Source organism: Herbaspirillum lusitanum (assembly GCF_046025995.1).
Taxonomy (GTDB): domain Bacteria; phylum Pseudomonadota; class Gammaproteobacteria; order Burkholderiales; family Burkholderiaceae_D; genus Herbaspirillum; species Herbaspirillum lusitanum_A.
The window spans coordinates 515743-573413 of sequence record NZ_JAQQFM010000005.1 but is presented as its reverse complement, the minus strand read 5'-3'; the positions used below and the strand labels follow the sequence as shown (position 1 = coordinate 573413).

The following is a 57671-nucleotide window of genomic DNA, read 5'->3' as shown; positions in this document are numbered from 1 at the left end:
CAGATTCGGCCGCCCCGTTTTCCACCAGCCTGCCGCGCTGCATCACCACCACGCGATCGGCAATTTCCGCCACCACACCGAAGTCGTGCGTGATGAACAATACCGCCGTGCCCTTGCGGCGCTGCAGGTCGTGAATCAGATGCAGAATCTGCGCCTGCGTGGTGACGTCCAGCGCCGTGGTCGGCTCGTCGGCGATCAGCAAGGCCGGCTCCAGCGCCAGCGCCATGGCGATCATGATGCGCTGACGCTGGCCGCCTGACAGCTCGTGCGGATAAGCGCGCAGCGTGCGTGCCGGGTCGGGGATATTGACAGCCAGCAGCAACTCCAGCACCTTGGCGTCTATCTCGGCGCGTCTGAGCGTGGTGTGTACCCGGAACACTTCCTCCAGCTGACTGCCGATGGTATGCAAGGGATTGAGCGCACTCATCGGTTCCTGAAAGATCATGCCGATGCGACGCCCGCGCAGGCTGCGCAGGGTTTCGCCGGGCAGCGTCAACAGATTCTCGGGCCCCTGCTGCGCGCTGTCGTTCCACAGCACTTGCCCGCCCGCGACGCGCACGCCATCCGGCAGCAGACCCAGCAACGCACCTGCGGTGAGCGACTTGCCGGAACCGCTCTCGCCCACCACGCACAGAATCTCGCCTGCATGCAGGTCGAAAGAGACATCATCCAGCGCCAGCTTGCGGTCTGCACCCGGTGGCAAGGAGATGGAGAGATGGCGAATCGATAGCAAGGGATCGCCGGCCTGAGCCTGACTGTCCCTGAATTGGTGAACTTGAGTCATGAGCGATGCAACCTCGGGTTGAGGGCGTCGTTGAGCCCCTGGCCGACCAGCGAGATCGCCAGTACCGTCACCAGAATCACGGCGCCGGGAATCGCCGACACATACCATTGAACACGGATCACGCTGCGTCCGGCGCCGATCAGATTGCCCCATGAAGGCACGTTGGGATCGGACAGATTGAGAAACGCCAGGGCGCTCTCCAGCAGAATCGCCACCGCCATGATCACGCTGGCATAGACAATCACCGGCGGCAAGGCATTGGGCAGGATTTCACGGAAGATCAGTTTGAGATCCCCGACGCCCAGACTGCGCGCCGCCAGCACGAACTCGCGATGACGCAGAGACAGAAATTCGGAGCGCGTCAGCCGCGCTACCGGCGGCCACGACACCACGCCTATCGACAGCACCACGGTGGTGATGTCGGAGCCGAACACCGCCACCAGCACCAGCAGCAACAGGAAGTTGGGCAGAATCTGGAAGGCCTCGGTCACACGCATCAGCACGTCATCGATCCAGCCGCCATAAAAACCGGCCACCGCGCCCAGCACCAGCCCGATGAAGGCGGCAATGCTGGTGGCCACCAGCCCGATGGCCAGCGAGACGCGGGCGCCGTGCAGGATCTGTGCGGCGATGTCGCGCCCGACCTGGTCGGTGCCCAGCAGGAAACGGCTACCCTCGCCCGGCCATTGCAAAGGACGTCCGGCCAGACTCAGCGGATTGCGGGGGTAAGCCCAATCGGCGCCGAGCGCCGCGGCGATCACCGTCAGCAGCAGGATCAGCCCGACCACCGCTGCCGGATTGCGCAAATAGCGTTTGATCAGATTCATGAAAGTGAAAATAGAGAAAGCTAAGAAAAACCAGAAGGCGGCGGCCGACGCATCGCCCGCACAAAGTCAACGCGTCGCGGCTATCCGCGGATCGAGTCTGGCGTAGAGCAAGTCGACCAGGAAATTGATGGCGATCACCAGCAAGGCTGAAACGAACACGATGCCGAGCAAGGTATTCAGATCGCGCTGCACCACAGCCTCATAGGCCAGCCGGCCCAGACCCGGCAGCGAAAACACGGTTTCCACCACCACTGAGCCGCCGAGCATGGTGCCGGCCTGCAAACCGATCAGCGTCACCATCGGCAGCAAGGCATTGCGCAGCATGTGACGCACCACCACCCTGGTTTCGCCGGCGCCTTTGGCGCGCGCCGTGCGGATGAAGTCCTGGGTCGATACTTCCAGCATCGAGGCCCGCATGATGCGCAGGTAAATTGCCAGGAATATCATCGACAAGGTGATGGTCGGCAAGCTCAGATGCCATGCAATGTCCAGCACGCGCGCCAATCCGTGCAGCGACACGTCTATCGATTCGAAGCCGCCGGAAGGCAACCAGTCGAGCCAGACCGCAAACACGAAAATCCCCATCAGTCCGAACCAGAACGAAGGCATGGCGTAGAACACCAGACCCAGCGAAGAGATCAGGGTATCCGGCCAGCGGTTGACGCGGCGGGCGGCGATCACGCCCAGCAGCATGCCGACCGAGAAGGCGATGGCCAGCGCGGAGCCCATCAGCAGCAAGGTCGCCGGCAGGCGCTCGGCAATCACCAGCGCCACCGGCTTGCCGTAGATCGCCGAATAACCCAGATCCAGATGCACCAGCCGCCACAGATAATCCCCCAGCCTGACCGACACCGAATCGTTGAGCTGATAGTAGTCGCGCAGATTGGCGATCATGGTGGCGTCGGCGCCGCCCATCTGCGCCACCAGCGCATCCACCGTATCGCCGGGCGCCAGTTGCAGCAGCAGGAACAGTCCGACCAGAATGATCAACAGAGCCGGCACGGCGGCCAGCAGCCGCCTGCCGGCCAGTGCGAGAAAACGCATGTCAGCTGCTCCGGTCAGGCTTTGAGCCAGGTGTCGTGCCAGCTGCTGGATGGCCAGCGTGCATTGTTGTGGCCGTTTTGCACGTTGCGGCTGACCACCGAATAGAACTCGCGCTCGGTGGCCATCCAGATCGGCAGCTCGTCATTGACCGCCTTGACCCATTCGCCATACAACGCACGGCGCTTGCCGGCATCGATCTCGGTGGCGGCGTCGTCGATGAGCTTGTCCACCTTGTCCGATTTCCAGCCGTATTGATTGGTCCATGGTGCGCCGGCCGGACTGCCCGAGCGATACCACACCGTGGTGGAGACCGCCGGATCGCCGCGATACTGGTGCCAGCCGGTGGCGATGTCGAAAGTATTGTCCTTGTAGACCGCGTTGAGCGCGCCGGCGATGTCGTATTGCACGATTTCGACCTTGATGCCCACCGCTTCCAGCGACTGCTGAATGAAGGTCGCCAGCAGCGGTACATCTTCGCCGTTCTGGATCGGCACCAGTTTCAGCGAGAAGCGCTGACCGCCCTTGCCGCGCTTGTAACCGGCTTCGTCCAGCAGCGATTCGGCGCGTTTGACATCAAAGGGGTAAGGCGGCTTGCTGCCCTTGGGAAAGAAGGACGAGGTCGACGGAATCGGCCCCGAGGCCGCCTTGCCCAGGCCATACAGGAAATTCTCGACGAAGAAATTGATGTCGATCGCATGCACGATGGCGCGCCGCACGCGCACGTCGGCCAGCTCCTTGCGGCGGAAGTTGAACTCCAGCGTGTTGTTGAATACATTGGCTTCCAGCCCCTTGCTGCGGACTTCGAATTTCGGATTCTTGCGCAGGCGGTCCAGATCGGCCAGCGCCAGTTGCGAATACGCGCTCAGTTGCAGCTGACCGGTTTCCAGCGCGGCGGTGGCGGCCGACTTGTCGGTGATGATGCGCCACACCACGCGATCCAGATACGGCAGCCCCTTGCGCCAGTAATCCGGATTACGCTCGGCGATGATGTATTGGCCGCGCTGATATTCCACAAACTTGAACGGGCCGGTCCCGATGGGCGCGGTATTGGCCGGATTCTCCAGCACATTGCGGCCTTCGAACACATGCCGCGGCACCACGTAGCCGAGATCGGCCAGCGCGCGCAACAGCAGATCCAGCGGCATCGGCCGCTCGTAACGGAACACCACGGTGTGCTTGTCGGGGGTATCCACCGCGGTCAGATTCAACTGCAGCGCGGTGGCGAAATTCAGTTGCTTCTTCCACAGTTCCAGCGCGTTGTATTGCACGTCGGCCGAAGTGAACGGCTTGCCGTCATGCCATTTCACGCCTTCGCGCAACTTGAAGGTGATGGTCTTGCCGTCCTTGGACGAGGTCCACGAGGTCGCCAGTTGCGGCACCGGCTTGCCTTCGGCGTCGAGATCGACCAGCGACTCGATGATCTTGCTGGTGACGATATAGACGCCCGTCGAGGCGCGCAGCGAAGGATTCAGAATCCGTTGCTCCGAGCCCAGATGGACGTTGAGCACGCCGCCGCGACGCGGTTCGGTTTGCGAGAAAGAGATGGAAGGCCAGGCCGAGGCGACCAGTAATGTCCCCGAGGACAAAATAAAATTCCGGCGATTGACGCTCATTGTTTTCCTGTTGGATTTCTTGTTCAGACAAAACCGGAGCTTAAGGTCGCGCAAGGCAAGTGAGGAAGGATTAATTACGTGTTTGCTTATGCGCTTTCTGTTTGCAGAAGCTGATGAAGATGCAATTCGCGTATAAACAGCAACTCATGAATCGACCGGCGTCAGATTGGAATAACCCGACACGAAGCGCTTGCGCGTGCCATCCTGGTAATACAAGGAGCGCTCCACCGCGCCGATATTCGCGCCATACACGTGGATGCTGACCGAGGTGCGGTCTTCATGAGCGTTGCGCACCAGATGAATGTCATGCAGTCCCTGCGCATGCGGAGACACCGCCTCCACCACGCCGCGTTCCAGCAAGTGCGGCGCACCGATGGCCTGCAAGGCGCCGCCGGTGAGCGCATACGATTGCGAATACTCGGCGCCGCGCAGCACACCGATCAGGCCCCAGACCGTATGGTCGTGCACCGGCGTTTTCTGGCCTGGGCCCCATACAAAACTGACCACCGAGAAGCGCTGCGCCGGATCCAGATGCAACAGGTACTGGCGATAGTGCTGAGCATCAGGCTGCGCAAACTCTTGCGGCAACCAATCGTCGAAACGCACCAGCTTGCGCAGCAGCTCGCCGCCCTGCTGGAGAACGTCTGCTTCTGAGGGCGCAGCGTCGAGCAAGCGCGAAAATTGCGTGACGAATTCTTCCAGGCGCCCCGACGGCACATTCCGAACCTGTTCGCTGCTGGATTGCAATGTGGTCGACAGACTCATGCGCCTCTCTCATTTGTGAATAAATAATTAAAAAAATAACTACGCGATCTCGGCTTCAACCCCGGCCGCCTTGGCCGCATCGGTTTTGACATGCTTGATCTCGGCGCGGATGGTCTGCGGATTTTTCAGCAGATTGAGAATCGGGCAGGTCTTTTCGACTGCTTCAAACAGGGCTTTCACCTCTTCGTCCGCTGCCGGCGAACTGAGAAAGACCGTGTAGCCGATGTCGTGCGGCCAGATCGGAATGTCTTCATGGCCCGGACGTCCGCCGCGCGGATCGATCTTGCCGCTGACTTCCACTTCCAGCGAATCGATGGGTACCTGGCGATGCGCGGCCTGAATCAGAAAGATATGCGTCACGCACGAGCCCAGCACGCCCAGTTGCAGCTCCGGCGAACTCGGCCCCAGGTTGTAACCGGCGAAGTCCGGCGGGCTGTCGGTGATGATCTGATGATCGCGAATCCGGATGCGGCGCACGCCGCTGCGCCCCTCCGCCGCCACTTTGGCGTGCAAGGAATTGGGACCGGCGCTGCCGGCATCGATCAGCGCCTCGCGCGCCAATACTGCGCTGCGCTTTTCATGGAGATAGTGATTCAGGGATGTCATGAGGCTCTCTTTTTTCAGTGGATGAGTGCTTCAGTTTCGGACGATGAAGGCGGCCCCGCAAGGAAGCAATCCGAATATGGATATGCGCGTGATCCGCATCGCGCCTTGCCTCGCGACCGACGAAAGGCGGCAAGGCCGGAGGGCGCTGCGCATGCGCCTGCACCATGAGTCGATTGCATAAGTTTGCTCATTCTTATTCTTTGCCGCTGCCGCTTTCCTGCTTCATATTTCGCTGCTTGGAACAGTTCCCCTCAGACATCCGCAACTTCAAAAATCAAGTGGAGCCACTGGCAATGAAAAAAAATATCTTCGCTCAAGACCAGCTCGAATCGTCCGCCCTCGCCACCAGCGGCAGCATCGTTGCGCCATCGCCAGGCTGGTCGCGCCGCGACATGTTGCGCGTCGGCGGCGCCACCGCACTGGCCGGCATCGGCGGATCGCTGGCAGCCGGATCAGCGTGGTCGGCCGGCGCGCCGCACAAGCTGACGTTCGCCTGGAGTGCGGTGGCTTTCTGCCTGTCGCCGGTGGTGGTGGCGCAGGAACGCGGCATCTTCGAAAAGAATGGCCTGCGGGTCGAACTGCTGAACTGGGGCGGCTCCACTGATCAGTTGCTGGAAGCGCTGGCGACCGGCAAGGCCGATGTCGGCGTCGGGCTGATTCACCGCTGGCTCAAGCCGCTGGAGTCGGGATTCGACGTCAAGGTGATCGGCGCCGCACACGGCGGATGCCTGCGCATGGTCGGCGCCAAACAGGCCGGCGTCACCGACTGGAAACAACTCAAGGGCAAGACCATCGGCGTCTCCGATCTGAACAGTCCGGCCAAGAATTTCTTTGCCATCCACCTGGCCAAGCGCGGCGTCAACGTCGACAAGGATATCGAGTGGCGCGTCTACCCGGCCGATCTGCTGGACGTCGCCGTCAAGAAAGGCGAGATCCAGGCGATTGCCGACGGCGATCCGAATGTCTACCTTATCGAAAAACGCAATCAGGGCGTATTTACCGAGATCGGCAACAGCGGCATCGGCGAATACAAGGACAAGATCTGCTGCATCGTCGGCGCACGCGGCGACTTTGTCCGCAACAACAAACCGGCTGCCGCGGCGGTGGTGCGCTCCATCATTCAGGCATCCGAATACGTGGCGGAAAACCCCAACGAAGCGGCCAAGCTGTATGCCAAGTATTCGCCCAAAGTGCCGGTCGAGGATCTGCGCACCTTGCTGACCGATCTGACGTATCACAACCACCCGACCGGCAGTTCGCTGCGATCCGAAGTCGAATACTTCGCCAAAGACTTCCACACCGCCGGCGTGCTCAAGAAGTCCACCGACCCGGTGCGCTTCGCCAATCACGTGACGGTCGATGTGCTGGCCTGATGGTGCAGCCACTCAAGACCGCCACTGAACGGCGTACGCGACCATTTCACGCAAGGAGTCTGACATGACGAGCAGCAGCAATCGGATTGCCGGCGAAGCGCTCTCGCTGGAGGCGCTGGAAGCAGCACCGCAGGCGCGTCCTCACATCCCAGCCGGCCCGGCGATCTGGCGCACCGGCCTGGTGGCGGCAGTCGCCTGGCTGGGGCTGTCCTTGCTCACGCTGTCATGGCCCAACAAGCCGGTGGGTTTCAGCGACTGGGCGTTCACCGACGAGTTCGGCTATGCGCTGGCGGCAAGCGGTGTGGTGCTGGCTCTGCTGTCGGGCACCGGCTACTTCGCGCGCGCCGTCAATGTGCTGCGCCCGGCCGGCCTGTGGCTGGTGGCGCTGCCGCTGCTGCTGGCGGTCTGGGAAATATTGACCGCCAAACTGGGCGCACTGCCGCCGCCCTTTTTCGCTCCGCCGCAAAGTCTGATTGAGGTCTATGCGGAAGACTGGCCGCGGCTGGGACTGAGCACGGCCCATTCGCTGCGTCTGCTGCTGCATGGCTTCGCCACCGGCAGCATCATCGGCTTTCTGGTCGGCGTGCTGGTGGGATGGTCGCGCATTGCCGGTTACTGGATCCATCCGATATTGCGTTTCCTCGGGCCAGTGCCTGCCTCGGCGCTGCTGCCGCTGGCTTTCTTCTTCGCACCGTCCAGCTACGCGGCGGCGGTATTCCTGATCGCGCTGGCGACCGGCTTCCCGGTTGCCGTGCTGACCTGGTCCGGCGTGGCCTCGGTCAATAAAAGCTATTACGACGTGGCGCGCACCCTGGGCGCATCGGAGTCGTTTCTGATCCTCCGGGTCGCCATACCGGCGGCCTTGCCACAGGTTTTCGTCGGGCTCTTCATGGGGCTGGGCGCCTCGTTCTCGGTACTGGTCACGGCCGAGATGATGGGCGTGAAAGCCGGGCTCGGCTGGTATCTGCAATGGTCGCAGGGCTGGGCCGCCTACAGCAACATGTATGCCGCGCTGATCGTCATGGCGGTGTTGTGCTCGGGTCTGATCACCCTGCTCTTCAAGATACGCGACCACGCTTTGTCGTGGCAAAAAGGAACAGTGAAATGGTGACCACGAGCGAAACAGCCGTGCTGGAAGCTGCGCCTTCTGAAACTGCCGACACTGCTGTAAGCAGCGGCGCCCAAATCGATATCCGCAACGTCAGTCACTGGTTCGATATTCCGGCCGGGCCCTTGCAGGTGCTGGAGGATGTCTCGCTGTCGGTGGCGCCCGGCGAATTCGTCGCCCTGCTCGGCCCCAGCGGCTGCGGCAAGTCGACCTTGCTGCGACTGGTGGCGGGGCTGGAGCCGGCCACCAGCGGCAGCATCCTGCAAAACGGCCGGCCTATCGTGCGCCCCGATCCCTCGCGCATCGTGGTGTTTCAGGATCCGACCCTGTACCCCTGGCGCAAGGTGTGGGACAACGTGGCGCTCGGCCTGCAGGCGCGCGGTCTGCTGAAACAGCAGCATCAGCGCGTCGATCACGCCCTGAAGATCGTCGGACTGGAGGACTTTGCGCAAGCCTTCCCGCATCAGTTGTCGGGCGGCATGGCGCAACGTGTGGCACTGGCGCGGGCGCTGGTCAACGATCCGCAATTGCTGGTGCTGGACGAGCCGCTGGGCAAACTCGACTCGCTCACCCGATTGTCGATGCAGAGCGAGCTGGTGGCGCTGTGGCAGCGTCAGAAATTCTCGGCTCTGCTGGTCACGCATGATGTTGAGGAGGCGCTGTTTCTGTCGCAACGCGTGATCGTGCTGAGCAACCGCCCGGCAAAGATAGCGGCCGAGATCAAGGTCGGTCTGCCTTATCCGCGCCGGCGCGGAGATCCGCATCTGGCCGAGCTGCGGCATGAGGCGCTGCGCCACCTCGGACTGGATCAGAGCTGGTGATGTGTTGCTGAGTCAGACGCTTGCCGGTTCAATTCTCGGTTCAATTTCCGCGTCCATTCCTGCTTTGGCCATCGACATCGACTGGAACGGCGTCACCAATCTCTTGCTGCAGACCGTGCAAACGCTGCAGCAGGCGCTGCTGCATCTGATGCATGGGCTGGGCATCACGCATGACATCGACGGCCAGCCGGCCTGGCCTTTCGCCGCAAGGCTGAGCGGCGAAGTGCTGGTCATCGACCGCAGCGTCACGCGCGCTCTGGCCGGCGCGCTTGCTTACAGCCTGCTGGCATTGCTGTCACTGGCGGCGGCGCTGATATGGAGACGTTTTCGCATTCCCTTGCTGCTGCTCGCCATCGCGATCGGCGCACTCACGCCCTGGCCCGACATCGGCTTGCTGAGCCAGCCGGCCAGCGCCAGCAGTTTTCATGTCTCGCCGACCGCGTTCTCGGCGCAGGCCATCAACCGCGGTGAACGCGTCTATTCGCAATTCTGCCTGAGCTGCCATGGCGCGGACGGCAAGGGCAACACCCGCATCGGGCTGGCACTGGCCATCGCGCCCCCCAATCTCTCCAGCGGTCTGCTGTGGCGACGGCCGGACGGCGATGTGCTGTGGAGCATCCGGCATGGCAAGGGCGAAATGCCGGCGTTTGCGGAGCAGATCAGCGTGGCCGACAGCTGGGCGCTGATCGACTATATGAAGGCCAATGCCGCCGGCGTCAACATCAGGGAGACCGGACTATGGCAACGCCCGGTCGCGATCCCGGACATGGAACTCAATTGCGCGCCGTCAAATGCGGCGCGCATCGCAGACTGGCATGGGCAACGCGTGCGTCTGATTGTTGCGCCTGCCGATGGCGCGGCGCTGCCGCTGGAAGATCCGCGTTTCCAGAGTCTGCTGCTGAATGCCGGTGCACGGCCGGCCGCTGCAGCCGCGACCGACACCGGGCGCATAGGCGCCATCCAATGCAACAACGCCGCCGCGGAAAGTCTGCATGCGCTGTCCATCATCACGGCGATAGCCGATCAGCGGCTGGCCGGCGCGCAACTGATTGCCGACCGCGACGGCTGGGTGCGGGCGCTGAAGCGTCCCGCAAATACTGCAAATACCGCTGATGCCGCCGATGCCTGGTCGGACGAAGACATGCTGTGCCGGCCACCGTCGGCGAGCGATTCAAAGCCGGCTGCCGGGAAGGACTCTGCAGCGCAAGGTCTGGAGAAACTGATCGCCACCATGGATGCAGAACCGATTCGCTTCATCAAGGGTGGCTTTTACCATTGAGCAACTGAGCCGGAGCGCGCCATTGTGTCGCCGGCCGCGCCGTCATGACATTCAGAAAGCGCATAACCAAAGGTGGAAAAAATCGTTTTTTCCGTGCGCATTCATCCTTAGAGTAGCCGTTCCCCCATGCAGCTTGCCGCACTGCTGCTCACAACAAGAATGGACTCCATGGAACGCAGACACTTCCTCCGCCTCGGTGCGGCCTCAGTCGGGCTTGGCGCCCTTTCCGCTCTTCCCTTGTCGCTGCAAGCGGCGCAAGGCCCGAGGACCATCCGCCTGGATTACGCCTATTATTCGCCGCCGAGTCTGGTGCTGCGCAAGTTCGGCTGGCTGGAAGAGGATCTGAAATCGGAAGGCACCGAAGTGAAATGGGTCCTGAGCCAGGGCAGCAATCGCGCGCTGGAATATCTCAACAGCGATAGCGTGGACTTCGGCAGCACCGCCGGACTGGCCGCCTTGCTGGCGCGCGCCAACGGCAATCCCGTCAAGGCCGTGTACGTCTACTCGCGCCCCGAATGGACTGCGCTGGCGGTGGCCAAGGACTCGCCAATCAAATCGGTGCGTGAACTGAAAGGCAAGAAAGTCGCCGCCACCAAGGGCACCGATCCTTACCTGTTCCTGCTGCGCGCGCTGCATGCCAACGGTCTGAGCAAGAGCGACGTCGAGATCGTCCATCTGCAGCATCCCGACGGTCGCACCGCGCTGGAACAACATCGCGTGGATGCCTGGGCCGGACTCGATCCGCATCTGGCGGCCAGCGAACTCGAAGCCGGCTCGCGCCTGATCTATCGCAATGTCGATTTCAATACCTACGGTTTCCTCAATGTCAGCGACAGTTTTGCGGTGCGCTATCCTGAGCATGTCAAGCGCGTGATCACGGCCTATGAGCGGGCTCGCAAGTGGATCATCGCCAACCGCGAAGAAACCGTAGCGCTGCTGTCGGCCGAATCGAAACTGTCGCCGCAGGTGGCCCGGCTGCAATTGACGCGTAACGATTTTTCGCATCCTCAGATCGGCAAGGAGCATATCGATGCGCTGCGCGCAGCAGCGCCTATCCTGACCGAGGAAGATCTGGTCAAGAGCGGCACCGATCTGCCCAAGACCATCGCGGCGCTGATCGATCCTGCGTATGCGCAGGCGGTGATCAAGGCTTAGCTTATGCAGGAATCCCCTTCCGCCAGCCTGCCATCGGCCGCCGCGCCGGTCCATCAGGCGGACCGAAAAAAAGCATGGCAGCGCGGGCGCAGCACTTATCGTCCCGGCAGATTCACCGGCTGGATCGTGCCGCTGCTGTTCGTGGCTTTCATGGAAACCGGCGCCCGCCTCGGCTATATTCCGGCGCGCCTGTTTCCGCCGCCCAGCGAATTGCTGCAGACCATTTCACAGCTGGCGCTGCGCGGCGAGCTGCTGATGCATGTCGCCGCCAGCGTCACGCGGGTGCTGACCGGCTTCATCGCCGGCAGCCTGCTGGCGGTGGCTACCGGTCTGCTGGTCGGGCTCAGCCGGCGCGCCGAGGCCTTGCTGGAGCCTACATTTCAGGCGCTGCGGGCGATTCCCAGTCTGGCCTGGATTCCGCTCTTGCTGCTGTGGCTGGGCATAGACGAAACGCCCAAGATCGTGCTGATCGCCATCGGCGCTTTCTTCCCGGTGTATCTCAATCTGGTGGCCGGCATACGCGACATCGACTACAGCTTCATCGAGGTCGGCATCATTTCCGGACTGGACACGCGCGGGCTGATCCGTCACATCCTGCTGCCGGCCTCGCTACCGTATCTGTTCGCCGGATTGCGCAACGGCGTCAGCCTGGCCTGGATGTTTCTGGTGGCGGCCGAGCTGATCGCTGCCACCAAGGGCGTCGGCTATCTGCTGTCGGACGGCCGCGAGACCGGCCGCCCGGATCTGGTGCTGGCCGCCATCATCGTCCTGGCCATACTGGGCAAGCTGAGCGACGGCATCCTCCGTCGCTGCGAACAAGCCAGCCTGCGCTGGCGCGACGCCCGCTTGCAAAAACAGGCATGACGCCCCTCCTCTTTATCTGATTGACGACCATGAAAAAAATAGCAGCGACCGGCGCCACGCGCCGCACATTCCTCAAGAGCAGCGCGGGCTTGCTGGCGGCTGTATCCACCTTGGTCGCCGGTATACGGCCGGCGCTCGCAGCGCAGGAAGGCAAGAATCTGCGCATCGGCTATCAGAAGTCATCGACCTTGCTGACCGTGATCAAGGCCAATGGCACGCTGGAAAAACTGCTGGCGCCCACCGGCGCCAGGATCAGCTGGCATGAATTTTCCAGCGGCCTGCCGCTGCTGGAAGCGCTCAACGTCGGCGGCGTCGATCTCAGCGCGGATGTGGCCGATACCGTGCCGGTATTCGCCCAGGCCGCCGGCGCCAGGCTGACCTATCTGGCGCAGGAGTCGCCCTCGCCGGCGGCGCAGGCGATCATCGTGCACACCGATTCGCCGATCCGCAGCGTGACTGATCTGAAGGGCCGCAAAGTTGCGGTCACCAAGGCGGCCGGCGTGCATTATCTGTTGATCGCGACATTGGAGAAAGCCGGCCTGAAGTTCTCCGACATCGATGTGGCCTACCTCTCGCCGGCCGACGGCCGCGCCGCCTTCGAGCGCAAGAGCGTCGATGCCTGGGTCACCTGGGATCCGTTTCTGGCCGGCGTGCAACGCCAGTCCGAGGTGAGGATCCTGTCCGACGGCAAGGGCGTCGCCGATTATCAGCGCTACTACCTGAGCTCGACCAGCTTTGCCGATGCCAATCCGGCGCTGCTCAAAATCGTGTTCGACGAACTGCAAAAGACCGGCGTATGGGTCAAGCGCAATCCCAAAGAAGCTGCGGCCTTCCTCGCACCCTTGTGGGGACTGGACGCCGGCACGATTGAATTCGCCAACAGCCGCCGCAGCTACGAAGTACGCGCAGTGAAGCGCGAGGCGCTGGGCGAACAGCAAAGGATTGCCGACAGTTTCTTCGCCGCCGGCCTGTTGCCGAAGAAGGTCAACACGGCCGACGTCGCGATCTGGAAGCCGGCATGAAGCCGCGGCGATTTCAATAATGGACTGGCTGGACAAGATCACCTTCCTCCTGATGATCGCCGTGGTGATCGTGGCGCTGCTGCGGCCGCTGTCGGCGCGGCAGGATGACAGGGAGCCGGGCGCCGGCGGCAAAGACGCTGCCACGCCATCCGCTTCGGAGCGCGATAATTGAGTGCTTTTTTGCCATGTCTCTCATGACCGGGTCACCCACGGCCCGGCCATTCAGCAGGCATTTTCCCGGCTTCGCAATCAATCGATATCTGATTTTCTTCTTTCAAACTACTGTTTTATTCGTTTGCTTTCAACTGACCTCCCCTTAAAGTCATTCCACCACCCGCTGACGTCTATACCCATCCAAATGACCGGAAATGTCGTCAATCGCGGACATGTCGACCAGAGAAGGACAGTTATGTCATCTGTATTGCAAGCGCAAGTGCCGGACCAGAATACGCAGCCCTCCGTGGAATTGCCGGAGGAGCTGCAAAATATAAAGACCGCAGCCGCCGCCAGCGGCTTGCCTTATGCCGGCGGCATTGCGCCGCCTGATGCCTGGAAACTGTTTTCCTCGGGCCGCGTGCTGCTGGTCGATGTACGCACCAATGAAGAACGCAAGTTCGTCGGCCACGTGCCGAACAGCCTGCATGTGGCGTGGGCCACCGGCACCGCCATGACCCGCAATCCGCGCTTCGTGCGCGAGCTGGAAAGCAAGATCGGCGGCAAGCAGGTGCCGGCGCTGCTGCTGTGCCGCAGCGGCAAGCGTTCGGCAGCCGCCGCCGAGGCCGCCGCCAAGGCCGGCCTCACCTGTATTTTCAATGTGCTGGAAGGCTTCGAGGGCGAGATCGATGCGCAACAGCAACGCGGCAAGGATGACGGCTGGCGCTTTCACGGCCTGCCCTGGGTACAGGACTAAAGTCCTGCCATGACGGTCGCGGCCTGACGCTTTGCAGGTCATGCCGCTATCGCTTGCCCCTGATTCCGGCGCCGACCATCAAAAACATCATGAAGGAATTGCGTGGCTACATTTGATATCAACGGCATCGTGCTGGCGCTGCAGGAGGCGCGACTCGGCTGGCGCCAGAGCCAGCGCCGCGCCAGCGAACCCGGCGGCCGGGAGTTTCCCTCGCGCGATGCGCTGTCCGGCATCGTCGAAAGCATCAAGGGTGTGCTGTTCCCGATGCGGCTGGGGCCACCCGATCTGCGTCAGGAGAGCGAGGATTTTCACGTGGCGCATGCACTGGATGCAGCGCTGCACGCCCTGCTCAAGCAAGTGCACCTGGAGCTGAAGTACAACGCCACGCTGAATGGCCTGACCGACAGCGACATCGAGGGCGATGCCCTGCGCGCCACACGGGCGCTGGCGGCCTCGCTGCCTGATATCCGGACGCTGCTGGACTCGGACGTACTGGCCGCATTCCAGGGCGACCCAGCGGCACGCAGTGTGGATGAAGTGCTGCTGTGCTATCCCGGCGTGCTGGCGATGATTCACTATCGGCTGGCGCATCGTCTGTATCAGCTCGGTCTGCCGCTACTGGCGCGCATCATCTCCGAGCTGGCGCATGGCGCCACCGGCATCGATATTCACCCCGGCGCGCAGATCGGCGCCAGCTTCTTCATCGACCACGGCACCGGCGTCGTCATCGGCGAAACCGCCGTCATCGGCAACCGGGTGCGCGTGTACCAGGCGGTCACGCTGGGCGCCAAGCGCTTCGCCACCGACAGCGACGGCAAGCTGCAGAAAGGTCTGGCGCGTCATCCGGTGGTCGAGGACGACGTCGTCATCTATGCCGGCGCCACCATTCTCGGCCGCATCACGCTGGGCAAAGGCGCCGTCATCGGCGGCAATGTCTGGCTGACCCACGATGTCGAAGCCGGCGGCCGCATCGCGCAGGCGCAGTCGCGTGAAGGTGCGCAGGCCAACGGCATCGCAGCATCGTGAAACCAGCAGCAGGAGCCTAGGCAATGAGCATGCAGATCGACCCGCCCGAAGCACGCAAGCGCGGCGCCGCCAGAACCGACAGCGGCGACCTCATCGCCAGCGCGCTGGTGCAGAGTTTCGGCATCGGCGTGCGGCAACTGCGCGAGGCGCAAGGCTGGTCGCAGGAGCGGCTGGCCGAGAACTCCAACCTGAATCGTTCCTACATCGGCGAGATCGAACGCGGCTGCGCGATCGCCTCGCTGGTGACGGTCGAAAAACTGGCGGCGGCGCTGCAACTGACGCCGTCGGCCCTGGTCACGCGCGGCGAAACCATCAGCCAGATGAACCTGGTGCGCGGCATCCAATTGATGGCTATAGCATGTTGAGACTATCCGACCCAGGCATGACACTGCTGAGCTTGTCAGTTGATCAGCTTTTCCCCTTTCCACTCAACCAATAAATGGAGTTCAGATGTCGGCAACTGTTGGCGGTACTACCGCACTCGGCGATAACGCAGCAAGGCAATTAGCAAACGCAACCAAGACCGCCCCGCAGCTTGAGACCATCTCGCCGCGCTGGCTCACGCATCTCTTGCAATGGGTGCCGGTGGAGGCAGGCATCTATCGCCTCAACAAGGTCAAGAACCCTGAATCGATCAAGGTCACCTGCACCGCGCGCGAAGAAGAAAACCAGCTGCCGCGCACCTTCGTCGATTACGAAGAGCAACCGCGCGAATACTTCCTGAATGCGGTCTCGACCATTCTGGACGTGCACACCCGCGTCTCCGATCTGTACAGCAGCCCCCATGATCAGATCAAGGAACAGCTGCGTCTGACCATCGAAACCATCAAGGAAAATCAGGAAAGCGAACTGATCAACAATCCGGACTACGGCCTGCTGGCGCAGGTGAGCGACGAGCAGCGCATCTTCCCGCTGACCGGTGCGCCGACGCCTGACGATCTGGATGAATTGCTGACCAAGGTCTGGAAAGAACCGGCCTTCTTCCTCACGCATCCGCTGGCGATTGCCGCCTTCGGCCGCGAAGCCACACGTCGCGGCACACCGCCGCCGACCATCAGCCTGTTCGGTTCGCAGTTCATCACCTGGCGCGGCATCCCGCTGATCCCTTCGGACAAGGTGCCGGTTGCCGACGGCAAGAGCAAGATCCTGCTGCTGCGCGTGGGCGACAAGCGCCAGGGCATCGTCGGCCTGTTCCAGCCGGGCCTGCCGGGTGAACAGAGTCCGGGCCTGTCGGTGCGCTTCATGGGCATCAACAATCACGCGATCTCTTCCTACCTGATCTCGCTGTATTGCTCGCTGGCGGTGCTCACCACCGACGCGCTGGCGGTGCTCGACGACGTCGAGATCGGCAAGTACCACGACTATCCTGATACCTACAAATAAGCCGCCACGTGAGCATCCTCTCCTCCCCCACTCCAGCGGCGGGCAGCGTGCCTGAGGCCAGCGGCGCACCCTTCGATCCGGCGCTGCTGGCAAGGCTGGCGACCGAACTGTTCGCCGCGCCGCCCTTCGCTCTGCAGGGCGTGCACGGCGTACAGGCGCCTGCCAATATCGCGCCGCCAGGTTCGCCGCTGGCCAGTCCGGCGGGTTTCGGTCCGGCCGTGCCCGGCACGCCGATCCCTCAGGGCCAGATACCCGGCACCAATCTGATCCCGGCTTCGCCGACGCAAGTGCTGTCGCTCGGCAATCGCGCTCCGGCGCTGCTGCCGCAAGCGCAGGCACCGAATGGTGTGCCGGACAAGCTGCTGAGCGCAGGCCCGGCCTACGATCCACGCACCGGCGGCGTCTTGCAGGGCGTGCCTGAAGCCGCCGGCGCGCAACCGGCACCGTCCGGATCGGCGCCGTATTATTTTCTTCACGAAAACTACGGTCAGCCGGCGTCCGGAACAGCGCCTAGTGCTCCGTCTGCGCCATCTGCGGCGCTGCCCGGCGCCCCCTCAATCCCTGCCAGTCCGGGATTGACGACGCCACCGCAAACCGGCATCCCCGGCGGCGCATCCCCTTCCGCTCCGGCGGCGCATGCGCTGCCGGCATCGAGCTCGCCGCAGTATTATTTTGTCGATGCGGTGCGCCTGCCCAGCGGCTACGTCACGCCGCCCAAGGAAGACCCGCACGCTGCCGTTCCGCTGGCCGGCAGCGATCGTCATCCGCCTTTCGATGTGCATGCGGTGAGGCGCGATTTCCCTATCCTGAAAGAGCGCGTCAATGGCCGCCAGCTGGTGTGGTTCGACAATGCCGCCACCACGCACAAGCCTCAGCAGGTGATCGACCGCATCAGCGAGTTCTACGAACGTGAGAACTCCAACATCCACCGTGCTGCGCATGAACTGGCGGCACGTGCCACCGACGCCTACGAAGGCGCACGAGAACGCGTCAAGCGCTTCATCAATGCGCCCGACGTGAACGAGGTGATCTTCGTACGCGGCACCACCGAGGCGATCAATCTGGTCGCCAAGAGCTGGGGCAGCCAGCATGTCGGCGAAGGCGACGAAATCATCGTCTCGCATCTGGAGCACCACGCCAACATCGTGCCCTGGCAGCAACTCGCGGCGGCCAAAGGCGCCAGGCTGCGCGTGATTCCTGTGGATGACTCGGGCCAGGTGCTGCTGGAGGAATACAGCAAGCTGCTTAACGACCGCACCAGGATCGTTGCAGTCACGCAGGTATCGAATGCGCTGGGCACGGTCACGCCGGTCAAGGAGATCGTCGCACTGGCCAGGCGTGCCGGCGCCCGTACCCTGGTTGATGGCGCGCAGTCGGTGTCGCACATGCGCACCGATGTGCAGGATCTGGGCGCGGATTTCTTCGTATTCTCCGGCCACAAGGTCTTCGGTCCGACCGGCATCGGCGTGGTCTGGGGCAAGCGTGAAGTGCTGGAAGACATGCCGCCGTGGCAAGGCGGCGGCAACATGATTGCCGATGTCACCTTCGAGAAGACGGTGTTTCAGCCGATTCCCAACAAGTTCGAAGCCGGCACCGGCAACATCGCCGATGCCGTCGGACTGGGCGCCGCCATCGACTACGTCAACCGGGTCGGGATTGAAAACATTGCCCGCTACGAGCATGACTTGCTGGTCTACGGCATGCAGCAACTGGGCGCCATCAAGGGCCTGCGCCTGATCGGCACCGCTGCCGACAAGGCCAGCGTGATGTCCTTCGTTCTGGCCGGCTACAGCACCGAAGAAGTCGGCAAGGCGCTCAATGAAGAAGGCATCGCAGTGCGCACCGGGCATCATTGCGCGCAACCGATTCTGCGTCGTTTCGGCGTGGAGACCACGGTGCGGCCTTCACTTGCGTTCTATAACACCTTCGATGAAATCGACCGTCTCGTCACAGTCGTAAGAAGACTCGCCGGCCAACGGCGAGCAGGCTGAAGCGTGTTTCCCTCAACGGCCATGAAGCGATTCATGGCCGTTTTTTTATGCGCGGCTCGTTTGAAACCGTTTCGAATCCGACGCCCCATACACTAAGCGTGCACCCGCAAAAAAGCCCACATTGCTGTGGGCTCCTGTCAGCGATACAAAGCTGTCTGCGCTGATGGCGGAGTGTCTACTTCACCACGCCACAAGCCATGCGTGCACCGCCGCCACCGAGTTTATCCGGATGGTCGCTGTGGTTGTCGCCACCGACGTGAATCATCAGCGCGTGGCCCTTGAATTCGTCCGCCTTGAGGCGCGGCGCCAGCACCGGGTAGCTGGCGGTGCCGTCGGCGTTCACATAGATTGCCGGCAGATCGCCCTTGTGGCCGCTGTCATCGTAAGGGCCTTTGTGGGCGCCGGTATTGTCCGGATCCCAATGGCCGCCGGCGGCGCCTGCAGGCACCGGCTTGCCGTCGGCGACAGCAGGTTCGCACGACGGTTTTTCATGCAGGTGGAAGCCATGTGTGCCGGGCGGCAGACCTTTGAGGTCGGGCGTCAGCAAGGTGCCGTACTTGTTTTGCTCGATCTTGATGGTGCCGATTGCCTGCTCGGCGCCCTTGGGGCCCGCCAGCGACAATTGCACGGTTTGTGCCTGCGCGCCGGCAGAGACTGCGGCGGCGGACAGCACGAAGGTCAGTGCGAGATTTTTCATTGTGTCTCCCTTTTGATGACTACGGTAACTCACGGCGGAACATTCCTGGATGCAACAGCGACGCGATGCTTTCGCGCTCTGAACATTGTCGCACCACAGAACCGACAGCCTGCAGCGATACCAGTTCCGTGCGCTACCCGCTGTTACGCTAACGCGCACCATCTCATGCGAACACACCCTTATTTTGACGGCAAGCAAAAACATGGATGCTGAGAGTTTCAGCCTTAGCGCAAGGCATAGCCACCGTCTGGGAACAATGTCGAGCCTGTCATGTAGCCGTTGGTCAGCAGGAACAATGCAGCGTTGGCGATATCGTCCACCTCGCCGACCTCACCCAGCAAGGTCGCGGCACGATAGCTGGCGAATGCGGCTTCACGCATGACCTGATCGCGGCCGCGCCACAAATCACTGTCGGTAGTGCCGGGTGCGATCACGTTGACGCGGATCGGCGCCAGTTCGGTTGCCAGCCCGCGGCCCAGACCTTCTATCGCCGCATTGGCCGCCGCATACGCGGCGGCGCCCTTGATCGGCCGTGCGCTGGCCGCGCCCGACATCAACACAATCGCTGCATGCTCGCTGAGTTTGGACAGTGCCGCATGCACCGCCCAGTACTGGCCCCAGAATTTGTTCTTGAAAGGGCTCTCGGCGACTTCCCGCGCGCTGTCGCGAAAGCCGCCGACCTGATACGAAGCTCCGGGCGTAAAGAGCATGTCGATCTGCTCGATGTCGGCGAAGAAGCGCTGCAGAGACTCCTGATCGGCAGAGTCCACCACTGCGCCGCGCGCATCAGGCGGCAAGCTGCTCAGCGCCCGCTTCAGCTTGTCGGCATTGCGCCCACCGAGTATCACTTTCGCCCCACGCTGCGCCGCCAGCTGGGCGGTACGCAATCCGATTCCCGATGTACCGCCGATGATGACCAGCGTCTTGTTCTCCAGACTCATGTTTTCCTTGGTTACAAATGGCTTGCGGCCCGGCTACATCGCCTTGGTCAGGCCGATGGTGCGTTCGATCAGCACCAGCGCCAGCACCGCCAGCACGATGAAGATCGCCGACACCGCATTGACCACCGGATCGAAAGTCTGGTCGATGTAGGTAAAGATGCGCACCGGCATGGTGACCGTGCCGGGCGCAGTCAGAAACAGGCTGACCGACACCTCGCCGAACGAAGTCACCGCCGCGAATACGGCGCCGGCCACGATGCCCGGCTTGATCAGCGGCAGCGTCACATGGCGGAAGGTGTAGGCCGGCGTCGCGCCCAGATTCATCGAGGCCGATTCCAGCCGTCTGTCCATGCTGGCCAGACTCACGCTGACGGTACGCACGGCATAAGGCAGCGCCACCAGAATGTGGCCGATCGCCAGCCCGATCATCGAGCCGGACAAGCCGGCGCCGGTCAGCACATACAACAAGGCGATACCCAGCACTACCTGCGGAATGATCAGCGGCGACAACACGAAGGCCTGCAGCAGATCGCGTCCGCGAAACTCCAGTCGCGCCAGTGCATAGGCCGCCGTAGTGCCGAGCAAGGTGGTCAGCGGCGTCACCACCAGCAACAGCCAGGCGCTGATCTGCAAGGCCTTGATCCAGGCCGGATTGCTGAAGAAGGCCTCAAACCAGCGCAGCGACAGCGACTTCGGCGGAAACTGCGGATAGGCGTCAGGGCTGAAGGCCGACAGAAATATCACCAGTATCGGCAACAGCAGAAACAGGTAAACCAGACCGCCCGAGGCCGTGCCGAGCAAACGCCAGGCGCGGTTCGAGGCCGGAATGACATCACGATCAGTGGCCATACACACGCCTTTCCCAACGTTTCTGGATATAGCTCATGGCGGCCGCGATAGCGGCGGTCACCACCAGCAAGCTCAATGACAAGGCTGCCGCCAGCGGCAGATTGGCAATCTGCAAGGCCTGCTGATAAATCGCGATCGGCAGCAGAGGTTGCAGACGACCGCCGATCAGCAGCGGCGTGACGTAACTGCCGGCCGCCAGTGCGAACACGATGATCGCGCCGCTCATCATGCCGGGAATGGTCAGCGGCAACACCACGTTGAGGAAGGTGTGACGTGCGCCCGCCCCCAGACTTTGCGACGCGCGCGGCAAGGCCGCAGGAATCTCGCCCAGCGAGGTCGCCAGCGGCAGCACCGCAAACGGCAGCATGACCTGCACATAGGCGACGATGACCGCCTTCATGTTCCACAGCAGCGCCAGCGGCGAATTGATCAGACCGAGTCGCTGCAGCACATCATTGATCAGCCCGTTCTGCGCCAGCAAAACGATCCACGCGAAGGTACGGATCACCACGCTGGTCAGCAAAGGCGAAATCAGGATCACATACAGCACGGTGCGCCAGCTGCGGCTGCGGGTATTGACCAGCAGCCAGGCGGCCGGATAGGCCAGCACCACGCACAGAACCGCGGTCAGTCCCGCCACCCACAGCGTGGTGCCGAGTGCGCGGATATACGTCGCCGACGTGAATACCTCGATGTATTGCGCCAGACTGTAAGTCGGCAGCACCATCAGCATGCCGTCGACATCGTGCAGGCTGAGCACGATCAGCAGAATTCCCGGCACCACCAGAAAGGCCGCCAGAAACAGCATGCCCGGCGCCAGCAGAAACCAGGAGAACAGCGAGCTGCTGGACATTGACTGACGGCTCATGAACGCGTCGCTCCGGCGCTAGCTTCGCCCTCGGCCGGCAGCAAGGCCAGATCGTCTGCATCCCATGCCAGACGCACCGGCGTTCCCGGCTGCGGCACTTCGGCAAAGTGTGATTCCGGCGCTTCCACGATCAGCTCACCGCCGCCGGCCAGCGTGACCGTCAGATGCAGCTCGGCGCCGGTATAACTGACGTCGCGCACGATGCCGCCGGCGCTGTTGGGCGCGTCCGGCAAACCAGCATTGGAAGCGGCACCGGAAGCCGCAGCCGATAAGCGAATGCGTTCCGGGCGCAGCAGGAACAAGCCCTCACGCCGGTCGGCATGCCTGGTCGCCAGTTGCAGCGGCACGCCGGGCGCGCTGAAATGCGCGCTGGCGCGGAACAAGCCGGCAGCGGCAGCGCCACTGGCATCAGCCTGCGCCACGATCAGATTGGCGTGACCGACGAACTCGCCGACGAAGCGGTTGACCGGACGTCGATACAGTTCCAGCGGTGTGCCGACCTGTTGCAGGCGGCCGGCGCCAAGAATGCCGATACGATCCGACAGGCCCAGTGCTTCCTCCTGATCGTGCGTCACCATCACGGTCGTCACGCCGACGTTGCCCAGCAGGCGGCGCAGTTCGGTCTGCATTTCCTTGCGCAGCTTGGCGTCCAGATTCGACAAGGGCTCGTCCAGCAACAGCACTTGCGGGCGGATTGCCAGCGCCCGTGCAATCGCCACGCGTTGCTGCTGCCCGCCCGACAACTGATGCGGCATGCGCTCGGCGAAGGCGGACAGCCGCACCAGCTCCAGCATCTCGCCGACCCGGCTGCGGATCTCGGCGCTCTTCATCTTGCGCACGCGCAGGCCGTAGGCGACGTTGTCGGCCACGTTCAGATGCGGGAACAAGGCATAGCTCTGAAACACCATGCCGATGTCGCGCTGATGCGGCTGCAGATCGGTGATGTCGCGACCGCCGACCAGCACCCGGCCGCCGCTCGGCGCCAGGAAGCCGGCGATGATGTTGAGCAGCGTGGTCTTGCCGCAGCCGCTCGGTCCCAGCAGGGAGAAGAATTCTCCCTGTGCGATGGACAGATCGACGCCGGCCAGCGCCTGCAGTTCACCGAAACGGTGGACGACGCCGCGGATGTCGATTGCACTCATTTGCCGTTGCCCAGCGCCTGCGACCAACGGTTGGTCCAGTCCGTGACCTTGGGCGTCGCGGTTTCGTAATCGATCCAGATCAGCTTCTTGTAGGCTTCTTCACCGACCTGAACCTTGCCCTTGAGCTCATCGTTGTATTGCACGTCGCGATTGGTCATGCCGTACAGCGAGCCGTCGGAGAATGCCTTCTGCACCTTGTCGCTGGAGAGGAAGTCGAGCAGCTTGTAGGCGTTTGCCAGATTCGGCGCACCCTTGGCGATCACCCAGTTCGCCGCCCCCACCACTGGGCCATCGCTGGGATAGGTAAAGCCGACCTTCAGACCGCTCTTTTGCAGCGCGAAGACACGGCCGTCCCAGTAAGGCACGACCCATGCATCGCCGCGTTCCAGCAAGGTCTGGATCGCGCCCGGGCTGTCCGGAAACGCCACGGCGTTGCCCTTCAGTTCGGCCAGCTTGGCGAAAGTGCGATCGACATCGGCATCGTTCTTGAGCTCGCCGCCCAGCGCGTGGGTCAGGCCGGCAAAGAATTGCAGGCCGGCGGCATAGGTCGGCGAAGAAATCGCGACGTGGCCCTTGTATTCAGGACTCCACAGGTCAAGCCAGCTCTTGGGCGGCGTCTTGACCAGGTCGGTGCGGTACGCCAGGCCGAGCTGGCCCAGGCTGAAAGCGGCTGCATAGGTCTTGCCGTCCTTGGTGAATTTTTCCTGCACGGTCGGATACAGCTTGGCCAGATTCGGGATGTTGGCGGCTTCCAGCGGTTGCAGCAATCCTGCAGCGGCGGCGCGTTGCACCGAATCCGGCTGGAAAACCACGATGTCGTAAGCCGGGCTCTTGCCGTTGGAGGCGCGCAACTTGGCCAGCCACTCGGCATCGGCGCCGGGCACGATTTCCACGTTCAGCTTGTTGTCCTTGGCGTACTGCTCAAGGCCGGCGGCGCGGATGTTCTTTTCCCAGTCGCCGCCGTACACGCCGATGACCACTTTGTCGGTGGCTTCCGGTACTGCTGCGGCCTGCGGCGCATCGGTCTTCTTTTCACCGCAAGCGGCCAGCACTGCGGCCACCAGCAAGGTCACGGCCAGGCTTGGAATGATGCGGAGCGTGCGTATTGATTTCATATTTTCTCCAGTCGGTGATGCATTGTGATTCATTGAAATTCATCTGAATTGGTTCAGGACGCGCTCGCCGGCGCGTGCGGAATGGCTTCGGCAAAACAGGTCGCGGCGCGTGCCAGTTGCTGTTCGCTGGCCGCCTGCTGCGGGAAGTTTTGCGGCAGCTCCACCAGCGCGGCGGCAAACACCTGACGGCGGCGACGCGTGCGTGCCGCGGCCGGCATGGCGAACAGCACCGTACTCAACTGATCGAGCAAAGCCGGCGGAAAAACTCTGTCCCAGGCATCGCGTTCCGGGCCGAAGCGACTGAGCGCAACAGGCTGGGCACGCAATTTCTGCGTCACCGCATCATCCACCCGCAAGGCCTGCACACCTTCTGCCGCGACCAGCGCCACACCGTAATCGCGGCGCGCCGCATCGACCGACAACAAACCGCGCAAAGCATCGGTCAGCACAGCCGCCGGATCCCGCTCCAGCGGGTTGCCCCAGCCGCCGCCGCCCGGTGTCTGGATGGCGATTTCATCGCCGGCCACCACCGGCAGCAGATCGATCTTGCCCAGTTCGCGCGGCGCTTCACCGGCGCGATGCAAGACCAGCCGGGCCGGCGCACCAGGCCCGCCGCCATGCGCGCCCCAGGGACGGAAGCGCAGACGCTCCATGCCGCGCGCCAGGACGAAACTGTCGTCCTGCAAGATGCGGAAACGGATTTCCTGACCATTGCCGCCGCGCCATTGACCGGCGCCGGCAGAGTCGCTGCGCAGACCGTAATGCACGATCTCGACGCCGGTTTCGGCTTCGACGGTTTCGACCGGATTATTGGAGAGATTGGAAATGCTGCTGTCGCGGCCATCGGCGCCGTCGCGTCCGCGCCGACCGCCGGTGCCGCCGACCATGGGCTCCACCACCTGCACGTTCTGGCCGTGGCCATGACGCGCCGGTTCGGCCACCACCACCGGAATGATGGTGCCGCCGCTGGCGGCCGGCATGTAGTCCGGCAAGGCCTGGCCCAGCACGCCGTTGAGTGCATCGTTGACGCGCACTGCGGCGGCATGACGCACGCCGACTGCGGCGCCCGGCAAGGGATTGACCAGACTGCCCTGGGGCGCGATCACCGATACCGGCGCCAGCAGCCCGGCATTGATCGGCACCGTTTTATCAAGCGTGGCGATCAGCGCCAGAATGCGCAGCGTCAGCCAGGCATGCGGCAAACCGTGACTGGGAATATTGATGGCGGCCGCCACCTGAGGATCGCTGCCCGTGAAGTCGAGCAGGATGTTGCCGTCGCCGACCGTGACCGCCAGCGCGATGCGCACCGGCAGGCCCGCACCGGCTTCGTCATCGAGGTAATCGGTAAAGCGATAGGTACCGGCCGGCACCTGCGCCAGCACCGCACGGGCGCGCAACGCGGCATATTCGACCAGATCCAGCTGGGCATCCAGAAACGCAGAAGCACCATGCTGCAGCAAGGTCTGCATCACGCGCTCACGGCCGGTCGCCAGCGCGCCCAGCATGGCCTTGAGATCGCCCATGTTGGCGTCCGGCGTTCGGCTGTTGGCGCGGAACAGCAGGGCCACGTCCTGGTTCAGCTGCCCTGCCCGCATGATCTTCACCGGCGGGATCTGCAAGCCCTCCTGATAGATTTCATGATTGGTCGGCGAGATGCTGCTCGGTACCTTGCCGCCGACGTCGGAGGCATGCAGAAAGCCCCAGCCATAGGCCACGATGCGGCCTTCATGAAAGTAAGGCTCGATCACCTGCAAGTCCGGCAAGTGCGTCGCCAGACCGCCCGAGCGGTAAGGATCGTTGGTCAGGATGACGTCGCCCGGCGCCAGCTCGCCGACCGCCGCAATCGCGGTCGAGCAGTCCAGACCGACAAAGCCGGACACGCCCAGCGCGCGCGGATAGGCGAAGAACTTGCCGTCCAGACCGGCCAGCGCGCAGCAGAAATCGGCGGTTTCCTTCACATACAGCGTACGGCCGGTGCGTTGCAGGGTCAGGCACATTTCCTCGGCGATCGAGGTCAGTTTGTTGCCCAGAATTTCCAGGCTGATCGGATCGAGTTTCATGCTTGCACTCCTTGCGGTTCAGTCGGCCGGGTGGCCGCGCTGCTCATCGGGTCGAGATGCAGATTGCCCAGCGCATCGGTACGCGCCTGCCAGCCCGGCAAGACCAGAATCGTGGTGTCTTGCTGTTCGATCACGGCCGGGCCGTTCAGCACGTCGCCCGCGCCCAGACTGTCGCGCGTGAAGATCTGCGCATCGTGCCAGCCGCCGCGCAAGAATACTTTGCGCACGCTGTGCGGCTCGGGCTTGCCGCTGCCGACAAAGCGCGGCGCACTGGCGGCGGTGACCAGATGGCCGACGATGGCGAGGCGGATGGTCGACACATCGACCGGCGCCTGCTCGTCGCGGAAGCCGTACAGGCGTTCATGTTCGAGATGGAAGGCTTCCACCAGAAATTCGGCAGTGAGCGGCGATGGCAGAGGATGCTGAATCGCGACATTGAGCTCATAGGCCTGGCCGGCGTAACGCATGTCCAGCGCCGGCCGTAGCGAAGTTTGGCCGGTGCCGCCCACGCCCTGCTGTTGCAGCCACTCGTGCGCCAGGGTGTCGAGTTCGCTCCAGATGCGACCGACATCGGCGGCGGCGGCATCGTCCAGCGTGACGCGCAGACTGCGCACGAAGTCACGGCGCAGATCGGCCGTGGCGGCACCCAGTGCACAGAAAGTGCCGGGCTTGAGCGGGATCAACACTTGCTTCAGACCGGCCTCTTCCGCCAGCCAGTTGGCGTGCGTCGGTCCGGCGCCGCCGAACGGCACCAGGGCGAACTCGGCCGGATCGAGGCCGCGCTGGGCCAGACTCTTGCGTAATTCGGACGCCATCTGCGCGGTGGCAATCGCCAGCGCGCCGGAGGCTGCACGTATCGGTGCATCGGCGCCGCTGTCGCCCAGTGCCGCGGCCACGCTTTCCAGTGCCGCCTGCGCCCGTTCGGGATACAGGGTCATGGCGCCGCCGACGAAGGCATTCGCATCCAGCACGCCGGTGGCGAGATAGCAATCGGTAATGGTGGCGCTGGTGCCGCCGCGGCCATACGCGGCCGGACCGGGATCGGCGCCGGCGCTTTCCGGGCCGACCTTGAGCACACCGTGTTCATCCACACGAATTTTGGAACCGCCGCCGGCGCCGATGGCGGAGACGCCGACCACCGGCAACACCAGCGGCAGACCGCCGATCTCGGTGCGCGTGACCATTTCGGCCTGGCCGTGCTGCGACACTGCGATGTCGCTGCTGGTGCCGCCCATGTCGAAGGTGACGATGCGCGCCGTGTCGGATTCCACCGCCAGCCGCGCCGCCGCCACCACGCCGGAAGCCGGGCCCGACAATACGGTATCGATGGGTCGCGCCAGCGCCGCCTTGAGCGACAGCGAACCGCCGTTGGATGCCGTCACCAGTATCGGCGCCTTGACGCCCAGCTCGGCCGCGAGTTGCTCCAGGCGCTGAAAGTAGCGCAGCATCAGCGGTTGTATATAGGCATTGAGCGAGGCCACCACGGTGCGCTCGTATTCGCGAATTTCGGGCCAGGTCTGCGCTGCCGACAGAATCGCGACCGGCACATTGCCGTCGACACCACTCTGCACGGCCGCCTGTATCGCGCCGGCCAGCTCGGCCTCGCGCTCCGGTTGCAGATAGCCGTTGATCAGCATCACCACCACCGCATCGACATCGAGCGCGGCGACCTGCTGCGCGACCTGCGTGATTTCCTCAGCCTGCGGCCAGCGCGTGGCGACGCCATCGCGATTGAAGCGCGCGCCGATTTCCAGCACGCGCTCGCGCGGCAGAAACGGCTCTTCGCGGGTCGCATGAAAATCGAAGGAGGAAGGCATGCGCGCGCGGCCGATTTCCAGCACGTCGCGAAAGCCTTCAGTGACCACCAGGCCGACGCGTGCGCCGCGACGTTGAATGATGGCGTTCAGGCCGATGGTGGTACCGTGCAGTAAAACAGCGATGTCGGACGGCGCCAGGCCGCATTGGGCGATCAGCGACGCCAGGCCGTTGCGCACCGCCAGCGCCGGATCGGCGGGTGTGCTCGGCTCTTTGTGATAGGCCAGCTGGCGGTGTTGAGGATGGTACAGAACGAAGTCGGTGAAAGTGCCTCCGACGTCGATACCTATGCGTGCGCCAGTCGAAGAGACGGAATTCAAAGCAGATACTCCCGATGCATGCCTGCCTATTCAGGCTGTAATCAAGCTGACGCACCGGCAAAGTGCGGCAGCAAATTTACGCGCCAAATTTGCAGGCAAAGATTTTGATTCTAGGATGTAGGACTCAGAAGAAAAACGAATTAATTCGAATTTGCTTATGCGACATTCTACTTTGCGGTTTCGTTCCTCGCTCTGCTAGGGTTCGGCGAATTAAAACAATCGGAGGCGATCTTCGCCTCATCTGTTATCAAGAGAGCATCTATGCGCATCGCTATCGGCGGTTTTCAGCACGAGACCAATACCTTCTCCGCCACGCCGACCACCTGGCAAGACTTTGCCTTGGCCGATACCTGGCCCGCTCTGCTGCAAGATGAGGCGCTGCTATCCGAAATGACGCCGAACCTGCCGGGTGCACCCCGCAATATTCCGATTGCAGGTTTCATCGATGCCGCCTTGCGTTCACGGCAGAACGGTCCGGACCAGCGCTCATCGCCCGTCCTGTTGCCAACCGTGTGGTGCGCCGCCGGCCCTTCCGGACGCGTCACGCGCGATGCCTTCGAGCGCATCACCGGCATGCTGATCGACGCCATCGCCGCGGCCCAGGCTGACGCGGTCTATCTCGACCTGCATGGCGCCATGGCGGCTGAAGGCTTTGACGACGCCGACGGCGAAATCCTGCGACGGGTCCGCGCTGTCATCGGTGAGGAGACTCCATTGGTCGCCAGCCTCGATCTGCATGCCAATGTATCGCCGCTGATGTTCGACAGCGCCGACATGCTGATCGCCTATTGCACCTATCCGCACGTCGACATGGCCGCCACCGGTGCCCGCGCCTTCGACTGGCTGCAGCAGCTGCCGACCGGAACCGCACGAGCGGCAGCTACCCATGGCGCCTGGCGGCGAGTGCCCTACCTCATCCCCATGTGCTGGCAATGCACCGATACCGCTCCCGCGAAGGACTTGTACGCGCTGCAACAGCGGCTGGAATCGGATGGCGCACTCAGCGTCTCGCTGGCCATGGGCTTTCCTGCGGCCGATGTAGAAAAGTGCGGCCCATCGGTGTGGGCCTATGCGGATTCACAGCCGGCTGCCGAGCTGGCGGCGCACGCGCTGCTGGAGGCGTTCAACGCGGCTGAGGCAGCCTTCAGCGGCGAGATACTGAATGCCGATGCAGCGGTCGATCGCGCCATCGCGCTTGTGACCAGCAAAGGCGGCCCGGTGGTCATCGCCGATGCGCAGGACAATCCCGGCGCCGGCGGCAGCGCCGACACCACTGCGCTGCTGAAAGCCCTGGTGGCCGGCAGCGCCCGGAGCGCCGTGCTGGGCTTGCTGGTCGATCCGCACGCCGCGCGACGCGCACATGAAGCAGGTGAAGGAAGCACGCTGCGCTTGTCGCTGGGCGGAAAATCAGGCATCGCAGGCGATACGCCTTTCGACGCTGAATTTCGGGTGGAGCGGCTGCATGCCGGCGAGGTGGTGGCAAGCGGCAGCGTCTTCAGCGGCTACCACCTGACGCTGGGCCCCAGCGCCTGCCTCGCCATCGGCGGCGTGCGCGTGGTGGTGATTTCCAAGGCGGTGCAACTGCTCGATCTCGCGCTGCTGCGCTTCATCGGCATCGAACCGGCGGAACAAGCCATCATCGCCGTCAAAAGCACCGTCCACTTCCGCGCCGACTTCGCGCCGCTGGCCAGCGAGATTCTGATCTGCGCCGCTCCCGGCGCCTTCCTGCTCGATCCTGCCGCACTGCCGTGGTCCAAGCTGCCCGCCGAGATTCGACGGCGGCCGGCCCGCTAGCAAATGACTGACATCGGCCAGCTGACAGCGGACGGCGCAAAACGCATATCGATATTGGAATTCATTCCTTCTCGCGCGCAGGCCGGCTAATTAAAGTCATTTTTTTAATATGAAAAAGTGGCCGCCATGTCCCAATCCCTTGAATGGAAATTCGAAACGCTGTCCGTGCACGCCGGCTATTCGCCGGATCCGACCACCAAAGCGGCGGCAGTGCCTATCTACCAGACCGTGGCATTTGCTTTTGACGATACCCAGCATGGCGCCGATCTGTTCGACCTGAAGGTGCAGGGCAATATCTATTCACGCATCATGAACCCGACCCAGGATGTGCTGGAGAAGCGTATCGCGGCGCTGGAAGGCGGCATCGCTGCGCTGGCGGTGGCCTCCGGACAGGCGGCTGTCACCTATGCGATCCAGACCATCGCCGAAGCCGGCGACAACATCATCTCCGCCTCCACCTTGTATGGCGGCACCTACAATCTGTTTGCACACACGCTGCCGCAGTTCGGGATCGAAACACGCTTCGCCGATCCGCGCGATCCGGTCAGCTTCGACCAGCATTTCGATGCGCGCACCAAGGCCGTCTTCATCGAATCGATAGGCAATCCGCTCGGCAACGTCACCGATATCGCGGCAATCGCCGCCATCGCGCACCGCCACGGCGTGCCGCTGATCGTCGACAACACGGTGGCCACACCTTACTTGCTGCGGCCGATAGAGCACGGCGCCGACATCGTGGTGCATTCGCTCACCAAATATCTGGGTGGACACGGCACCAGCCTCGGCGGCGCGATTGTCGACTCCGGCAAATTCCCCTGGGCCCAACACAAGGAACGCTTCAAACGCCTCAATGAGCCGGACGTCAGCTATCACGGCGTGGTGTATACCGAAGCGCTGGGCGAAGCCGCCTACATCGGCCGCGCACGCGTCGTGCCCTTGCGCAATACCGGCGCCGCGCTGTCGCCGTTCAACAGTTTCCTGATCCTGCAGGGCATAGAAACACTAGCGCTGCGCCTCGACCGCATCACCTCCAACGCGCTCGCCATCGCCCGTTATCTGAAGCAGCATGCGAAAGTGAAGTGGGTCAACTACGCCGGCCTGGAAGATCATCCCGATCACGCGCTGGCGCAGAAATATCTGGGCGGCAAGGCCTCCGGCATTCTGACCTTCGGTGTCGAAAACGGACTGACAGGCGGCGCCAGATTTCAGGATGCCCTGCAACTGTTCACGCGTCTGGTCAACATCGGCGACGCCAAATCGCTGGCGACGCATCCGGCCTCGACCACCCACCGGCAGCTGTCGCCGGCCGAGCTGCTCAAGGCCGGCGTCACTGAAGATACGGTGCGCTTGTCGATCGGCATCGAGCACATCGACGACCTGATCGCCGATCTGGATCAGGCGCTCGCCGGCGCCTGATGCTGCAGACGGAGTCGGCACAGTCAGGAAGCGCATATCGATATCGCCAAATATGATTGGAGAAATTTTCCTCTCTGACGCAAAGTAGAGGCCAGAGTCGATTCACCAACGCGGAGCCACTTTTCAGATAGAACTGGGCTCCGCGGATCGCTCTTGCAGCGCTCCTCCGCTCCGCATCCTCGGCAGACTTCGCGCTCTTCGCGGCTTCATCTGCATCCGTTCAGCTCGCTCCGCCCTGCACTTCTCCATCATGCGCGATGCGACGCATCCGTTCTGAACCGGCACTTCAACATGGCCCTGGCTTCAGGCTGCCAAGTCCGCTCTCTTGATATCAAACAACAAACATGACCGCTCCCCGCACCCAATTTTCTCTCGGCGCCTTCCTCATGCAGACCGGGCATCACATTGCCGCCTGGCGCCATCCTGAAGCGCAGGCCGATGCCGGCAGCAACTTCCGCCACTACGTCAAGCTGGCGCAACAGGCTGAAGCCGCCAGGTTCGACGCCGTCTTCATCTCGGATTCCTCTGGCGTGCGCAGCCGCAATCTGGCGTCGCTCTCGCGCACCGCGCGTTCGGATCAGTTTGAACCGCTGACGCTGCTGTCGGCGCTGGCTGCCGTCACTGAACGCATCGGTCTGATCGCGACCGCTTCCACCACGTTCAACGAGCCCTTCAATATTGCGCGCAAGTTCGCTTCGCTCGACCAGATCAGCGGCGGCCGTGCGGGCTGGAATCTGGTGACCTCGAGCGGCGATGGCGAGGCGGAAAATTTCAATCTGAGCGAACACGTCGATCACAGCCTGCGCTATGAACGCGCGGCCGAATTCCATCAGGTCGTGACCGGGCTGTGGGACAGCTGGGAAGACGACGCCTTCGTGCGCGACAAGGAAAGCGGTCTGTATTTTCATCCGGAGAAACTGCATGTGCTGAACCACAAGGGCAAGCACTTCTCGGTGCGCGGCCCGCTCAATGTCTCGCGCTCGCCGCAAGGCAGGCCGGTGGTGGTACAGGCCGGCGCGTCGGAAACCGGCAAGGATCTGGCCGCACGCACCGCCGAAGTGATCTTCGTGGCGCACCAGACCTTGGCCGAAGCGCGCCATTTCTACAGCGACATCAAGCAACGCGCGCTGGCCTACGGCCGCCAGCCGGATGAGCTCAGGATCATGCCGGGCATCTTCCCGGTGGTCGCCGCGACGCGCGCCGAGGCGGAGGAGAAGTTCCGGTATCTGCAGGAGCTGATTCATCCGGTGGTGGGCGTGGCGCTGCTGTCGCAGATGGTCAGCTTTGACCTCTCGCCCTACCCGGTCGATGGTCCGCTGCCCGAACTGCCGCCGACCAACGGCGCCAAAAGCCGTCAGCAACTGATGATCGATCTGGCGCGCCGCGAAGGTTTGTCGATCCGCCAGACCTATCTGCGCATCGCCGGCGCGCGCGGCCATCAGCAGGTGGTCGGTACGCCGAAGGACATCGCCGACCTGCTCGAATCCTGGTTCAAGGATGGCGCCGCCGACGGCTTCAACATCATGTCGCCCACCCATGCGTCAGGACTAACGGATTTCATTACGCTGGTTCTGCCCGAGCTGCGCCGCCGCGGCCTGTTCCGCAATGAATATGCAGGCAGCACCTTGCGTGAGCATCTGGGTCTGAAGCGGCCTGCGCATGCCTCAGCTCCAGGCTCTGCCCATTGAGATAAGGCATCACGCCGGATTTCCTGAGCAGTGAACAAGGCATCATATGGATATCTGTTTATCTTCCTTAGCAATGCGCATGCGCTGCCAGATAATTCTCTTCCCGGCATGCCGCTCACACGCAGGTGCACCGCCCTTATTCGACCAAAGGTAACCATGACTCAAGCTTCCAGCCAGGCAGTATCCGACGACTTGTTCAAACGTTTCGAAGGCGTGTTCGCGCGCATTGCCGAAGGCAGCATAGTCCGCGAAAGCAATCGCGAATTGCCGTATGAAGCGGTGCAATGGCTGAAGGACAGCGGCTTCACGGCCCTGCGCGTTCCTGCCGAACTGGGCGGCAGCGGCGTCAGCCTGCCGCAGTTCTTTGCATTGCTGATCCGGCTGGCCGAGGCGGAGTCCAATCTGCCGCAGATCCTGCGCGTGAATGCCGGCTTTACCGAGCTGCTGCTGGAGCGCAAGGACGATGAGCGCACGCGCCATTGGCTCAGCGTGATCGGCAAGGGCGAGACCTTCGGTGCAGCGGCGTCCGAACGTACCGGCAGCACCGACAACAGCGTGACCGTGACGCCGGACTCGCAGCCCCGGCATCTGCGCCTGAACGGCGAAAAATATTATTCAACCGGCACCCTCTACGCCGACTGGATTCTGGCACGCGCGCATGACCGCGAGACCGATCTCAACGTGTTACTCAGGAGCGATACGCCCGGCGTGTCGCGCATCGATGACTGGGACGGTTTCGGTCAGCGCCTGACTGGCAGCGGCACCACGCGTTTCGACAATGTGCTGGTGCATCAGGATCAGATTCTGGATCGTTACAAGGTGTCGGAGCCGCGCCGCGACACCTTGATCACGGCCTTCTATCAGACCATTCATCTGGCAACGCTGGCCGGCATTGCCCGCGCCGTACAGCGCGATGCGGTGGAGTTCACGCAGGGCCGCACGCGCACCTTCGGCGTTCCGGGGCAATCCAGCCCGCGCGACAATCCGCTGGTGCATCGCGTGGTGGGTCGCCTCGCCAGCCTGACGTGGTCGACCGAGCAGCTGGTCAAGTCCATCGCCAGCGATCTCGAAGAAGTGCATCAGGCGCGCAAGCGCGGCGAGGTGCGCAGCGAGGACTACGTCGCGCTCGACATCAGGACCTTCCAGGCGCAGCAGGTCATCATCGGCCAGGTGCTGGAAGCGACCACCCTGCTGTTTGAGGTCGGCGGCGCTTCGGCCACCAGCGACAAACGCCGGCTCGATCGTCACTGGCGCAATGCGCGCACGCTGGCTTCGCACAACCCGGCCATCCTGCGCGAGGCCGCCATCGGCGCCTTCCACCTGAATGGCACGCCGTCGTCCGAACGCTTCGGAAACGCTTACATCTGAGACTCGCCTGAGGGCAGCGAGCAAGCGATCAGTTAAGGCATGGTCCATTGCGGATGCGCCTTGATCTCACTGTCATCCCTCTCCATTTTCACCTCTGATCAGTCAGTCTGAAAAGACCGGCTGATCCCTCGCGCCCGCCCGCACCATCATCGCTGAAGCCCCAGTGGCAGCGGCTTCCGGCGCCCCTCCTCTTCACGCAAAGTTCAGATATGCACATACGAATTCATTCGTTTGATTGCCGGCCCGCGCTCTCTACACTTTGAATCCCGCGTTTCATGCAGGTGCGGCGCCGTCATCCGGCTCCGTTTATTGAATCCACACTCATATAGCGAAAGTGAAGCTGCTCATGCGCATCCGGCTGGCGAAAATAATCTCGATACTCGCGTGGGGCTGCATCGCCCTCAATGCTGCCAATGTCGCGGCCGAACCGCAGAAGCCGGAGCTGAAGGTGGGCTTCGTGCCCGGCCCTTACATCGATGAATTCAAGATCGGCGTGCAGCCGGTACTGGAGAAAAAAGGCTACAAGATCAAGTATTACGAATTCAGCACCGGGCTGGAAGCCAACAGCGCCGTATTCAAGGGCGACATCGATGCCAACGTGATGCAGCACAGCGTCTTTCTCAAGTCGTACAACGAGCGCAACAAGACCGATCTGGTCGGTATCGTCGAAGTGCCGACGCCGCCCATGGGCCTGTATTCGAAAAAGCATCGCGATATCAAGAACCTGAAAAAGGGCTTCACCGTTGCCGTGCCCAACGATCCGGTCAATCTGCAGCGTGCGCTGTGGATCCTGCAACGCCTGGGCTGGATCAGGATCAAGGAAAACGCCAATCCGGTCGATGTCACCGAGCTCGATGTGATTGAAAACAAGGTCGGCCTGAAACTGGTGCTGCTGGAAAACGCCCAAGGCCCGCGCGCGCTGGATGATGCCGATTACGCTGCGATCCAGGGCAACTTCGCCATCTTCGCCAAACTCAAGTTATCGGACGCCTTCATTCTGGAAGACATGACGCCGCCTTACATCAATGTGCTGGTGGTGAAGAAGCCGCGTCAGGGCGACCAGTATGCGCGCGACATCGTCGAGGCCTATCGCTCCGAGACTTTCCAGAATGCGATACGCGCAGATCGTTTCTACGACGGCTTCCGTCTCCCCGACTACTTCAGCAAGACCAGCGCGGCTGAGACTGCTCGCACCGCCACGCTCAGCGCTTCCCGCTGACCCCGGAACATTCAAGACCATTCAAGACCATTCAACAAGACTCAAGGGAGAATTCATGCAACACAAATACCGCTTTCGCGTGCGCGCCATTCTGGCGGCCGGCCTGTTTTCCATCATCGGCGTGGCGCATGCCGCCGATCCTAAAGTCTTGCGCGTAGGCGTGCGCGGCGGCATTGATGAGCAAGTGTGGGAAGTGGTGAGCGAGGTGGCGAAGAAGAACGGGCTCAGGATCGAATCGGTGGTCATCAGCGGTTCTGCCAGCCCCAACGAAGCACTCAACAATGGCGATCTGGATGCCAATGCCTTCCAGCACATTCCCTTCCTGCGCGATCAGATCAAGCAGCGCGGCTACAAGCTGAGCATTGTCGGCAATACCTATATTTCGCCGATCGCCTTCTATTCGAAGAAATACAAATCGCTCAAGGATCTGCCGGACGGCGCCAAGGTCGCGATCCCCAATGATCCCAGCAATCAGACCCGGGCCTTGGTGGTGCTGCGCGATGCCGGCCTGATCACCCTGCGTGACGGCTTCGATCCTTACACCGGCACGGCCACGCTGAACGACATCACCGGCTACAAGAAGAAGATCAATCTGATCGAGGGCGCGTCAGTGGTGCTGGCGCGTTCACTGGAAGATGTCGATACCGCCGCCATCATCAACACCTTCGCCTATCAGGCCGGACTGGTGGCGACGCGCGACGGTATCGCGGTCGAGAAGCGCGACCACAATCCCTACGTCAACGTCATCGTGGTGCGCGACCAGGACAAGAACGCGGCCTGGGTCGCACCGCTGATCAAATCCTTCCAGTCCGCCGAAGTCCGTCAGTTCATCGAGAAGCAATACGGCGGCTCCGTGGTGCCGGTATTTTGAGTCTGACGCTATTGTCAGCCGCACGCGATGCGGCCTGGCGCGCGGTCAGCACGGCGATGAAATATCCCGAAGCGGAGTTTGCCGCCTATGCGCCGACGTCGACGGCAGCCCCGCTTTCATCCGGACCTGACTTTGCACAGCGCCAGGCACAGATCGACGCCGTACGCGGCGGCCCTTCCCAAGCTGAAGCCGAAGCAGCGCCGCATCTGATCTTCGAGCACATCGCCAAGCAGTACAAGGCGGCCTCCGGCCCGGTACAGGCGCTGCGCGATGTTTCGTTCACGGTACAGCGCGGCGAAATCTTCGGCATCATCGGCCGCAGCGGCGCCGGCAAATCTACGCTGTTGCGCACCATCAATGCGCTGGAGAGGCCCGATGCCGGCAGCGTATCGATTGACGGCCTGCGCGTCGGCGAGCTGGATGAGGACGCGCTGGTCGGCCTGCGACGCCGCATCGGCATGATCTTCCAGCACTTCAATCTGCTCTCGGCCAAGACCGTGCGCGACAACGTCGGCCTGCCCTTGCGCGTGGCCGGCGTGGCGCCGGAGCAAATCCGCTCGCGCGTCGACGCCCTGCTGGATCTGGTCGGCCTGCGCGACAAGGCGGAGGTCTATCCGGCCAAATTGTCGGGCGGACAGAAACAGCGCGTCGGCATCGCCCGCGCGCTGGTGCACGAGCCGGACGTGTTGCTGTGCGACGAAGCCACCTCGGCGCTCGATCCGGAATCGACCCAATCCATCCTCAGCCTGCTGCGCGACGTCAGCAGCAAGATGGGCCTGACGGTGGTGCTGATCACGCACGACATGGCGGTGATCCGCGAAATCTGCGATCGCGTGCTGGTGCTCGATCAGGGCGCCATCGTCGAACAGGGCGAGGTGTGGAAGGTGTTAGGCGATCCGCAGGCGGAAGCCACGCGCGCCCTGCTGCGGCCCTTGATGCATGGCCTGCCGCCCGATCTGGCGGCCCAGCTGGTGGATGATCTGCAAGGCCGTCCGGGCCTCGCGATACTGAGTCTGCACTACGGCGGCGCGCAGCGACCGCAAGGCGTCAGCCTGCAGGAGCTGGCCTTGCTGGGGCCGCAGGCCACCCTGATTCATGGCGGGCTGGATCGCATTCGCGGCCACGCGCAAGGCAGCCTGCTGCTCTCCCTTCCCGCCGCCAGCTGGCATGCGGCCAAAGCGCAAGGACTTGCCGGCGCAGATTTCATCGAGGTACTCGGCTATGTCCCTGCCCCCGTTTTATAAATACGTTCAGGCGCTCTACCAGACCTTGCTGATGGTCAGCGCCTCGGCTCTCATCGCGATTTCGACCGGGCTGGTGCTGGCCGTGATCCTGACCATTACCGCCAGCAACAGTCTGTATCCGAAACCGCGCCTGCATCGCAGCCTGTCGATCACGGTCAACATCTTCCGCGCCGTGCCCTTCATCATCATGCTGGTGGCGCTGCTGCCGTTTACCCGGCTGGTGGTCGGCACCACGCTGGGCACCTGGGCTGCGGTGGTGCCGCTGACGGTCAATCTGATTCCGTTCTATGCGCGCATCGCCCAGGTCAGCCTGAACGATGTCGATCCCGGCCTGGTGGAAGCGGCGCGTGCCATGGGCTGCCGGCGCTGGCACATCGTGCGCCATGTGCTGTTGCCGGAGGCGCTGCCGGGCATCGTCGGCGGCATGACGGTGAGTCTGATCGCCATGATCAATGCCTCGGCCATGGCCGGCGCGGTCGGCGCCGGCGGTCTCGGCGATCTGGCGATCCGCTACGGTTACGAGCGTTACGAGACGCGTGTGATGTTCGAAGTCATCGTCATTCTGATCGCGCTGGTCTCCATCATTCAGCTATGCGGTGAGCGCTTGTCGCGCCGGCTGGATCATCGGCGCTGAAGCGCGCTGCAATAAATCAAAAGGCCGTCGTGTTCAGCGACGGCCTTTTCTGTTTTACCACCGCACTCAGCCGCAACATCTCATGCAGCGATGGCCCTGGCTTGAGCACTATGGCGTCCGGCCGGCCGCGCCAGTCCCAGATGCTCGCGCAGGGTTGTGCCTTCATATTCGCGACGAAACAGTCCGCGCTGCTGCAGGATGGGCACCACGCCTTCGGTGAAGGCCTGCAAGCCATCGGGCAAGGCATCCGGCATCAGATTGAAACCGTCGGCGGCGCCGGCCCTGAACCAGCGCTCGATGTCGTCGGCCACCTGCTCCGGCGTGCCGACGATGACACGATGTCCGCCGCCGCCGGACAGCGCACGGATCAGCTCGCGCACGCTGTGACCGTGCCGTTTTGCCAGCGCCAGCGTGGCCTTGAAGAAAGTGTGGTTGCCGTTGCCGCCGGCCGGCAAGGCGATGTCCTCGGGCAGACGATCATCCAGTCGCAGACGATCCGGCGCAATACCTAGCGTGCCGGCCAGACGATTGAGGCTGTAGCTCCACGGAATCATGTCGATCAGCTGATCGCGCCGGCGCAGCGCCTCGGCTTCGGTAGCGCCGATGATGGTGGCCAGTCCTGGCAGCACTTTTATCGCCTGCGGGCCGCGCCCATAAGCTGCCGCCCGTGCGTGCAGATCCTGTCTATAGGCTTGCGACTCGTCCAGCGACTGCGATGCCGAGAACACCGCTTCGGCATGACGCGCCGCCAGATCGCGACCGTCGCCCGAACCGCCGGCCTGCACCAGCACCGGGTAGCCTTGCGGCGTGCGCGGCAGGTTGAGCGGCCCCTGTACCTTGAAATGAGGGCCACGATGCGCAATCGGCTGCACCTTGCCCGGATCGATGAAGCGGCCGGCCTGTTTGTCGCCGATCACGGCGTCGTCTTCCCAGCTGTCCCACAGCGCCTTGACCACTTCGGTGAATTCGCCGGCGCGCGCATAGCGCTGGCCATGATCCGGCGTGCCCTCCAAACCGAAATTGCGCGCCGAGCCGGGGTCTGCCGTGGTCACCACATTCCAGCCGGCGCGACCGCCGCTGACGTGGTCGAGCGTGGCAAAACGGCGCGCGATGTTGTAAGGCTCGTTATAGCTGGTGGAGGCGGTCGCGATCAGTCCGATGCGGCTGGTGGCGGCCGCCACGCAGGCCAGCAGCACGGTCGGCTCCAGCGCAGTGATCGGTCGGAAATCGATCTGTTCGACGATGGAGGCGTTGTCGGCCAGGAACACCGCGTCGAGCTTGGCCGCCTCGGCAATCTGCGCCACCCGCACATAGTGCTGGACGTCGATGAAGGCCTGCGGATCGGCATCGGGCAGGCGCCAGGCAGAGGGAATGAAACCGGAATGCAGAATATTGACGTTCAGATGCAGACGAGGCGCCGGCGTCAGGGCATCGCTCATGATGAATTCCTTTTTTGGGGAGGCCAGACCTCACCGCTGCCGCAAGGGCTGTAGCGAGGTCGAATGGAAATGTACGGATCGACAAGGAAGTGAGGACGCCAGGCCCGGCCTGACTTCGTCCATCAATGCGGCCTGGCGAAGCCGTGACGTTGCGCCAGCAATTCGAGAATACGGCGGGTGTCGGTCACGAAGCGTTTGTCGCCCAGCCGCTCGACATCATCGGGAATCGGCTGATCGTCGCCCAGAATCAGAACCGGCAGGCCCTGATGATCGGCATCGAGCAGCGCCACCACGTCGGCGCGCGGCCGTGGAAACGGCAGGCGGCGGATGTCCAGCGACTTGAGCTTGTCGGGCTCGCCGGCCAGCAAGCCTTCAATCGGAATGCAATCAGGACAGACGAAGCGTTCGCCCGGGTATTTGGGATCGGCAAATCCATGTTCCAGCAACAACAGCAGATCTCGGCTCATGCAACAGGCTCCAGAAAAAGAGAATCGATCGAAGATATCCGAAGATTCTGTTCCGCGCGCCGGCCGCTCGCCACGAATATATCTGCATATCCTTATGCAGCGCGCCCTGCTGACGCAGGCGCCCGAGGGCGCGGCGCTTGCGATAAGGCAGCGTCGATGCACATATTCCACTATCATGTCGGACTTCGATGCAACTTTGGCCTGCCCCTGCCCCGTATGTCCGACCTCGACTCCCACGCTTCCGATACCGATCCAGCCGATGAGAATGTCATCCATGAACCACGCCTGTGGCGCGATGAAGGCTGGACTGCGCGCATCATCAAGAACGATGACGACGACGGCTGGGCGGTGGAAATGACGCGCGAAGGCGAGCGCGAGCCAACGCTGATCGGCCCCTGGACCATGGGCCGCGACAAGAAGAACCCCAAGCCGATGGACAAGCCGGCCTTCAATACGCTGGTCAAGACTGCCTCTGAGTTTCGCCGCCGCAGCGAGCAGCAGTTGCACGCGCAACTGCACAAGGAAGTCACCGTCGACAGCGACGACGGCAGCATCAAGGTGACGCTGGACATCGTGCCCGACGACGATTTTCCCTATGCCGAACTGAAGGCCTGGGATGAAATGGGCGAACTGCTGGCCAAGGCGCAGACTGCGCCGAATTACAAGCTGAGCATCGACAGCGCCGAACGCTGGATTGCCGGCGGCTATCGCAAGCCGAACTGATCTCTGCCGGTGCATCCGGATTTAGCACAGGCAACATGCAAGAAAAAACGCCACTAGAAATAGTGGCGTTTTTATTCAGACCGGACGCACGAATGCGGGTCCACCCGGGCTGGTTCTGATGCCCTCTTGCAAATGCCTCCACGGCAGCTCGGCCGGGTCGGCCACCATCGGCCCCGGTGCTTTCGCCACCAGCACCGCTGCCGCAACAGGCTGAAAATCGGCCCGAAAATGCACCGAGCTTTTATTGACCAGAATCTTCTTGGACTCCGGATGGATGCCGGCCACGCGGTACAGGTTGCGGTCGAACATCTGCGCCTTGCTGGTGCTCACGGCAATGTCCACGCCGCCGATGCGCAGGCAGGCGGTGGGGCCGAGCTCGGCCAGCATGCCGGTCATCATCGGGCCGTCGTAGCGCACGCGGCCGTCCGACAGAGCAATGACTTCAAATTCGCCGGCAAAGGGACTATCGCCTTCTACGCCCGAGGTGCCGGCCAGATTCAGCTGCAGCCTGGCGCCGATGCCGGCCGCATGCGCCAGCGCGGCGGCCTGCGGATCGCTGATGAGGCCGATGGCGGCGTTCTCGACCTGATTGGCCAGCAGCGCGCGCAGCATGCCCATGGTGTTGGAGTCGCCGCCGGCGCCGGGGTTGTCCTGGGTGTCGGCGATGACGACCGGCTTGTCGGCGGTCAGGCTGATGCGGATCGCTTCCTTGACGGCGGCATCGGGTGTCAGGAACGGTACTTCCCACAAGGCTTCGTCCTGCATCATCTTGTCGTAGAGCTGCGCTACGGCGCGTGCGACCGCTTCGATGTTCTTGCCGTGACCCCAGATCACCGGGCCGCACTCGGGAAAGTCGGCCGCCGGAAAACCCGGGCAGAACGAGAGCGAAACGACTTCATCGGGCGCCTGCGATTCCATGGATGATTCCATTGATTCAAGCGCGGCGTACATCGACTGCGCCGGCTCCAGCAAGGTGCACATGCCATTGATGGGAATCAGAAACGGCAGACGACGATGGACGGTCTTGATCGCACCCGGCTGCGCCACCAACTGCTGCAACAAGACAAACGCGCGCGCCCCGGTTTCGGCCAGGTCGACGTGCGGATAGGTGCGATAGGCCACCAGCGCATCGGCCAGCGTCAGCATCTTCTGCGTCACGTTGGCGTGCAGGTCGAGCGAGATCACGATGGGAATCGTCGGCCCGACCACTGCTCTCAGCAATTCCAGCAAAGTGCCCTCGCCGTCGTCGGTGCTCTCGGCCACCATGGCGCCGTGCAGATCGAGGTAGATGGCGTCGGGCTTGCTGCTTCTCGCTGCATCGACGATTTCGCCGGCGATCCTGGCATAGGCGTCGGCGGTGACATGGGCCGAGGGACTGGCGCCGGCCCAGATCACCGGCAGCAGCTCATGCCCGGCTTCCTCTGCCGCCAGAATGAATCCGCCCGCAGGAATGTTGACCTCACGCAGCGCAAGCAACTGTGCGCCGCGTTGCATCATGGGAAAGCCCTCACCCTTTTCGAAGCTGCTGTAGCTGGCTTTGGAAGGCGCAAAGGTATTGGTTTCGTGCTGGAAACCGGCAATTAAGATACGCATGGCGACAAAAAATCCTTTTCAAGAATCTGCTGAAATCGAATGACTTTTTTAATAAGCGGCCTGTGCTGCCGCCGGCTGACGGTTCAGCGCGAGTAATACGAATCCGACCACCAGCAAGCCCACCATCACCCACAAGCCGGATTGCGTATTGCCGGTGGCGGTGCGTATCCAGCCGATCAGGGTCGGACTGAGGAAGCCGCCGAGCAGACCGATGGTATTGATCAAGGCAATGCCGCCGGCGCTGGCTTCGCCTTTCAGATATTCCGAAGGTATCGCCCAGAACACCGTGTAGGCCACCCACATCATGGCGGTCGCAATCGTCATGCAGAACAAGGCCGGCCACAGATTGCCGCTATTCATGGTGGCCGCCACCAGCATGACGGCGGCGACAAAGGCCGGCACCGCGCTGTGCCAGCGCCGTTCGCGGAAGTGGTCGGAGCTCCAGCTGAAGATCAGCATGCAGATCGCCGCCACCACATAGGGAATGGCCGAATAGAAACCGATGTGGACCAGATTGGTGACGCCGCTGTCCTTGATGATGGTCGGCAGCCAGAAGCTCACGGCGTAGATGCCGCTGATCAGGCAGAAATAGCCGAAAGCCATCAGATACACCTTGGGGTCCGTGGCAACCTGGCGGAAGGAATGATGTTTGGTCGACACAGGCGTCACGTCGGAGGCCAGCAGGCGCTTTTCCTCATCGCTCAGCCAGCCGGCATCTTGCGGCCTGTCGCTCAGCACTTTCAGACACAGCAAGCCGAGCAGCACACAGGGCAGGCCTTCGATCAGGAACATCCATTGCCAGCCCTTCAAGCCGTGCAGATCCGCAAACGCGCCCATGATCCAGGTCGACAGCGGCGCACAGAAGATGCCGGCCAGCGGCGCCGCCAGCATGACGATGGACATCACCCGCGCCATGCGACGCTGCGGGTACCAATAGGTCAGATAGAAGATCATGCCGGGCGCGAAACCGGCTTCGAATACACCGAGCAGGAAGCGCAGACAGTAGAAGGAAGTTTCGGTCTGCACGAACAGCATGCTGGCCGAAGTCAGGCCCCACAGAATCATGATGCGGCTGATGGTCTTGCTGGCGCCGACCTTGGGCAGCATCAGATTGCTGGGAATCTCGAACATGGCGTAGCCGATGAAGAAGATGCCGGCGCCCAGTCCGTAGGCGGCATCAGACAAGCCCAGGTCGGACTGCATCTGCAGTTTGGCGAAGCCGATATTGACGCGATCGAGATAGGCAAAGATGTAGCAGAGCAGCAGGAATGGCAGAAGTCTCCAATTGATCTTGCTATACAGAGCGGACAGTGCCGCCTCGTTTGGCTGAATGCTTGTGGACACGCTTTTCTCCCGAATGAGCGTTGGCTGGATGGATGATGTGAAGCTGCGCTTGAAGCCTGGGCTGAAAATTATTTGTTAAATAATTTGTGAAAGCGCTTTATATTCAGTCCTCGCAAGTTATCGAGCAAGAGCAACTTTTTAAACTTATCGTTGCCCGGTGAGCAACGCAGGACATTTCCGATGAGAGAACTGAATCAGCGCCGCATTCGCTACTTCCACGAAGTGCTCACGCACAAATCCATACGCCGCGCGGCCGAAAGCCTGAATACATCCCCTTCGGTGATCACGCGCCAGATTCGGCTGCTGGAAGAAGAAATCGGCGCGCAACTGTTCGAACGCCAGGCGCGCGGCGTCGAGCCGACTGAGGCGGCGCGCATGCTGCTCGACTTCTGGCGCGGCTGCCAGTCGCAGCAGGAGCAATTCGAAGAGCGGCTGATGTCGCTGCATGGGCTGCAGTCGGGCGAAGTGCGCATGGTGATCAGCGAAGGCTATGTGGACGGCCTGATGGATGAGGTGCTGACCGATTTCTGCACCACCTACCCCGGCGTGCGGGTGACGGTGGACGTGCTGGCGGTCAGCGATCTATTATCGGAAGTCGCGGAAAACCGGGCCCACCTGGCGCTGGCCTACAACCCGCCGGCGCATCCCGAGATTCAATATCTGGCCAGCTCCAGCCAGCCGGTGGAGCTGCTGGTGCGCGCCGGACATCCGCTCGCACTGCGCGGCGCCAAGGTTCACTTCAAGGAAATTCTGCATTATCCGATTGCGATGATGCCGCCTGAATATGGCCTGGGGAAGGCAGTGCAACTGATGGCCTATTCCGAAAATCTGGAACTGAATCCAGCCTTCATGACCAACTCGCTGGCATCGCTGCGCCGCTTCGTCAGCCGCAGCGACGGCGTGTCTTTCATCGGCGGCTTCTCGGCCTTCAAGGAAATCGCCAGCGGCGAACTGGTCACGCTGCCGATCGACCATCCGCTGTTCAAGAAGGTAAAGGCAAGGCTGCTGGCGAAAGTCGGGCGGCCCTTGCCGGTCGCGGCTGAGGAGCTGTTGAAGTGGATCAAGCAGAGGCTGCAGACGTTTCAGTGAGCGCGGGCATGCAGGCGTCTGCCATCGGAACTTTCTCGCCCGGTAGATTGCAATTCCCGCTGGCTGGCAAAGACTTGAGTTCCCCATTTCACCCCGCGCCATGTTTGGGCGGGCTTGTGCTCGCGCACGGATTCTGTGCGCCTGTATTCATCCGTATTCATCCATATCCGTCCGATCGCCCGCGCTGAAAAGGGGCGATTTCCCCTCCGCTGATCCGCAAATCCGCCGTCCATAAAGAACTGCGGTGATCGGCATTTTCTCTCTCCAGCACATACGCACTTCTGGCACGGCTCGTGCTTAGAAAATATATTATGCATTATGCATAGTTGGTAAATGGCAATATGCATCGGCAACAATTTTGACTCATCGGTCGACGCCAGGTCGACCTCTATCAGGGAGCAAATGTTGGAGAACCGCCTTGAAGTCAGGAATCTCAGTCATGCCTTCATCAAATCCAATGGTGAAGAAATCCGTATCTTTCAAAACCTGAATTTCGCCGTCGGCAAGGCCGAAATCGTGGCCATCGTCGGTCGCAGCGGCGCCGGTAAAAGCACCCTCTTCAATCTGATCTCCGGCCTGCTCAAGCCCAGCGCCGGCCAGATTGCGCTGGGCGCCAAGGAAGACGGCAAGCCCGGCAGCATCGCTTACATGCTGCAAAAAGACTTGCTGCTGCCATGGCGCACCATCCTCGAAAACGCGGTGCTGGGCATAGAACTGAATCGCGAGGTAACCGACGCCGACCGCACGCGCGCCAGGGCCATGCTGGGCCGTTACGGTCTGGAGTCGGTGGCAAATGCCTATCCGCACTCCTTGTCCGGCGGCATGAAGCAACGCGTGGCGCTGACCCGCACGCTGCTGGCCGATCCGACCGTGGTGCTGCTGGATGAACCCTTCTCGGCGCTCGATTACGAAACCCGCCTGATGCTGGAAAACGACGTCATCAGCCTGACCCGCACCGAAGGCACCAGCGTGATTCTGGTAACCCACGACATCGATGAAGCGATCGCCATGAGCAATCGCATCGTGGTGCTGGGCGGGCGCCCGGCCAAGATCACGCGCGAAGAAAAGATCGTGCTGACGGTCGAGGGCAGCGACGGCCATCGTGATGCCGTAACGGCGCGCGGCGCGCCCGAGTTTCCGCAGTATCACAAGGAAATCTGGAATGCCTTGCGTGCCAGCGACGTGGCGCACGCCGGCGTCTGAGCGGCTCAGAGACACAAAAGGACAAGTCATGAAAAAGAAAAACAACGGCGCGACCATGATCGTCACCACCATCCTGGTCGTACTGGTGGTGCTGTGGCAAATGGCGGCGCAGGCCAATCTGATCAACGGCCAGCTGCTGGGCTCGCCGCTCGGCATTTACAAGTCGGCGGTGATCGGTTTCACCAAGGGCCAGCTGGCGTACGACACCTGGGTCACGCTGGTGGAAACCCTGCTCGGGCTGGTGATCGGCAGCGGCCTGGGCATAGTGTTGGGTCTGGTGCTGTGGTTCTATCCGCGCACCTCGGACATCGTCGAACAGTTTTCGATACTGCTCAACAGCATTCCGAAGATTGCACTGGGCCCGCTGATCATCATCTGGTTCGGTTCGGGCATGGTGTCCAAGATCTGGCTGGCCGGCATCTCGACCTTCGCGGTAGCAATGATCTCGTCCTGCGCTGCCGCGCAGGAGGTCGACAAGGACTTGCTCAACCTCTTCAAATCCTTCAAGGCGCAGCGCGCCAAGGTGTTCAAGAAGCTGATCCTGCCGGCCTCGGTCCCCTGGATCTTTTCCATCTTCCGCATCAACATCGGCTTCGCGCTGATCGGTTCTGTGGTGGGCGAATTCATCGCCTCTGAAAACGGCCTGGGCCACGCGGTGTTCGTCGCCGGCTCGCTGTTTGATCTCAATACTGTCTGGCTCGGCGTCATCATTCTGACGCTGATGGCGGCTGTACTTACCTGGGTTGTCCAACTAATAGAAGAGAGGATCGTTTCATGGAAAGTCGAACAATGAAGTACGCCCGCAGTCTGCTCGGTTCCGCATTGATCGCCGGCGCCTGCCTGGCCGCGCCCAGTTCCTTCGCCGCTGAAAAGGCGGTGATCTATCAGGCTTTCCAGTCGATTCAGTATCTGCCGCTGTATGTGGCGATGAACGAAGGCCTGTTCGCCAAACACGGTCTTGAAGTGCAAAAAGTGACGGCCGGCGGCGGCGCCCAGGGCGTGGCCGCGGTGATCGGCGGTCATGCCGATTTTTCGCTGCAGGATCCGATGACGGCGGTGCTGGCCAACCTCAAGGGCGCCTCGCTGATTAACGTCGCGATGGTAGTGTCCGGCGTGCCGGTGTGGATGGTGGCGCCGCCCAATTCACCGATCAAGTCGATTGCCGACCTCAAGGATCAGACCATTTCCGCCGCCCTGCCGCCTTCGACCAGCACCTATCTGCTCCAGAATCTGCTGAAGGAAAAGGGCTTGTCCAGCGTCAAGCTGAACACCGTCGCCATCGGCACCGAGATCGCACCGGTGACGGCCGGCCGCGCGGCTGCCGCCACGCTGTATCAGCCGCAGGTGGAGCAGGCGCTGGCCAACGGCTACAAGATCGTTTACGACTTCGCCAAGCAATATGACGGCGTGTATGCCTTCTCGACCATCGACACCCTGAAATCGACCATCGAGAAGCGTCCGCAGATGGTGCAGAGTTTCGTCAGCGCCATCGCCGATGCCGAGAAACTGATGCAGACTTCGCCGCAGGTCGCCTACAAGGTGGCGGTGGCCGAGTTCCCTTCGCTGGAAAAGAGCGTGGTGGAAGCTGCCGTGAAGCGCCTGCTGGATCAGAAGATTTATCCGGCTACGCCATCGATCTCGAAGCAGGCGTTCCAGGCCGGTCTGGATCTGCAGATTTCCATCGGCAACATCAAGAAGGGTGAAGTGACTTACGAAAGCGCAGTCGACAATAGCTTCGCCGAGAAGGCCGGCAAATAAGATTGCTATGCTTGAAATGACGGACCCGGTCGCATGATGCTGGATCGAGTCCGTCACATGCCATCCTGCACCATCCCCGCAGCATCTCGTTTCACAGGCAGGCACGACGCCTAATTTATGAGCAGACCATGACCACAGCACATATGCAAGCAAGCACCGCCGAAGCGCCCTCCGCGCTCGGTCTCGCGATCGCCGCCGCCGACAGGGTCGAAGGCACGCTCAAGGCCTTTGTACATCGCCCCCCGAGCTACGCAGTCGCTGCTACAGACGGCAAGACCGGGCCGCTGGCCGGCGTGCCGGTTGCCGTCAAGGATCTGATCGATACGGTGGACATGCCGACCACTTACGGCTCCAAGATTTTTCTGACGCATCAGCCGCAGAAAGATGCATGGATAGTCAGCAAGCTGCGCGCCGCCGGCGCCATCATTTTCGGCAAGACCGTCACCACCGAATTCGCCTGGCGCGATGCGGGTCCGACCGTCAATCCGTGGAATCCGGCGCACAGCCCGGGCGGTTCCTCCAGCGGTTCGGCCGCGGCAGTCGGCGCCGGCATCGTCCCTATCGCGCTGGGCACGCAGACCGTCGGTTCTGTGATTCGCCCGGCATCGTATTGCGGCGCCGTCGGCTACAAGCCGACCTTCGGCCTGATTCCAACCGATGGCGTGCATGATCTAGCGCCCTCGCTCGATCACCTCGGCTTCATCACCTCCAGCTTCTATTGGGCCGCCGTATGCCACGCCGTGATCGTGCGTGACGGCGCTGTCGCGGCACCGGCATCGGCCGATGCTTTCGCTGCCGGCGTCAAACCGCGCAAGCTGGGCGTGTACCGATCGTCACAATGGGCGCAGGTCGACACCGACGTGCAACAGAACTTCGACGCCGTGGTGCGCCGTCTGGAAGCGCTGGGCGTGGAATGCGTAGACGCCGGTCTCGGCCTCGATATCCGCGCGCTCAATGCCTTGACGCTTGACATCCTGGCTTACGAGGCACGCATCGCCATCCACGACGACATCAAGGACAAGGCCGCCCTCGCCGGCCCGTACACGCGTGAATTGGTGGAGCGCGGCAAGACCATCAGCGCGGCAGAATATCAAGTCTTGCTCGATCAGCTGACCGCGCTGCGCGCCGGTCGCGATGTGCTCCTCAATGGCCTCGACGCCATCATGACCATCACCTCGCCGACCACCGCGCTCAAGGGCCTAGAAAAAACCGGCGATGCATCGTTTTGTGCGCCGGCAACATTGCTGGGCCTGCCGGCGGTGACGGTGCCCTCGGGCTTCTCCGCCGACTTCCTGCCTTACGGCGTGCAACTGATCGGGCGCAGCAATGAAGATCTGGCATTGTTGAATGCCGGCCAATGGCTCAGCACTGTGCTGCCGTCCTTGAAGCCGGCGTCATTGACGCCCGCAAGCTAGCAATGAATGCTCTGGTGCAGCGGAAGAAACTTGCACCAGAGTCTCATGCAGGACAAAATGCGATGAAGATGGCTCACTCAGCAAGAGCCGCACAGAGCGGTCAGACGGATACCGTTTCAAGCCATGCAGTTGCAGACAGGCTGGCGCGAGATACTCCGTTCAGATTGCCAACCGAGACACTTCTAAAGAATCCGCGCATGCCGAAAGCCTTTAAAACCATAGAACAGCATGTCCTCAGCCTGCTGAGAAACGACATCCTGTCGGGGAAATATCATCCCGGCGACAAATTGCGCCAGGATGAAGTCGCCAGACGCTTCGAGGTCAGCACCACGCCGGTACGCGAAGCATTTCGCGGACTGCGTTCGGAGGGTCTGGTCTTCATCGACGCCAACAAGGGCGTGGTGGTCAAAGGGCTGACGGTGGACGACGTCGCCGAGATCTACGAACTGCGCATCGCACTGGAGCCGCTGCTGGCAAAGAAAGCGGTCAGCTCCATCGCACCCGAATCGCTGCTGGCCGCGCAGGCCATCCACGAAGAAATGTGCGCCTCAAGCGATCCGCATCAGTGGTCGGCGCTGAACCGCGAATTCCACATCAAGCTGATGATGAGCGAAGAAAATTCACGGCTGTACGAAATCGTGAAGAATCTGCTGGTGGTGGCCGAGCCCTATGTGTCGCTGTCGATCTTCATCCACCCCAAGATCCTGCAGGTCGACAACGAAGAGCACGCCATGATTCTCGACGGCTACAACAAGAAGAACGGCAAACAGGTCGAGAAGATCGTCAAGCAGCATCTGGAACAGACCCTGGCCGCGATCCAGGACTCGGTTAATGAACAGACGCTGGGGCAGATGCGGTCGTTGGCGAAGTAGAAGCGAGGTGGGGCAAGGTGGAGCAACAAGTCCATCTGGATCTCTGATTCCGCTCGGTTCAGGCTCATCCAATTCAGCTTGTTGCCAGTGCTCGCAAAGGATCGAGCACAGTGAGCTCAGCCGCCAGTTGACGCACGCGCGGCTCAAGTTCATCCCGGTTTGCATCTTTTTTTACAGCGGCTTGCCTGAGCAGGCGCAACAACTGATGCTTGACGTCGAACACCAGCGCGGGCTCCCATGATGTGAGTTGTGCCGCAGCGGTCAATCCATTCAGTTGCGTCATCAGATGCTGGGCAATATCCCCTCTTCCGGCTTGCTCTGCCAGCCGCGCCATCAACCAGCGCTGCAAAAATTGCTGACGTTGCGCTGCCATGCCCGGCAAGCCCTGCAACCAGGAGAACACCGCATCCAGTCCTTCATTGATCAACAGTTCGCGCGCCTGCGCTTCGATTTCCTGCCACTGCGCGGCACCTGCTGCGGTGTCACCACCGCTCAGACTCAGCGGCGCCATGGCTTCGCCGGCTTCCAGATTGCGCACGACGGCGTGACGGGCGATCCAGTCCAGCGTCAGGTCATCCGCAAACGGCGTGCCGTCGCTGAACGCCAGACGCTCCAGCCCGGACAGACGCTCCAGCGTCAGCGCGAAATCGGTACGCAGCAGCTCGCTCCAGCTAGTGTAGGGATCGCGCAGCTGCTCCAGCGCCGTGTGCTGAAAGAACTGCAGATCTAACCAGAGATGATTGGCCGCTTCAGTGAATGCGCCCTCCACTCGCTCCAGCAATTCGTGCCATTGTTTTTGAATCAGCAGGCGTTTGAGTTGCTGGCGCAATTCGGGACGCGGCGCTTGCAGGCGTGTCTGCAAGCGGCTGTCGGCCGGCGGCAGATCATGAATCGTGTCCCAGCGCACGCAGCGGATCAGGCGTGCCGAGGACAGATAGCCGCGCTCCTGTTTGCGCAAAAACTGCGCCATGGCGCGCGCCTGTTCAAGCAGGTCGCGGCCGGAAGCGATGGGTGCGACAGGAACCGTGCGCTGCGCAGCGGCGGTCTCCTGCCCGTTAGCGTGAGCCCCCACCTGCTGTGCGACCGGGGCCGGGTTATCCGCGTCGTTCTGTTCGAACCTCGCCACTAGTGGCTGCAGCACCGGACGCGCTGCAGCAGGCCATTGCGCAGTGCGGGTCACCAGCAGATTGAGGGCCGCCGCTGCACGCTTCAGATCCGCATCCGCGAAGGCTTCATGCGACGGTAACTGATCCAGCAGGCGTGCATTCGCCAGCCATTCCAGCGCGCCCTTTCTGGTCTCCGCACGCCCCGGCAACAGCGCCTCGCCGAAACGTTCGACCAGCGCTGCGGTCAGTTCGATGCCATCGGCAAAGCCGGCGCCGCCGTCGAGCCGCAGGCGGGCAAAGGTGTAATAAGCCGCCAGCCTTAAGTCCTTGCCGACCTCTTTCAGCAACTGCTCGCAGCAACGAACGATCAGGCGTTCATCGACATTCGACAGTCTGCCGATTTCATCCTTGATCGCAAAGAATGCATCTTCATAGCCAGGATCGCGGCCCACGCCATTGCCGTCAGATGCGCCTGGATCGGATGGGCTTGCGGGAATTGCTCGCAGCCAGTCTTGCCAGGCATCCATGCGCTCACGCACCAGCTCGTCGGGATTGCGGCTGCCGAACAGCCGATTCAAAAAACTTGCGAACATGGGTCGCTCCGGTTTGTGCGTATGAGGATGGATGGCAGCAATCCCGTATGTGCTGGATTGCTGAGCGAGTTTTCTCCGCTCCTGGGGGCTACAAAGATAAGCTCTGCCTGCCTGGGATTTCCTTGCGCATCTGCACGCTTTCAGCGGCGGCGCGCGGGGCCAGAAATATCTGTTGCGGCAACACGAAATTGCGCAGCCCCAGCACGTCCAGCGGACCACCGCCGGCTTCGCTGCGCAAAAGGATGCGCAGTGCGACGGCTTGCGGATCATCGCTTTCACTCTTCCAGCTGAGCACATAGCGGGCGCCGTCGAGTTGCGTAACCTGCGCCTGGCTCAACAGACGAATCAGGCCGAAGCGGCCATCGGCGTGGAGGTCGGCGCGCAGGCCGCTCTTTTCGGTACGCCATGCGAGATGCGAGGCGCCGTTCAAGGCGTCGCCGGGCCAGCTCATGGGCAGCCATTCTTCTTTCTCATTGAAGTATTGCAGTGACTGCGTGCCGCTCTTGAGCGTCAGGTCGGTCACGCCGCTGTTGCCGACCGGCTTGAGTTCGAAGCGAATGCCGGCGTCGCCTTGCGCGAACAGGCGATTGCTGATGCGCGTCAGTCGATTCAGCGCCGCGATAAATTGCGGATCCAGCGACAGCACCGTGCTGCCGGCACCTTGTATCGCTTGCCACTGATCGCCCTGGCGCTCCAGCATGCCGGCCAGCTGGGTGCTGACGAACTGCGAAATCAGACCGCCATCGCTGCGCAGAAAACGCGACAGCTCGGCCAGAGAAGCATCATTGTCACTATCGACGAAAGGATAACGCCCGCTGAAAGAAGTATTCCAGGCGACCACGATGGCGCTGCGCCAGTTCTCATTCAGACTGACAGCCGCCGGTCGCAACAGCACGCCCCAGGTCTGCTCCAGCGGACGACTGAAAACGGCATTGCCGAAGCCGCTCCATTGCTGCCCCAGACTGGCGCCGACCCGGTTTGCGTAGTCGCGGCTTTCGGCGACATCTGAAGTACGCCCTTGCAGAATCGCCTGCGCGGTGGCACGCGACATGGCGTCCGGATCGGGACTGGCCATGATTTGCTGCAGCTTCAGACGCACTGCGGTGACGCGTTCCAGATAGCGCGCCAGGCTCATCTCCGAGTTTTGGGCAGCGCCGCCGGGCGCCGCCGTGTGCTGTCCGGCTCCGACCGTAACGCCTGTAGCTGCGACGTTATGCAAGCGCAACAAGGAGGCAAAGGCTGATGCCAACGGCGGTGCATCCATCTCGGCCGGCAATCCGTGAACGGCGTCGGCGTCGCTGCCTTTCAGCAATTCCTGCGCCTTGTTGACCAGATTGTCGGAAAAGGACCTGCGCTGCGTGCCGGCGCCGGCCTGATATGAAACAGCACTGAACAAGGCGATCAGCGGCGAGCGCTGCGCATCGGCCAGCAGCGTCAATTGATCGATGGTGCCGGACAAAGTCTGATCCGGCTGCCACTGCAGGCTGTTCAGGAACAACTCCCAGGCGCGCGCATAGTCGGCGAAGTAGCGCTCCCGCAGTGCAGTTCTGAGCTCGCTGCCGGCGTCCGGCGACTGAGCGGCGGCTGTATGCTGCGCGCTCTCGAACAAGACCCAGTCATGCCCCTGTGCGCCTTGCTTTTCAGCATCGTCGATGCGCTTACCGATCCGCTCGTCCCACGCGACCCGGGTATAGATGCCGGGCACTGTGGCATTGGTGGTGAACAGACCTCGACTACTTTTTCCGCCCAGCAGCGTCTGCAACGACAGCGCCGGGTAATGCGCAGCGTTGTCGGAGATGATGGATTGATACAGGGCATCGACCGAGTGCTGCAGACCGATGACCGCCACCAGCGATTCGCGCGTGGCATTGATCAGGCTGGGGTCCTCTGCCATCGCCCATTGCCCGTGCGCTTTCAGATGATCCACATGGAAGCCGATCAGCCGTCGCGACAGATCGCGCCAGCCGCCCGGCGTGATCAGGGATTGCGTGGTCATCACCGGTTGTCCGCTGTCTTGCCAGTAAGACTTGAGGAAGGCGGTATCGGTCTGCTGCGGACGCGTCAGCATCAGATAGACTTTCAGATCAGCGTAGCTTGCCTTCACCTGCGCCTCGCCGGCGTCGTTCAGTTCCTGCATCGACATGGCGCTGCGCTGCAAGAGCTTGTCCTGAATCTGCAGCGCCAGCGGCTCGCTCAGGATTCTGCGGCTGGCGCTCTGGTAATGCGGCCACAGCGCAGCCAGCAAGGCGCCATCGCGATTAAGTGCAAAGCGGCTATACCATGGCGCGCCCTCGCGCTGCCGCACTTCCAGCGTATCGATCTGCTTTTGCAGCGCATCCAGCTCGATGGCTGCCGGCACCGGGCGCGGCTCGCCCTGAATCCTGGTCACACGCTGCGCTGCCTCGGCAATCATGGCGCGGTTGTAGCCGCCGGCCAACAGACTGCCGGCCATCCAAAGACTCAGTCCGAACACCAGCAGCCAGGCCAGGGCATGGGACCACGAAAAGCCGATACGGCTGCCGCGCGTCAAGCGGCTGTGCAAACTGATGGTTTGCCAATGAACGAGTTGCCAGGGATGCAGCATGCTCTGACGCCACGCAGCGTCGGAATCTGCACTGTTTGCTGCCGTCACAGGAGTAGTGCGCCATGGGGCAAACAGCCAGCCATGCACGGTATTGCGCCGCGCGCGCGAATTGCGCAAGCCTTGAATCGTCTCTGCCAGAGCATGGCTCCGGGCATTCAGATTGGCCGACAATTGCACCAGGGCCGATCTCTGCACATGCTCTTTGAGTCGCTCTACGCCGCGCAACGCCAGCCTGCGACTCAGCTCCTGAAACTGAGGCTCGGTCGCCATCACGTTTGCCCTGCGGCCCGACCACATGCAGGCAATGGCCTGAGCCTCGCTTGCCCGCTCCGAATCGCCAAGCTCGGCAGGATCATCCAGAGCCAATGTATTCATCTCGCTCGGGTTGAGCAGATAGCAAGGCGCGGCCCAGCCCAAGGCACTGCTTTGCAAATGCAATTGGTGCGATAGCAGACGGGTGTCGCCGACGAAACTTCCGTCAAGGCCGCTGCTTACTACAGCCACCATTGCATCTACCGGACGCCGCCGACGCAAGCCGCCTATACGCTTGAGCCAGCCGATGTCCGGAATATCCCCGCCCTTGCTGCTTCCGCTCTTGCCGCCGTACAGCAGGATGGCGCCGCGCCCTGACACCTCATCCGGCAAGGGCAGCCAGCCGTCACGCCGCAGGCCCGGGGCCAGCAGATCGATGCCGGCGGTATCGCCGCACACCAGCAACCAGCGGTCGCGATACAAACCGGACCACAGCCAGCGCCAGCCATAGCGATCGCGCAGATAGGCCTTGATCTCATCCACGCGCCGCGTGGCAGGTTCCTCATCAAATACTTTGTCATCGGCACGAGCCGCGGGATCGCGGCTGAATTGCCGGCGCTGCGGCGCATGCCTGGCGGTAAAACGAATCGCGGCGCGGGTCAGCGGGCCGAACCAGGCCAGCACCGACGCAATCAGCAGCACGATCAGGACGCGGTGCAGCAGCGAGGGTTCGTACTGCTCGCCCCAGAAGAACACCAGCAATAATCCCGCAGCGGTAATGGCCAGCACCAGCATGGCATGACCCGATATCTTCATGAAGTTCCTCACGTGATGTTCATCTCTCTGTCATTGGCAAGCGGCTGCACTATTGCCATTTGCAGACGGGTTCCGCGGCAGCAGATCAGCTGCGCGTGCTTGCTGCTGATGGCATGCTCGATGGCGATTGCCGTGCAGAGCCAGGGCCGCACCACGCCAAGCATTCCCAGCACGGGATCGATTTCAGCCAGGCCGGAAAGCCCTTGACGCTGTGCTGCAGCGAGCCCGTTGTCGATGGCGGCCCTGCTGAGCTCGGCCTTTTCATCGCCAGCAACTGCCGATTGCCACAGCTGTGCAATATCTGCAGGCATTGCCTTGCCCCACAGCAGAGCCTTGCTCATGGCGGCTTGCAGCGGAATGCCATGGGCGTCGACCGGCCGATGCAGCATGGCTTCAAGTGGCAGCCCCAGCTCTCTGGCCAGCAGCGGCCAGCCGAGCAATAAGGCAACACCTGCCTCGCCGCTGCCCTCCTCCGGCGCGGCATGTAATTGCGTGGCCACCACCAGGCTGAGCTTTTGCAATTGCGGACCGCCGTATGCATCCAGCCATTGATCGACAAGCATCAATCCTTCGTCCTCGGCCAGCAACGAGACGCTGACTGCTGGCAAGGCCGCTGCATCCCATGCTTGCTTCCACAAAGAAAGAAGAACTTTCTGCGGCTCGCCAGCGGGTAGTTGCAAGCGGACGTCGAAGGCCGTGCCGGCCGGCAGTTCGAGAATGACGGTACGCAAGGGATGAATCAGTTTTTTGAACAGCGCGTGGTAACGCAAGGCGCTGTCGTCCGCATGGCGAAGTGCGGCAGGAAGGTCTTCGCGGGCGCCAAGTTCAAGATCAAGCGCCGAATGTCTCAGTTGGGTCGCCTGTTTTCGCACCGGCTGTGTTTTCAAGATGGCTGCGCCCGACAAGATGCTTGATGCCAGTGTTCCGTTGGCCACGGCGCAGCAATAGCTTGAAGCGACGACTGCCAGCGGCTCGCTGGCGAAATGGATTGCCGCCTCACGCTCGGACTTCTGCATCTCCACTTCGGTCTGGCGATGCAGCAGGCTGCGCTCGTACATCATCCTCCGTATGCCAAACAAGGCGCACCAGACCAGAAACGGAAGCGCCAGAACGCAGATCCAAAAGATCGGTGTTGCGGTTGATGTGTTCTTCGGCCACAGAAGGAGCGTCGCAGCTGTTCCGGCCAGCATGCAGATCAGCAGCAAGCCCAGCCAGACCGGCAGGCGCGGCGATGCCGGCAGTGCAGATTGTCCGCCGGCGCAGTCGATGCAGGAAAGCTGTACCGGCATATCAGCGCAGGCTGGAGATGAGACGGCAGCCGCAGGCTGCGCGATGCCCGTGACGGGCAATGGGCAAACCGTTGTCCAGCATGCCCTCATCGCCTTCGATAAGGACATTGGGTGAAGTCTTGCACTTCGGGCAGTGCACCTTGTCGCCCTTGCGCGCCACCGCTCGGCCGCCGAAACTCATCTTTCCCGAAGCGCTGATGATGACGCTGCCGGGATGGGTGCCGACGTCGCCCTGTCTGAGAAGATCCATCATGTTGAAGTATTCCCGATGAAGACGGCATGGACGCCTACGCCACGGACAGCGTGGACAGCGTGAATGCTGCCATGAAGCGCGATGTTGAATTTCTCTCTGGCGTGCATGAGTGCACCTCCGCATTTCTGTTGCCTGATGCGTGAACGAAGCCGACAGAAAATCCGGAAACGGATTCACAGGGAAGCGCTCATCCGCCTTCCATAAAGTTGATTCGTCGCTCGAATTTCCACCGATCTTCAGGCCCTGTTCTGACGGGCGCGTTG

50 protein-coding genes (1 of these 50 running past the window's edge) are annotated in these 57671 nt (G+C 62.2%); 28 read left to right on the top strand and 22 right to left on the bottom strand.

Annotated features, from left to right (window positions below):
* From PQR62_RS13835 to PQR62_RS13810, 6 genes are all read right to left on the bottom strand, one after another.
* Positions 1-784, bottom strand: partial view of an ABC transporter ATP-binding protein gene (locus PQR62_RS13835; protein ID WP_408158524.1) — the beginning only. 935 nt of this gene lie to the left of the window's left edge; the window shows 784 of its 1719 coding nt (coding positions 1-784); it begins with the start codon at positions 782-784; the stop codon falls past the left edge of the window.
* Positions 781-1611, bottom strand: a complete 831-nt coding sequence (locus PQR62_RS13830) for an ABC transporter permease (RefSeq protein ID WP_408158523.1) — start codon at positions 1609-1611, stop codon at positions 781-783. The genes PQR62_RS13835 and PQR62_RS13830 overlap by 4 nt, the downstream gene beginning before the upstream one ends.
* A 66-nt stretch (positions 1612-1677) precedes the next feature.
* Positions 1678-2655, bottom strand: coding sequence for an ABC transporter permease (locus PQR62_RS13825; RefSeq protein WP_408158522.1), 978 nt, complete (start codon positions 2653-2655; stop codon positions 1678-1680).
* A 14-nt stretch (positions 2656-2669) separates the two neighbouring features.
* The gene (locus tag PQR62_RS13820; protein ID WP_408158521.1) at positions 2670-4268 is read right to left on the bottom strand and encodes an ABC transporter substrate-binding protein; all 1599 of its coding nucleotides are present in this window, start codon (positions 4266-4268) and stop codon (positions 2670-2672) included.
* A gap of 144 nt (positions 4269-4412) precedes the next feature.
* Entirely contained in the window at positions 4413-5033 is a 621-nt protein-coding gene (locus PQR62_RS13815; RefSeq protein WP_408158520.1) for a cysteine dioxygenase family protein, read from the bottom strand.
* 39 nt (positions 5034-5072) lie between these two features.
* On the bottom strand, positions 5073-5639 hold the full coding sequence (locus PQR62_RS13810) for an OsmC family protein (RefSeq protein ID WP_408158519.1): 567 nt from the start codon (positions 5637-5639) through the stop codon (positions 5073-5075).
* Between the two features lie 392 nt (positions 5640-6031).
* Here PQR62_RS13810 and PQR62_RS13805 point away from each other — a divergent pair, with 392 nt between their 5' ends.
* From PQR62_RS13805 to PQR62_RS13745, 13 genes are all read left to right on the top strand, one after another.
* The gene (locus tag PQR62_RS13805; RefSeq protein ID WP_408158558.1) at positions 6032-7012 is read left to right on the top strand and encodes an ABC transporter substrate-binding protein; all 981 of its coding nucleotides are present in this window, start codon (positions 6032-6034) and stop codon (positions 7010-7012) included.
* Positions 7013-7076: 64 nt separating this feature from the next.
* Positions 7077-8123 (top strand): ABC transporter permease, encoded by a 1047-nt coding sequence (locus PQR62_RS13800; protein WP_408158518.1) that lies wholly within the window; start codon positions 7077-7079, stop codon positions 8121-8123.
* A complete protein-coding gene (locus PQR62_RS13795) occupies positions 8117-8941 on the top strand; it encodes an ABC transporter ATP-binding protein (RefSeq protein WP_408158517.1) in 825 nt (274 codons plus the stop codon). Before PQR62_RS13800 ends, PQR62_RS13795 begins: the two co-directional genes overlap by 7 nt.
* 64 nt (positions 8942-9005) lie before the next feature.
* Positions 9006-10220: a c-type cytochrome gene (locus tag PQR62_RS13790; protein ID WP_408158516.1), complete on the top strand. Its 1215-nt coding sequence runs from the start codon at positions 9006-9008 to the stop codon at positions 10218-10220.
* 168 nt (positions 10221-10388) lie between these two features.
* Positions 10389-11375, top strand: a complete 987-nt coding sequence (locus PQR62_RS13785; protein WP_408158515.1) for an aliphatic sulfonate ABC transporter substrate-binding protein — start codon at positions 10389-10391, stop codon at positions 11373-11375.
* A gap of 3 nt (positions 11376-11378) precedes the next feature.
* A complete protein-coding gene (locus PQR62_RS13780; RefSeq protein WP_408158514.1) occupies positions 11379-12239 on the top strand; it encodes an ABC transporter permease in 861 nt (286 codons plus the stop codon).
* 29 nt (positions 12240-12268) lie between these two features.
* On the top strand, positions 12269-13261 hold the full coding sequence (locus PQR62_RS13775) for an aliphatic sulfonate ABC transporter substrate-binding protein (RefSeq protein ID WP_408158513.1): 993 nt from the start codon (positions 12269-12271) through the stop codon (positions 13259-13261).
* Positions 13262-13280: 19 nt separating this feature from the next.
* A complete protein-coding gene (locus PQR62_RS13770) occupies positions 13281-13433 on the top strand; it encodes a hypothetical protein (protein WP_408158512.1) in 153 nt (50 codons plus the stop codon).
* 237 nt (positions 13434-13670) lie between these two features.
* A complete protein-coding gene (locus tag PQR62_RS13765; protein ID WP_408158511.1) occupies positions 13671-14171 on the top strand; it encodes a rhodanese-like domain-containing protein in 501 nt (166 codons plus the stop codon).
* Between the two features lie 102 nt (positions 14172-14273).
* On the top strand, positions 14274-15197 hold the full coding sequence (gene epsC / locus PQR62_RS13760) for a serine O-acetyltransferase EpsC (RefSeq protein WP_408158510.1): 924 nt from the start codon (positions 14274-14276) through the stop codon (positions 15195-15197).
* A 92-nt stretch (positions 15198-15289) separates the two neighbouring features.
* A complete protein-coding gene (locus tag PQR62_RS13755; RefSeq protein ID WP_408158557.1) occupies positions 15290-15562 on the top strand; it encodes a helix-turn-helix domain-containing protein in 273 nt (90 codons plus the stop codon).
* Between the two features lie 85 nt (positions 15563-15647).
* Positions 15648-16580, top strand: coding sequence for a family 2A encapsulin nanocompartment shell protein (locus tag PQR62_RS13750; RefSeq protein ID WP_408158509.1), 933 nt, complete (start codon positions 15648-15650; stop codon positions 16578-16580).
* A 95-nt stretch (positions 16581-16675) separates the two neighbouring features.
* Entirely contained in the window at positions 16676-18571 is a 1896-nt protein-coding gene (locus PQR62_RS13745) for a family 2A encapsulin nanocompartment cargo protein cysteine desulfurase (RefSeq protein ID WP_459251858.1), read from the top strand.
* A gap of 175 nt (positions 18572-18746) precedes the next feature.
* Here PQR62_RS13745 and sodC read toward each other — a convergent pair whose 3' ends face one another.
* The 8 genes from sodC to PQR62_RS13705 form a co-directional block, all read right to left on the bottom strand.
* Positions 18747-19268 carry a superoxide dismutase [Cu-Zn] SodC gene (gene sodC, locus PQR62_RS13740; protein ID WP_408158507.1) on the bottom strand — a complete coding sequence of 174 codons (522 nt, stop codon included), beginning with the start codon at positions 19266-19268 and terminating at the stop codon, positions 18747-18749.
* A 224-nt stretch (positions 19269-19492) separates the two neighbouring features.
* A complete protein-coding gene (locus PQR62_RS13735; RefSeq protein ID WP_408158506.1) occupies positions 19493-20209 on the bottom strand; it encodes an SDR family oxidoreductase in 717 nt (238 codons plus the stop codon).
* Positions 20210-20242: 33 nt separating this feature from the next.
* Entirely contained in the window at positions 20243-21058 is an 816-nt protein-coding gene (locus PQR62_RS13730) for an ABC transporter permease (protein ID WP_408158505.1), read from the bottom strand.
* Complete coding sequence (locus PQR62_RS13725; RefSeq protein WP_408158504.1) at positions 21048-21926, bottom strand: ABC transporter permease; 879 nt, start codon at positions 21924-21926, stop codon at positions 21048-21050. The genes PQR62_RS13730 and PQR62_RS13725 overlap by 11 nt, the downstream gene beginning before the upstream one ends.
* The gene (locus PQR62_RS13720) at positions 21923-23068 is read right to left on the bottom strand and encodes an ABC transporter ATP-binding protein (protein WP_408158503.1); all 1146 of its coding nucleotides are present in this window, start codon (positions 23066-23068) and stop codon (positions 21923-21925) included. The genes PQR62_RS13725 and PQR62_RS13720 overlap by 4 nt, the downstream gene beginning before the upstream one ends.
* The gene (locus PQR62_RS13715; RefSeq protein WP_408158502.1) at positions 23065-24183 is read right to left on the bottom strand and encodes an ABC transporter substrate-binding protein; all 1119 of its coding nucleotides are present in this window, start codon (positions 24181-24183) and stop codon (positions 23065-23067) included. Before PQR62_RS13715 ends, PQR62_RS13720 begins: the two co-directional genes overlap by 4 nt.
* 53 nt (positions 24184-24236) lie before the next feature.
* Entirely contained in the window at positions 24237-26243 is a 2007-nt protein-coding gene (locus PQR62_RS13710) for a hydantoinase B/oxoprolinase family protein (RefSeq protein WP_408158501.1), read from the bottom strand.
* A complete protein-coding gene (locus PQR62_RS13705) occupies positions 26240-28378 on the bottom strand; it encodes a hydantoinase/oxoprolinase family protein (protein ID WP_408158500.1) in 2139 nt (712 codons plus the stop codon). Before PQR62_RS13705 ends, PQR62_RS13710 begins: the two co-directional genes overlap by 4 nt.
* Positions 28379-28639: 261 nt before the next feature.
* On the opposite strand from PQR62_RS13705, the gene PQR62_RS13700 reads away from it, so the two are divergent.
* The 8 genes from PQR62_RS13700 (at position 28640) to PQR62_RS13665 (ending at position 38612) form a co-directional block, all read left to right on the top strand.
* Positions 28640-30172: a M81 family metallopeptidase gene (locus PQR62_RS13700; RefSeq protein ID WP_408158499.1), complete on the top strand. Its 1533-nt coding sequence runs from the start codon at positions 28640-28642 to the stop codon at positions 30170-30172.
* A 126-nt stretch (positions 30173-30298) separates the two neighbouring features.
* Positions 30299-31588, top strand: a complete 1290-nt coding sequence (locus PQR62_RS13695) for an O-acetylhomoserine aminocarboxypropyltransferase/cysteine synthase family protein (protein WP_408158498.1) — start codon at positions 30299-30301, stop codon at positions 31586-31588.
* 344 nt (positions 31589-31932) lie between these two features.
* Positions 31933-33276 (top strand): LLM class flavin-dependent oxidoreductase, encoded by a 1344-nt coding sequence (locus tag PQR62_RS13690; protein WP_408158497.1) that lies wholly within the window; start codon positions 31933-31935, stop codon positions 33274-33276.
* A 108-nt stretch (positions 33277-33384) separates the two neighbouring features.
* A complete protein-coding gene (locus PQR62_RS13685; protein ID WP_408158496.1) occupies positions 33385-34644 on the top strand; it encodes an acyl-CoA dehydrogenase family protein in 1260 nt (419 codons plus the stop codon).
* 346 nt (positions 34645-34990) lie between these two features.
* Complete coding sequence (locus PQR62_RS13680; RefSeq protein WP_408158495.1) at positions 34991-35863, top strand: MetQ/NlpA family ABC transporter substrate-binding protein; 873 nt, start codon at positions 34991-34993, stop codon at positions 35861-35863.
* 55 nt (positions 35864-35918) lie between these two features.
* Positions 35919-36734: a MetQ/NlpA family ABC transporter substrate-binding protein gene (locus tag PQR62_RS13675; protein WP_408158494.1), complete on the top strand. Its 816-nt coding sequence runs from the start codon at positions 35919-35921 to the stop codon at positions 36732-36734.
* Positions 36731-37978, top strand: a complete 1248-nt coding sequence (locus PQR62_RS13670) for a methionine ABC transporter ATP-binding protein (protein ID WP_408158493.1) — start codon at positions 36731-36733, stop codon at positions 37976-37978. The genes PQR62_RS13675 and PQR62_RS13670 overlap by 4 nt, the downstream gene beginning before the upstream one ends.
* Positions 37956-38612 (top strand): methionine ABC transporter permease, encoded by a 657-nt coding sequence (locus tag PQR62_RS13665; RefSeq protein WP_408158492.1) that lies wholly within the window; start codon positions 37956-37958, stop codon positions 38610-38612. The genes PQR62_RS13670 and PQR62_RS13665 overlap by 23 nt, the downstream gene beginning before the upstream one ends.
* Before the next feature lie 80 nt (positions 38613-38692).
* Here PQR62_RS13665 and PQR62_RS13660 read toward each other — a convergent pair whose 3' ends face one another.
* Both PQR62_RS13660 and PQR62_RS13655 read right to left on the bottom strand, forming a co-directional pair.
* Positions 38693-40051, bottom strand: coding sequence for an LLM class flavin-dependent oxidoreductase (locus tag PQR62_RS13660; RefSeq protein ID WP_408158491.1), 1359 nt, complete (start codon positions 40049-40051; stop codon positions 38693-38695).
* 122 nt (positions 40052-40173) lie between these two features.
* Positions 40174-40518: a DUF3088 domain-containing protein gene (locus PQR62_RS13655; RefSeq protein ID WP_408158490.1), complete on the bottom strand. Its 345-nt coding sequence runs from the start codon at positions 40516-40518 to the stop codon at positions 40174-40176.
* A gap of 216 nt (positions 40519-40734) precedes the next feature.
* On the opposite strand from PQR62_RS13655, the gene PQR62_RS13650 reads away from it, so the two are divergent.
* The gene (locus PQR62_RS13650) at positions 40735-41241 is read left to right on the top strand and encodes a hypothetical protein (protein ID WP_408158489.1); all 507 of its coding nucleotides are present in this window, start codon (positions 40735-40737) and stop codon (positions 41239-41241) included.
* A gap of 75 nt (positions 41242-41316) precedes the next feature.
* Here the strand turns inward: PQR62_RS13650 and PQR62_RS13645 are convergent, their stop codons facing one another.
* Both PQR62_RS13645 and PQR62_RS13640 read right to left on the bottom strand, forming a co-directional pair.
* The gene (locus PQR62_RS13645) at positions 41317-42834 is read right to left on the bottom strand and encodes a M81 family metallopeptidase (protein ID WP_408158488.1); all 1518 of its coding nucleotides are present in this window, start codon (positions 42832-42834) and stop codon (positions 41317-41319) included.
* Between the two features lie 48 nt (positions 42835-42882).
* Positions 42883-44178, bottom strand: coding sequence for an MFS transporter (locus tag PQR62_RS13640; RefSeq protein ID WP_408158487.1), 1296 nt, complete (start codon positions 44176-44178; stop codon positions 42883-42885).
* Positions 44179-44358: 180 nt separating this feature from the next.
* On the opposite strand from PQR62_RS13640, the gene PQR62_RS13635 reads away from it, so the two are divergent.
* From PQR62_RS13635 to PQR62_RS13610, 6 genes are all read left to right on the top strand, one after another.
* Positions 44359-45267, top strand: coding sequence for a LysR family transcriptional regulator (locus PQR62_RS13635; protein ID WP_408158486.1), 909 nt, complete (start codon positions 44359-44361; stop codon positions 45265-45267).
* 402 nt (positions 45268-45669) lie between these two features.
* Complete coding sequence (locus tag PQR62_RS13630) at positions 45670-46470, top strand: ABC transporter ATP-binding protein (RefSeq protein WP_408158485.1); 801 nt, start codon at positions 45670-45672, stop codon at positions 46468-46470.
* A 28-nt stretch (positions 46471-46498) separates the two neighbouring features.
* On the top strand, positions 46499-47263 hold the full coding sequence (locus PQR62_RS13625) for an ABC transporter permease (RefSeq protein ID WP_408158484.1): 765 nt from the start codon (positions 46499-46501) through the stop codon (positions 47261-47263).
* Entirely contained in the window at positions 47245-48228 is a 984-nt protein-coding gene (locus tag PQR62_RS13620; protein ID WP_408158483.1) for an ABC transporter substrate-binding protein, read from the top strand. The genes PQR62_RS13625 and PQR62_RS13620 overlap by 19 nt, the downstream gene beginning before the upstream one ends.
* Before the next feature lie 128 nt (positions 48229-48356).
* Positions 48357-49643 carry an amidase gene (locus PQR62_RS13615; RefSeq protein ID WP_408158482.1) on the top strand — a complete coding sequence of 429 codons (1287 nt, stop codon included), beginning with the start codon at positions 48357-48359 and terminating at the stop codon, positions 49641-49643.
* Positions 49644-49840: 197 nt separating this feature from the next.
* Entirely contained in the window at positions 49841-50515 is a 675-nt protein-coding gene (locus PQR62_RS13610; RefSeq protein ID WP_408158481.1) for a GntR family transcriptional regulator, read from the top strand.
* Positions 50516-50588: 73 nt separating this feature from the next.
* Here PQR62_RS13610 and tssA read toward each other — a convergent pair whose 3' ends face one another.
* From tssA to PQR62_RS13590, 4 genes are all read right to left on the bottom strand, one after another.
* Positions 50589-52214 (bottom strand): type VI secretion system protein TssA, encoded by a 1626-nt coding sequence (gene tssA / locus PQR62_RS13605; RefSeq protein ID WP_408158480.1) that lies wholly within the window; start codon positions 52212-52214, stop codon positions 50589-50591.
* Between the two features lie 88 nt (positions 52215-52302).
* Positions 52303-55866, bottom strand: a complete 3564-nt coding sequence (locus tag PQR62_RS13600; protein ID WP_408158479.1) for an ImcF-related family protein — start codon at positions 55864-55866, stop codon at positions 52303-52305.
* 8 nt (positions 55867-55874) lie between these two features.
* A complete protein-coding gene (locus tag PQR62_RS13595) occupies positions 55875-57155 on the bottom strand; it encodes a KPHS_23130 family T6SS system protein (RefSeq protein WP_408158478.1) in 1281 nt (426 codons plus the stop codon).
* A 1-nt stretch (position 57156) separates the two neighbouring features.
* On the bottom strand, positions 57157-57408 hold the full coding sequence (locus PQR62_RS13590; RefSeq protein WP_408158477.1) for a PAAR domain-containing protein: 252 nt from the start codon (positions 57406-57408) through the stop codon (positions 57157-57159).
* Positions 57409-57671 lie beyond the last annotated feature (263 nt).

Excerpts from the sequence above, each read along its gene's own strand:
- PQR62_RS13830 (WP_408158523.1), bottom strand. The coding sequence starts at position 1,611 with ATGAATCTGATCAAACGCTATTTGCGCAATCCGGCAGCGGTGGTCGGG.
- PQR62_RS13825 (WP_408158522.1), bottom strand. The coding sequence starts at position 2,655 with ATGCGTTTTCTCGCACTGGCCGGCAGGCGGCTGCTGGCCGCCGTGCCG.
- PQR62_RS13820 (WP_408158521.1), bottom strand. The coding sequence starts at position 4,268 with ATGAGCGTCAATCGCCGGAATTTTATTTTGTCCTCGGGGACATTACTG.
- PQR62_RS13815 (WP_408158520.1), bottom strand. The coding sequence starts at position 5,033 with ATGAGTCTGTCGACCACATTGCAATCCAGCAGCGAACAGGTTCGGAAT.
- PQR62_RS13810 (WP_408158519.1), bottom strand. The coding sequence starts at position 5,639 with ATGACATCCCTGAATCACTATCTCCATGAAAAGCGCAGCGCAGTATTG.
- PQR62_RS13805 (WP_408158558.1), top strand. The coding sequence starts at position 6,032 with ATGTTGCGCGTCGGCGGCGCCACCGCACTGGCCGGCATCGGCGGATCG.
- PQR62_RS13800 (WP_408158518.1), top strand. The coding sequence starts at position 7,077 with ATGACGAGCAGCAGCAATCGGATTGCCGGCGAAGCGCTCTCGCTGGAG.
- PQR62_RS13795 (WP_408158517.1), top strand. The coding sequence starts at position 8,117 with ATGGTGACCACGAGCGAAACAGCCGTGCTGGAAGCTGCGCCTTCTGAA.
- PQR62_RS13785 (WP_408158515.1), top strand. The coding sequence starts at position 10,389 with ATGGAACGCAGACACTTCCTCCGCCTCGGTGCGGCCTCAGTCGGGCTT.
- PQR62_RS13780 (WP_408158514.1), top strand. The coding sequence starts at position 11,379 with ATGCAGGAATCCCCTTCCGCCAGCCTGCCATCGGCCGCCGCGCCGGTC.
- PQR62_RS13775 (WP_408158513.1), top strand. The coding sequence starts at position 12,269 with ATGAAAAAAATAGCAGCGACCGGCGCCACGCGCCGCACATTCCTCAAG.
- PQR62_RS13770 (WP_408158512.1), top strand. The coding sequence starts at position 13,281 with ATGGACTGGCTGGACAAGATCACCTTCCTCCTGATGATCGCCGTGGTG.
- PQR62_RS13765 (WP_408158511.1), top strand. The coding sequence starts at position 13,671 with ATGTCATCTGTATTGCAAGCGCAAGTGCCGGACCAGAATACGCAGCCC.
- PQR62_RS13750 (WP_408158509.1), top strand. The coding sequence starts at position 15,648 with ATGTCGGCAACTGTTGGCGGTACTACCGCACTCGGCGATAACGCAGCA.
- sodC (WP_408158507.1), bottom strand. The coding sequence starts at position 19,268 with ATGAAAAATCTCGCACTGACCTTCGTGCTGTCCGCCGCCGCAGTCTCT.
- PQR62_RS13735 (WP_408158506.1), bottom strand. The coding sequence starts at position 20,209 with ATGAGTCTGGAGAACAAGACGCTGGTCATCATCGGCGGTACATCGGGA.
- PQR62_RS13730 (WP_408158505.1), bottom strand. The coding sequence starts at position 21,058 with ATGGCCACTGATCGTGATGTCATTCCGGCCTCGAACCGCGCCTGGCGT.
- PQR62_RS13725 (WP_408158504.1), bottom strand. The coding sequence starts at position 21,926 with ATGAGCCGTCAGTCAATGTCCAGCAGCTCGCTGTTCTCCTGGTTTCTG.
- PQR62_RS13720 (WP_408158503.1), bottom strand. The coding sequence starts at position 23,068 with ATGAGTGCAATCGACATCCGCGGCGTCGTCCACCGTTTCGGTGAACTG.
- PQR62_RS13715 (WP_408158502.1), bottom strand. The coding sequence starts at position 24,183 with ATGAAATCAATACGCACGCTCCGCATCATTCCAAGCCTGGCCGTGACC.
- PQR62_RS13710 (WP_408158501.1), bottom strand. The coding sequence starts at position 26,243 with ATGAAACTCGATCCGATCAGCCTGGAAATTCTGGGCAACAAACTGACC.
- PQR62_RS13700 (WP_408158499.1), top strand. The coding sequence starts at position 28,640 with ATGCGCATCGCTATCGGCGGTTTTCAGCACGAGACCAATACCTTCTCC.
- PQR62_RS13695 (WP_408158498.1), top strand. The coding sequence starts at position 30,299 with ATGTCCCAATCCCTTGAATGGAAATTCGAAACGCTGTCCGTGCACGCC.
- PQR62_RS13690 (WP_408158497.1), top strand. The coding sequence starts at position 31,933 with ATGACCGCTCCCCGCACCCAATTTTCTCTCGGCGCCTTCCTCATGCAG.
- PQR62_RS13685 (WP_408158496.1), top strand. The coding sequence starts at position 33,385 with ATGCCGCTCACACGCAGGTGCACCGCCCTTATTCGACCAAAGGTAACC.
- PQR62_RS13680 (WP_408158495.1), top strand. The coding sequence starts at position 34,991 with ATGCGCATCCGGCTGGCGAAAATAATCTCGATACTCGCGTGGGGCTGC.
- PQR62_RS13675 (WP_408158494.1), top strand. The coding sequence starts at position 35,919 with ATGCAACACAAATACCGCTTTCGCGTGCGCGCCATTCTGGCGGCCGGC.
- PQR62_RS13665 (WP_408158492.1), top strand. The coding sequence starts at position 37,956 with ATGTCCCTGCCCCCGTTTTATAAATACGTTCAGGCGCTCTACCAGACC.
- PQR62_RS13660 (WP_408158491.1), bottom strand. The coding sequence starts at position 40,051 with ATGAGCGATGCCCTGACGCCGGCGCCTCGTCTGCATCTGAACGTCAAT.
- PQR62_RS13655 (WP_408158490.1), bottom strand. The coding sequence starts at position 40,518 with ATGAGCCGAGATCTGCTGTTGTTGCTGGAACATGGATTTGCCGATCCC.
- PQR62_RS13650 (WP_408158489.1), top strand. The coding sequence starts at position 40,735 with ATGTCCGACCTCGACTCCCACGCTTCCGATACCGATCCAGCCGATGAG.
- PQR62_RS13645 (WP_408158488.1), bottom strand. The coding sequence starts at position 42,834 with ATGCGTATCTTAATTGCCGGTTTCCAGCACGAAACCAATACCTTTGCG.
- PQR62_RS13635 (WP_408158486.1), top strand. The coding sequence starts at position 44,359 with ATGAGAGAACTGAATCAGCGCCGCATTCGCTACTTCCACGAAGTGCTC.
- PQR62_RS13630 (WP_408158485.1), top strand. The coding sequence starts at position 45,670 with ATGTTGGAGAACCGCCTTGAAGTCAGGAATCTCAGTCATGCCTTCATC.
- PQR62_RS13625 (WP_408158484.1), top strand. The coding sequence starts at position 46,499 with ATGAAAAAGAAAAACAACGGCGCGACCATGATCGTCACCACCATCCTG.
- PQR62_RS13620 (WP_408158483.1), top strand. The coding sequence starts at position 47,245 with ATGGAAAGTCGAACAATGAAGTACGCCCGCAGTCTGCTCGGTTCCGCA.
- PQR62_RS13615 (WP_408158482.1), top strand. The coding sequence starts at position 48,357 with ATGACCACAGCACATATGCAAGCAAGCACCGCCGAAGCGCCCTCCGCG.
- PQR62_RS13610 (WP_408158481.1), top strand. The coding sequence starts at position 49,841 with ATGCCGAAAGCCTTTAAAACCATAGAACAGCATGTCCTCAGCCTGCTG.
- tssA (WP_408158480.1), bottom strand. The coding sequence starts at position 52,214 with ATGTTCGCAAGTTTTTTGAATCGGCTGTTCGGCAGCCGCAATCCCGAC.
- PQR62_RS13600 (WP_408158479.1), bottom strand. The coding sequence starts at position 55,866 with ATGAAGATATCGGGTCATGCCATGCTGGTGCTGGCCATTACCGCTGCG.
- PQR62_RS13595 (WP_408158478.1), bottom strand. The coding sequence starts at position 57,155 with ATGCCGGTACAGCTTTCCTGCATCGACTGCGCCGGCGGACAATCTGCA.
- PQR62_RS13590 (WP_408158477.1), bottom strand. The coding sequence starts at position 57,408 with ATGATGGATCTTCTCAGACAGGGCGACGTCGGCACCCATCCCGGCAGC.